Here is a 55,767-nt window from a genome sequence, read left to right on the forward strand (position 1 = left end):
GCGACACGCCGGGCGTGTCGCAGCGCAACCCTGCGCGCGGGCTCGGCGGGCGGACGTCCGCGACGGCCCCGCTTCCATTTAGTTGAAGCATCAACTATTCTGGAGTCAGAGGTCGGCACCCGGCCCTGGACGGAGGACACCATGACTGACCACACCACGAGCGTTCCCGGCACGGACGCCACCGGCTTCGCGACCAAGGACCTGCTCTCGGCCGAGACCTCGATGGACGCCGTGACGCTGCACGTCGCCGACCTCGACCTGATGACCCGCTACTACCGTGACGCACTCTCCCTCGCGGTGCTGGCGCCGACGGACGCGCTGCTCGCGGCGATCCCGGGCGCCGGGACCGGCTCGCGCGACGAGACCGTGGTCCTGGGGCGCGGCGCGACGCCGCTCGTGGTGCTGCGCCGCGGCAAGGACCTTCCCCTCGCCCGCCGCGGCGAGGCGGGCCTGTTCCACACGGCCCTGCTGTTCGACGACGCCCCCGCCCTCGCCGCGGCCGTCGCCTCGGTCGCCCGCACCGCGCCCAGCACGTTCGTCGGCAGCGGCGACCACCTGGTCTCCGAGGCGTTCTACTTCACGGACCCCGAGGGCAACGGCGTCGAGCTCTACCACGACCGCCCGCGCGAGACCTGGACCTGGGAGAACGGCCAGGTCGCGATGGACACCCTCTACATCGACCCGAACGCCTTCATGCAGCAGCACCTCACGGACGAGGCGCTCGAGCGGGCGCTGTCGACCGACGTCGTCGGACCCGACGACACCGTGGTGGGGCACGTGCACCTGCAGGTCGGTGACGTCGCCACGGCCCGCGCGTTCTACGTCGACACCCTGGGGTTCGAGGCCACCGCCTCGCTGCCCGGTGCCCTGTTCGTCTCGGCGGGCGGGTACCACCACCACATGGCCATGAACACGTGGAACAGCCGGGGTGCGGGGCCGCGCGCCTCGACGCTCGGGCTGGGGCAGGTCGCGATCGCGGTGCCCACCGAGGACGACGTCACGGCGCTCGCCGACCGGCTCGCCCGCCGGGGCGTCCAGATGCGTCACGACGGCGCGACGCTGCGGTTCGACGACCCGTGGAAGAACCTCATCGAGGTCTCGGTGCGCTAGGCCGCCCGGTCTCCACCGCTGGGTGCGGAGAAGTCGTCGTCGGGGGCGACCCCGGCAGCATCGGCTCCGCACTCAGCGCTTCGAGGGCTCCTCGTCGCGCTCGATGCCCAGGCGCCTGGCGAACAGCCGACGCTGCACGACCCAGCCGGCGAGGGCCAGCGCGACCCACGCGAGGAACGACACGACCTGCTCCCACCCCGGCGCCGGGTCGCGCAGGAACCCCAGGGAGTCGGGGGAGACCCGGCCCAGGCCGCCCAGCACGATGCCCGCACCACCGATGGTCGTGAGCCACAGCAGGGCCCGGCGCCGGTACCGGTCCGCGAGGAACCCGCACGCCGCCGCGACCGCGACGACGATGATCGCCGCGAGCACCCAGTTGCCCGAGTCTCCCGAGACCGTGCCGTAGAGCTTGGCGCCGATCACCGCGCCGGTCACGATCCCGATGAAGAACGCGGCGAGCTTGAACACGAACGCCACCGCGATCCAGGCGACGAGCCCGCCCAGGACGCCGATCAGCAGCGCGGTCGACTGGCTCGCACCGAACAGGTCGCCGAGCATCCAGCCGAGGCCGAACCCGGACGTGATGACCGCGAGATGGACCGAGCCGACGCCGAGGAAGCACAGGAGCAGCCCGACGGCGACGATGACGAGACCTGCGACGACCGGGTCCACGGCGACCTCCTGGCGTGAGGTGGGCTAGTGCTTGGCCTTGATGACCATGACGGGAGCGTGGGCGTCGAGCAGGACGCGTTGCGTGGTGCTGCCGAGGAGGAACTTGCCGACGGGGGAGCGCTTGCGCGAGCCGATCACGACGAGGCTCGCGGCGAGGCGCTCGGCCTCGTCGAGGATCGCGACGGGCGGGTCGACGCGCGCCTCCCGGTAGGTCACGGTCGCGGCGGGCGTGCCGACGGGCAGCGCGTCGAGGAGGTGGGCGAGGTCCGGCGGGAGCGGCGGGTCCTCCTGCGGCGGGCCCTCGAGCGGGGTGAGCACGAAGACCGCCAGGGGGAGCGCTCGCCGGACCGCCTCGGCGGCGGCGGCCCGCAGAGCGGCCTCGCCCTGTGGCGAGTCGTTGTAGGCCACAAGTACGGTCATCGCCGCGGTGCTCCTCGTCCGTCGTGCCCGGGTCGACGGGCAGATCGCGTGTGATCTGAACTCTCTCATACCGCGCGAGACCGCGCAGCGATCGGCGGCGCGTCGCGGCTCCCCGCCCGACGGCGCCGCTCGCCGACGGGGCCGTCGGCAGTCCGTCGGTGGCCCGTCAGCGCCCCGGTGGGGCGAGGTCGGCCGGCAGGCTCAGCGACGGCGGGAGCAGGGGGCGGGCGACCTCGTCGACCATCCGGGCGAGCTCGACGTGCCGGGCGTCGTCCATGCGGTCGGCCGGGGCGGTCACGGACAGCGCCGCGACGGCCTGGCCCGCGCGCAGCAGGGGCACGGCGAGGCAGCTGATGCCCGGCTCGTTCTCCTCGGTCTCGGTGGCCCAGCCGCGGGCCCGGGTCGTGCGGAGGATCTCCCACAGCGAGTCCTCGGTGACGGGGCTCTCGTCCCCCGCAGCCGCCGCGTACCAGGACATCGCGGACCGGTCGGTGGGGCGGAACGCGAGCAGGGCCCGGCCGAGGGCCGTGGTGGCGGCGGGTCGTCGTCGCCCGATCGCGGACCACACGCGCACGGCCCGGGCGGGCTCGACCTTGTCGAGGTAGACGATCTCCGGCCCGGACAGCACGCCCAGGTGGATGAGCTCGCCCGACGCCTCGCAGACCGCCGTGAGCGCGGGGGTGAGCAGCGCGGGCAGGTGCTCCTCGCCGAGGAAGACGGTGCCGAGGGCGGTCGCGGCGGGGCCGAGGCGGTAGGCGCCCGTCGTCGGGTCCTGCTCGGCGTACCCGCGGAAGCGCAGCGCGGCGAGCGTGCGGTGCAGCGAGGTCTTGTTGAGACCGAGGCCGGTCGCGAGGGTCCCGAGCGCCAGTCCGGTCGGACCGGCCGCGGCGAGGTGCTCGAGGGCCAGCAGGGCCTTGTCGACCGAGCCGAGCGGGCTCGCGGACGGTGCGTCGGCGGGACCGGGGGCGCCCGTCGCGCCGCCGGCGGGACGGGCTACCACGTGATCGCACCAGCCGGGTAGGGTGGTTTCGTATTCCAGAACATCCGTTCACTATAACGAAACGCGAGGCCTCATGTCACCCGCTGCGCCCCCGACCGACCTCCAGGAGCTCTTCGCCAGGGTCCGTGTCGTCCCCGTGGTCGTCGTGGACGACGAGGCCCAGGCGCTCGCGCTCGGCACCGCCCTCCTCGACGGCGGCCTGCCCATCGCCGAGATCACGTTCCGCACCGCGGGTGCCCGTGCCGCGATCGCCGCGGTCACCCGTGAGCTCCCCGAGCTCGTCACCGGGGCCGGGACCGTCATCAACGCCGAGCAGGTCGACCAGGCCGTCGACGCCGGCGCCCGCTTCCTCGTCTCGCCCGGCCTGAGCGCCGACGTCGTGCGCCGCGCCCAGCACCACGGCCTGCCGATCTTCCCGGGCGTCGCGACGCCGTCGGACATCATGGCGGCCCTCGCCCTGGGGCTCGACGTCGTCAAGTTCTTCCCCGCCGGGATCAACGGCGGCGTGCCTGCGATCAAGGCCCTGTCCGCCCCGTTCCCCGGCCTGCGGTTCGTCCCGACCGGCGGCGTGAGCGCCGCGAACGCGACCGAGTACCTGTCGGTGCCCTCGGTCCTGGCCGTGGGGGGCTCGTGGATGGTCGAGAAGGCGCTCGTCGAGGCCCGCGACTTCGCCGAGGTCACGCGCCGCTCCGCCCAGGCCGTCGCGCTCGCGGCCTCCCTGACCACCGCGGCGCCCGCCGCCACCGCCCACGCCGTCGCCGGAAAGTGAGAGCCGACATGACCCGCACGACCCCCCGCCCCGCGGGCGCACCGCTGAACCTGCGCCCCGCCGCGGACTGCACCTACGACGTCGTCTCCCTGGGCGAGGTCATGCTCCGCCTCGACCCGGGCGAGCGCCGCATCAAGACCACGCGCTCGTTCGACGCGTGGGAGGGCGGCGGGGAGTACAACGTCGCGCGCGGCCTGCGCCGCTGCTTCGGCCTGCGCGGAGCGATCGTCACGGCGCTCGCGGACAACGAGGTCGGCCGCCTGGTCGAGGACCTCATGCTCACGGGAGGCCTGGACACGAGCTGGGTGCAGTGGGTCCCGTACGACGGGATCGGCCGCACGGTCCGCAACGGCCTCAACTTCACCGAGCGCGGCTACGGCGTGCGCGGGGCCGTGGGCGTGAGCGACCGCGGCAACACCGCGATCGCCCAGATGAAGCCCGACGACGTCGACTGGGACGAACTGTTCGGCCGCGGCGTGCGATGGCTGCACACGGGCGGGATCTTCGCGGCCCTGTCCGCGTCGTCCGCGGACGTCGCCGAGGCCGCGATGAAGGCCGCGCGCCGGCACGGCACGATCGTCTCCTACGACCTCAACTACCGCCCGTCGCTGTGGCAGGGCATCGGCGGCAAGGCCCGTGCCCAGGAGGTCAACCGCCACCTCGCGCAGTACGTCGACGTCATGATCGGCAACGAGGAGGACTTCACGGCGAGCCTCGGCTTCGAGATCGAGGGCGTCGACGAGAACCTGACGGACCTGGACACCGCGGCGTTCCGCGCCATGATCGAGACCGCGGCCGCCGAGTACCCGAACTTCCAGGTCATCGGCACCACCATGCGTGCCGTGCGCTCCGCGACCCGCAACGACTGGGGGGCCGTCGCGTGGTCGCGCGTCCAGGGCTTCGCCGAGGCCACGCACCGCGCGGACCTCGAGATCCTCGACCGCGTGGGCGGCGGAGACTCGTTCGCCTCGGGGCTCGCGTACGGGCTCATGGAGCTCGGCTCGATCCAGGAGGCCGTGGAGTACGGCGCCGCGCACGGCGCGATCGCGATGACCACGCCGGGCGACACGTCGACGGCGTCGCTCGCCGAGGTCCGCAAGCTCGCCTCGGGCGGGAGCGCGCGCGTCCAGCGCTGACCCGCACCTCCCGGCGGCGCCCAGGACCGGCCGGGCGTCGACCAGAGCGCGCACGGGGGTCCCCGACGGTCGAGGACCCCCGTGCCGCCGCGACCCGTCGAGAGGTCCGCCCGCTCGCGGGCCCGCCCCGCCCGGTGGTTCCCGGCGGCACGCCGAACGACATGCCGCGCGGTCCGCGGGGGTCGCGGCTAGGGTGGACGAGCACGGACAGATCGGACACAGCCCGCCAGCAGCCCACGTGGCTCGGCGAGTGCGAGGAGGCACACGTGGTGCAGCGCGGTGAGGTGCCACTTGGCCGCCTCCCGCGGCGCACGGTCGACGCGCCCTCCGACATCGCCCGCGCCGTCGAGCACGCACGCATCCTGCGCGGGGCCGGGGACCCGACGGGCGCGGCCCGCATCCTCGACCGGGCCTTCGACGCCGAGGGCGTCCGGACCCGGACCGTCTCCGAGCGGCTGCGCTTCCGCGCCCTCGTCCTGCGGGCCGACCTCGCGCTCCAGCTGCACGACGACGCCGCGGCAGCCAGGTTCCTCGCCGGCGCCGAGGCGCTGCCCCTGCTCGCCGACGCGCTCGCCGCGCTCGACGACGACCTGCACCTGGCCGAGGAGCTGCGCGAACGCCTCGACGCCGACTGACCGTCGCTCGTCCCTGCCGTCAGGGTTGCGTCAACACCCGCCCGGCCCCCGTCAAGAACCCGTCAACGCCCGCTCCGGACGTCCCGGCAGGGCCTAGACCTGGGGTGTGCGCAGGAGCTGCGCACCGGCACGCGCCCCCACGCCGACCGCGAGCACCCGCTCACGATCCCGTGGTGCCGCCCGCCGCACGACGTCCGAAGGCAGAACTCCGATGGCCGACCTGGCCTACATCCTGCTGACCGTGGTGTTCTTCGCCACCGTCGGCCTCGTGGCGCGACGCCACGGCTCCTCCGGGGGGTCCTCGTCATGACGGTCCTCGACTGGGTCGGGCTCGGCGCCGTCGTGGTGCTGCTCGGCTACCTGTTCGTCGCCCTGCTCCGCAGCGACAAGGTCCGGTGAGCGCGACCGTGCTGACCCAGACCAGCGTGCTGATCCAGACGACGGCGACCCAGGCGGTCGGCGAGGTCGCGTCGCAGCAGCCCGGCGTGTGGCTCGCCGTCGGGCAGATCGCCCTGCTGCTCCTCGCGCTCGCCGCGGTGCACGCCCCGCTCGGCGCCTACATGGCCCGCGTCTTCACCTCCCCGCGCCACCTGCGCGTCGAGAAGGCCGGGTACCGGCTCATGCGCGTCGACCCCGACGCCGAGCAGAGGTGGAGCACCTACCTGCTCTCGCTGCTCGGCTTCTCGACGGCCTCGCTCCTGCTCCTCTACGGGCTCGCCCGGCTCCAGCAGCACCTGCCCATGAACCTCGGGTTCTCCGCGTTCGACCCGGCCGGCGCCTGGAACACCGCCGTCTCGTTCGTGGCCAACACCAACTGGCAGTGGTACTCGGGCGAGGCCGCCGCGGGGCACCTGCTCCAGATGGCCGGGCTCGCGGTGCAGAACTTCGTGTCAGCGGCCGTCGGCATCTCGGTGGCCGTCGCGCTCGTCCGCGGCTTCATGCGCTCGGGCACCGACGGGCGCGTCGGCAACTTCTGGTCCGACCTGACCCGTACCTGCGTGCGCATCCTGCTCCCCATGGCGTTCGTCGGCGCGCTCGTCCTGCTCGCCACGGGCGTCATCCAGAACTTCGACGCGCACACCGCGATCGACACCGTCGCCGGAGGCACGCAGCACGTGCTCGGCGGCCCTGTCGCCTCGCAGGAGGTCATCAAGGAGCTCGGCACCAACGGCGGAGGGTTCTTCAACGCCAACTCGGCGCACCCCCTCGAGAACCCCAGCCCGTTCTCCAACCTGTTCGAGATCTTCCTCATCCTCGTGATCCCCTTCACCCTGCCCCGCACGTTCGGCCTCATGGTCGGCGACAAGCGCCAGGGCTGGGCGATCCTCGGGGCCATGGGCGCGCTGTGGTTCGTCTCGGTCGCGCTCATCACCTGGGCAGAGATGGCCGGGCCCGGCGCCGCGCCCCTCGCCGCGGGCGGCGCCATGGAGGGCAAGGAGACCCGCTTCGGCCTCGCCGCGAGCGCCCTGTTCGCCGCGTCCACCACGGGCACCTCCACGGGGGCGGTCAACGCGATGCACGACTCCCTGACCGCGCCGGGTGGCGGCGTCACGATGTTCACCATGATGCTCGGCGAGATCGCGCCGGGCGGCGTGGGGTCGGGCCTGTACGGGATGCTCATGCTCGCGATCGTCGCGGTGTTCGTCTCGGGGCTCATGGTCGGGCGCACGCCCGAGTACCTGGGCAAGAAGATCGGCCGACAGGAGATCACGCTCGTGGCGCTGTACATCCTCACGGTCCCGTTCCTCGTGCTCGTCGGCACGGCGCTCGCCATCGCGCTGCCCGCCGGGCAGGTAGGCATCCAGGAGGCCGGGCCGCACGGCCTGTCCGAGGTCCTGTACGCGTTCACGTCCGCGGCCAACAACAACGGGTCGGCGTTCGGCGGGCTCACGTCCGGGACGCCCTTCTACAACACGGCCCTGGGCGTCGCGATGCTCGCCGGCCGCTTCATCCCCATCGCCCTCGTCCTGGCCCTCGCCGGACGCTTCGCCTCCCAGAGGACGGTCCCCGCCACCGCGGGCACCCTCCCGACGCACCAGCCGCTGTTCGTGGGCGTGCTCGGGACCGTCGCCCTGGTCGTCGTCGGGCTCACCTTCGTCCCCGTGCTGTCGCTCGGTCCCATCGTGGAGTCGCTCTCATGAATCCCTCTTCTTCCGTCACTCCCTCTGGGCGCGTCCCCGCGGGGGGCGGGGCGGGTCTTCCCGAGGACCTCGTTCCTCGGTCCTCCGCCAGACCCGCCACGACCCGCCCCGCCCCCCGCGGTGACACGCTGCTCGATACGTCGGACGCGGTGCTGCTTCCTGTCGCTGGGGGCGCACCAGGTGCTGTCGAGGGAGGAACCGCCGATGCCGTGGGCGGTTCCGGCTCGGCTGGTCCGACCGGCGGCCGCAAGGCCGGGCCCGGGCGCAGCGCGTCGCTCTCGTGGGCTCAGGTCAAGGCTGCGCTGCCCGGCGCGTTCCGCAAGCTCGACCCGCGCGAGCTGGTGGCCTCGCCCGTGCTGTTCGTCGTCGAGCTCGGGGCGGCGGCCACCACGCTGCTCGCGGCGTTCGACCCGAGCGTGTTCGCCTGGTCCATCGTCGTGTGGCTGTGGGCGACCGTGCTGTTCGCGACGCTCGCCGAGTCGGTCGCGGAGAGCCGGGGCAAGGCGCAGGCGTCGAGCCTGCGCGCGACCCAGCAGCAGACGACCGCGCGGCGCGTCATGGCTCCGTCCGACACGCTCGCGTCGGGGACGGGCCTCGCGGGGCTCCCGACGGCGGAGGTCCCCTCCTCGACGCTGGCCGTCGGGGACGTGGTGGTCGTCCGGGCGGGCGAGACGATCCCCGGTGACGGTGACGTCGTCGAGGGGGTCGCGTCGGTCGACGAGTCCGCGATCACGGGCGAGTCGGCCCCGGTGATCCGCGAGTCGGGCGGCGACCGGTCCGCGGTCACGGGCGGGACCGTCGTCCTGTCGGACACGATCGTCGTGCGGATCACGGCCCCCGCGGGCCACACGTTCGTCGACCGGATGATCGCGCTCGTCGAGGGGTCGGAGCGGCAGCGCACGCCCAACGAGATCGCGCTCAACATCCTGCTGACCTCGCTCACGATCATCTTCCTGCTGGCCGTCGTGACGCTCCAGCCGTTCGCGGTGTACTCCGGCTCCAAGCAGTCGATGATCGTCCTGATCTCGCTGCTCGTGTGCCTCATCCCGACGACCATCGGGGCGCTGCTGTCCGCGATCGGCATCGCGGGCATGGACCGCCTGGTCCAGCGCAACGTCCTCGCGATGTCGGGTCGCGCGGTCGAGGCCGCGGGAGACGTCGACGTCCTGCTGCTCGACAAGACCGGCACCATCACGTACGGCAACCGTCAGGCGTCCGACCTGCTCACGGTCGGTGACGTCACGACCGTGCAGCTCGCCGAGACAGCCCGGCTGTCCTCGCTCGCGGACGAGACGCCCGAGGGCAAGAGCATCGTGGCCCTCGTGCGCGAGCGGTACGGCCTGGGGGAGGGGCCGGCGGACCGGGCGGACGACGTCGCCGGCGCCGAGATGGTGCCCTTCACGGCGCAGACCCGCATGAGCGGGATCGACGTGCCGCTGCCGGGTGGGCGCGTGCGACGCATCCGCAAGGGGGCCGGCAGCGCGGTCCAGCGCTGGGTCCGCTCGACCGGCGCGACCACCGAGGGGACGACGGCCGAGCAGCTCGCAGCCCACGTCGACGCCGTGAGCTCCTCGGGCGGCACCCCGCTCGTCGTCGCCGAGCAGGTCGGCGAGGGCCCGGCACGCGTGCTGGGTGTCGTCCACCTCAAGGACGTCGTCAAGGCGGGCATGCGCGAGCGGTTCGACGAGCTGCGCGCCATGGGCATCCGCACCGTCATGGTCACGGGCGACAACGCCGTGACCGCGCGGGCCATCGCCGCGGAGGCGGGCGTCGACGACGTCCTGGCCGAGGCGACGCCCGAGGACAAGCTCGCGCTCATCCGGCGCGAGCAGGCCGGCGGGCGGCTCGTCGCCATGGCGGGCGACGGCACCAACGACGCACCCGCCCTGGCCCAGGCCGACGTGGGCGTCGCGATGAACACCGGGACCACCGCCGCCAAGGAGGCGGGGAACATGGTGGACCTCGACTCCGACCCGACCAAGCTCATCGAGATCGTCGAGATCGGCAAGCAGCTCCTCATCACGCGCGGGGCCCTGACGACGTTCTCTATCGCGAACGACATCGCGAAGTACTTCGCGATCCTGCCCGCGATGTTCATGGTCGTGTTCCCGCAGCTCGCGGTGCTCAACGTCATGCGCCTGTCGAGCCCCGAGTCGGCCATCCTGTCGGCCGTCGTGTTCAACGCGCTCGTCATCCTGGTGCTCATCCCGCTCTCGCTGCGGGGCGTGCGGTACCGGCCCTCGTCGGCCTCCGCGATGCTGCGCCGCAACCTCCTGGTCTACGGCGTGGGCGGCCTCGTGGCCCCGTTCGTCGGGATCAAGCTCATCGACCTCGTGATCTCCCTCATCCCCGGGATTGGCTGACATGCCTGGAACCTCCTCCACCCTCGCGCGTCCCTCGGCCTCGGCCGGTGCCGCCTCGCTGTTCCGCCAGACCCTCGCCGGCCTGCGCGTCCTGCTCGTCCTGACGCTGCTCCTGGGCGTGGCGTACCCGCTCGCGGTGTGGGGCGTCGGGCAGCTCGCCCTGCCGTGGCAGGCGAACGGGTCGCTCGTGCGCAGCGACGGCACGCACGCCACGTCGATCACCGACACCGGCGCGGACGGGGCGCCCGTCGTGGGCTCGGCCCTGATCGGTCAGGACTTCGCCGCGGCCGACGACGCCGAGCGCTGGTTCCACGGCCGCCCCTCGGCCGCGGGCGACGGGTACGACACGCTCGCGTCGGCGGGCACCAACCTCGGGCCGCTCAACCCCGAGCTCGTCGCCGCGATCGACGAGCGCCGGGCGGCGCTCGCGGCCCTGAACGGCGTGGACCCCGCAGACCTGCCGGCCGACGCCCTCACGGCCTCGGCGTCGGGCCTCGACCCACACGTCAGCCCCGCGTACGCGGCCCTGCAGGTCGCGCGGGTGGCCGAGGCGAGGGGCCTCGACCAGGCCGTCGTCGCGGACCTCGTGGCGCAGCACACCGCGGGCAGGGACCTCGGTGTGCTGGGCGAACCGCGTGTCGACGTGCTCGAGCTCAACCTCGCGCTCGAGAACTCGGAGAAGATGAACCCATGACGACGAGCGCGAGGCCCTCCGCCGTGGACCGGACGGCGCGGGTGCCCCGTGCCTGAGGGACGCGACGGCCAGGAGGCCGCAGGGTCCGGGAGCCCCCAGGAGGGGCGCCCGGACCCGGGCGCGTCCTCGGGTGGTGAGGGTGCGGCGGTCCGCAGGGCGGGGATGCCCGACGACGCCGCCCGCCGCCCGGGTCTGCTCACCGTGTACCTCGGGGCCGCGCCCGGCGTGGGCAAGACGTTCGCGATGCTCGGCGAGGCCCACAGGCGCCGGGCGCGCGGGACCGACGTCGTCGTGGGGCTCGTCGAGACGCACGGGCGAGCCGCCACGATCACGCAGGTCGGGGACCTCGAGGTCGTGCCGCGCCGCGTCGTGAGCCACCGCGACGTCGAGCTGACCGAGCTCGACGTCGACGCGGTGATCGCCCGCGCCCCCCAGGTGGCCCTGGTCGACGAGCTCGCCCACACCAACGCGCCCGGTTCCCGGCACCGCAAGCGCTGGCAGGACGTGCAGGACCTCCTGTCCGCCGGCATCGACGTGGTGACCACGGTCAACGTGCAGCACCTCGAGTCCCTCACGGCCGACGTCGAGGCCATCACGGGCGTGCGCCAGCGCGAGACCGTGCCCGACCAGGTCGTGCGCGACGCCGACCAGATCCAGCTCGTCGACCTCTCGCCCCAGGCGCTGCGCCGCCGCCTCGCGCACGGCAACGTGTACCGGGCCGAGCAGATCGACGCCTCGCTGTCCTCGTACTTCCGCACGGGCAACCTCACGGCGCTGCGCGAGCTCGCGCTCCTGTGGCTCGCCGACCGCGTCGACGACGCCCTGACCCGCTACTGGGCCGACCACGCGATCGTCGGCACGTGGCCCGCGCGCGAACGCATCGTCGTGGCCGTCACGGGCGGCCCCGAGGGCGAGACGCTCCTGCGCCGCGGCGCCCGCATCGCCCAGCGCGCCGCGGGCTCCGAGCTCGTCGCGGTCCACGTCCTGGCGACCGACGGGCTGCCCAGCGCCCCGCCCGCGGCCATCGCCGCCTCGCGCGAGCTCGTCGAGTCGCTCGGCGGGACGTTCCACACCGTCGTGGGCGAGGACGTCGCCTCGGCCGTCGTCGACTTCGCGCAAGGGGTCAACGCGACCATGATCGTCGTGGGCGTCTCCCGGCACTCGCGCTGGCGCGAGGCGCTGCTCGGGTCGTCGAGCACCGAGATCGCGCGGCTCGCCGGGACGATCGACGTCCACCTCGTCACGCACGAGAAGGCCCGTGCGGGACGGCTGCTGCGCGGCCGGTGGTCGGCGCTGTCCCGGCGCCGCCGTGTCGCGGGGTGGGCCCTGGCCTTCGTCGTCCCGGCCGCGCTGACCGGGGTCTTCTGGCTCCTGCGCGAGGACGTGTCGCTCTCGACCGAGCTCATGCTGTTCCTCGCCGGCTCGGTGGGCGTGGCGCTCGTGGGCGGGCTGTGGCCCGCCGTGGCCGCCGCGGTCGTGTCGTTCCTGTGCCTCAACTGGTTCTTCACGCCCCCGACCGGTTTCCTCACGGTCCAGGACCCCGAGAACCTCCTCGCGCTCCTCGTGTTCGTCCTGGTCGCCGCCGCCGTCGCCTCCGTCGTGGACCTCGCCGCGCGGCGGACCGTGCAGGCGTACCGGGCGAGGGCCGAGGCCTCGACGCTCGCGGCCCTCTCGCGGTCGGTGCTCTCGGGGGAGGACACCGCGCAGGCCATCGTCACGCGCCTCGCCGAGACGTTCGGGCTCTCGCGGGTCGAGCTCGAGACACGGTCGGGGGAGCGGGCCCCGTGGCGCACGGTCGCGAGCACGGGCCGCGCCGAGAGCGCCGGGTCCCCTGCCGACGCCGACCGGACCGCCGCCGAGGACGGCGCGCCCACCGGGGCGCGCTCCGCCGTCGGGCACCTGGACCGCGCCGAGCGCACCGAGCTGCGCGTCGACGACCACCACCGCCTGTCCCTGTGGGGCAGGGCCCTGCCCGCGAGCGACCGCCAGGTCCTCGAGGCGTTCGCGGCGCAGGCGGGGCTCGTCCTCGAGTACCGGCGACTGCGTGAGCAGGCGGCCCAGGCCGCCGTCCTCGAGGAGGCCGACGCGACCCGCACCGCCCTGCTCGCGGCCGTCTCGCACGACCTGCGCACCCCGCTCGCGTCGATCCGGACGGCCGTCGACGGCCTCGCGTCTCCCGACGTCGACCTCGACGCCGAGGACACCGAGGCACTGACCCGGACCATCCAGGACTCGACCGGACGCCTCGAGAAGCTCATCGACAACCTGCTCGACCTGTCCCGGCTGCAGACCGGGAGCGTGCGGCCGGTCCTGCGCGCCGCGTCGGTCGACGAGATCGTGCCGCTCGCGGTCGAACCGTACGGGCCGGGCGTCGTGCGCCTCGACGTGCCCGACGACCTTCCGCTCGTGCGCACCGACCCCGGCCTGCTCGAGCGTGCCGTCGCGAACCTCACGTCCAACGCCGTGCGGCACAGCCCGCCCGGCGAGCCCGTGCGGATCACGGCCTCGGCGGGGCCGCGCGAGATCGAGCTGCGGATCGTCGACACGGGCCGCGGCCTGTCCGACGAGTCCAAGATCCGCATGTTCGAACCCTTCCAGCGCCTGGGCGACACGACCGGTGAAGGGCTGGGCCTGGGGCTCGCGGTCGCCGACGGCCTGGCCCGGGCCGTCGGCGCGAGCATCACGCCCGAGGACACGCCCGGCGGAGGACTGACCATGGTGCTCACGGTCCCGCGCGAGGCACGGGAGGATGACGACGTGAACACCCACGTCGAACGAGACCGCACGGCCGCACCGGACCTGGACGGCGCGGGCGAGAACGACGAGGTGCGCGGATGAGCGCCGACGGCAACCGCGTGCTCGTCGTCGACGACGACCCCGGGCTCGTGCGAGCGCTCGCGATCAACCTGCGCGCCCACGGCTGGGACGTGACTGTGGCCGCGACGGGTGCCGAGGCCCTCGACGCCGCGGCGAGCGCCCGACCCGACGTGATCCTCCTCGACCTCGGGCTGCCCGACCTGTCGGGCTTCGAGGTCATCGAGGGCATCCGTGGCTGGAGCGCCGTGCCGATCGTGGTGCTCTCGGCGCGCCAGCTCGGCGACGACAAGGTCGACGCGCTCGACGCGGGCGCCGACGACTACGTGACCAAGCCGTTCGCGATGAACGAGCTGCTCGCGCGACTGCGGGCAGCGGTGCGTCGTGCGCAGCCCGCCGAGGTCTCCGAGCCCGTCGTCGAGGCGGGGGACCTGCGGATCGACCTGGCCCGCCGCCGGGTGCTGCGGGCCGGGCAGGAGGTCCGGCTCAGCCCCACCGAGTGGTCGCTGCTCGAGGTGCTGGTGCGCCACCGCGGGCGCATGGTCGGGCGGCTGCAGCTCCTGCACGACGTGTGGGGACCCGCGTACTCGGCCGAGACGAACTACCTGCGCGTGTACACCGCGCAGCTGCGTCGCAAGCTCGAGGACGACCCCGCGAACCCGCGGCACATCATCACGCAGCCGGGCATGGGATACCTCTTCGAGGTGTGACGTGCCCGTCGTAGGCTGTGCCCTGCCCCGCCCGCGGGCGTCCGGCGAGACGGGAACCACCGCCGCGCGCCGACCGTTGTGCGTTCGACCCGACGAAGGAGACCCGTCATGCTGTGCCCTCTCGACCAGACCGTGCTCGTGATGTCCGACCGCAAGGGCGTGGAGATCGACTACTGCCCCACGTGCCGCGGTGTGTGGCTCGACCGGGGTGAGCTCGACAAGATCATCGACCGCAGCCTCGAGGCCGAGATCGCCGCCGAGGCCGGTGGCCCCGCAGCAGCGGCCGCGCCGCACGCCTCGACGCCCGTGCAGTACCCGCCGACGCAGCAGCTCCCCGTCCCGCCGCCGCCCGCGCCGTACGGGTACGCGGACGACCGCCGTCGTGACGAGTACCGCGGGGACGACCGCCGTCGTGACGAGTACCGCGGGGACGACCGCCGTCGTGACGAGTACCGCGGCAGCGACCAGTACCGCGGCTCGGACCAGTACCGCAGCGACGACCCGCGCTACCGCAAGCGCAAGAAGAAGGAGTCCTGGCTCGAGGACCTGTTCGACTTCTGAGCCGCCGCGGCGCCGACCCCTCGCGGGGGCGGCGCCGTCGTCGTACCCCTCGACGTGGGTGCCCGCCCGCTGCTCGTGCCCGGGCGCCCTCCCTCCTGCCGATCGGAATGCCATGCCCGTCCTCGACACGTTCTCCCTCGCCGGCCGCACGGCCCTGGTCACCGGCGGGAGCCGGGGCATCGGTCGAGGCCTCGCCCAGGCCCTGGGGGAAGCGGGAGCGCGCGTCGCGCTGACCGCGACGACGCTCGAGGCCGCGCGGGCCGCGGCCGACGAGCTGCGCGGGCTGGGCCTCGACGCGCACGGCTACGAGCTCGACGTGACGGACCGCGAGCAGGTGGACGACGTCGTCGCGCAGGTCGGGCGCGAGGGCGGCGGGGTCGACGTGCTCGTCAACAACGCGGGCATCTCGATCGGGGGCGCGGCCCTGGAGATCGAGGACGACGTGTGGCACCGCACGCTCGCGACCAACCTCGACGGCGTCTGGTACTGCTCGCGCGCCGTGGCCCGGCAGATGGTCGCCGACGGCCGGGGCGGGACGATCGTCAACGTCGGCTCGATGTCGGCGCAGATCGTGAACCGCCCCCGGTGGCAGCCCGCGTACCTGGCGTCGAAGGCGGCGGTGCACCAGCTCACCAAGGGGTTGGCCGCGGAGTGGGCGCCGCACGGGATCCGGGTCAACGCGATCGCGCCGGGGTACATCGTGACCGAGATGTCCCCCGTGGACCGGCCGGAGTTCTACGACGACTGCGTCGCGCCCGCCGCGATGAAGCGCTGGGGGACGCCCGCCGAGCTGGGGCCCGTCGTGGTCATGCTCGCGAGCGAGGCGTCGAGCTTCATGACGGGGGCGGTCGTCACGGTCGACGGCGGGTACACGCTGTTCTGACAGATGGGCCGACCAGGCTGTCGCCCCGGGCGACACCTAGACTCTGGCCTCGTGCGCCAGGTGCTGAAGCAGTGGGTCGACCCGTTCGTCGTGGCTCTTGTCGCCACCATGGTCCTGGGGCTCGTGGTCCCGGTCCCGGCGGAGGTCCAGCGCGTCGTGGACGCGGTCGCGGACGTCGCGGTCGCCGTCCTGTTCCTCGTCTACGGCATGCGGCTGTCCACGTCCGAGGTCTGGGCGGGGCTCAAGAACGTCCGACTGCAGGGCGGCATCCTCGCCGCGACGTACGTGGTCTTCCCGCTCGTGGGCCTCGTGGTGGCCTGGGCCGTGACGCCATGGGTCGGGGAGCCGCTCGCGGCGGGCATCCTCTTCTCGTCGTTGCTGCCGTCGACCGTGCAGTCGTCGGTCGCGTTCACGTCGGTCGCGCGCGGCAACATCGCGGGCGCGATCTGCGGCGCGACGGTCTCGAACGTGGTCGGCATGGTCGTGACCCCGCTGCTCGTGCTGTGGTTCATGTCGTCGAGCGGTGCGACGAGCGGGCTGAGCGGCCTGCGGGAGGTGCTGCTGCACCTGCTCGTGCCGTTCGTCGTGGGGCAGCTCCTGCAGCCGTTCGTGGGGAGCTGGATCCGGGCCCGGCGGTGGCTCACGCTGTCCGTGGACCGCGGCACGATCCTCGTGGTGGTCTTCGGTGCGGTCGCCGCGGCGACGAGCGCGGGCGTGTGGGCGGGCATCTCGGGATGGACGATCCTGGGCCTCGTCGGCGTCAGCGGTGTGATCCTGGCGATCATGCTGGCCGTGACGTGGTGGGGCGGTGCGGGCCTGCGCCTCGGTGTCGAGGACCGCATCGCGCTGCTCATGTGCGGGTCCAAGAAGAGCCTCGCCACGGGGCTGCCCATGGCCGCGGTGCTCTTCCCGGTCGCTGTCGCGGGAACCGTCGCGGTGCCCGTGATCGTGTTCCACCAGCTCCAGCTCATCGTGTGCGCGGTGCTCGCACGGAGGCTGGCGCTGCGCGACGCCGCCTGAGGACGAGGCGCCAGGCGACGACGAGCGCGGCGTCCGGGCTGTGCCAGGCTGTCCCGTGACAGCCCGGACGTCACACCCGACGCGCGTCCCAGCGGTCCGACGGCGTCACGCACCCCAGCCCGCGAAGCGGCCCACGGCGACGAACACCGCGAGCATCAGCAGGACGGTGTTGACCGGGACGGACTGCTTCTCGCCCAGGCGCACGTGCACCGGGATCGCGCCGATCTGCGTGATCGCCAGGCCGACCGCGGCGATCGGGGTCAGGATCGGTGCGATCCCGGTGACCAGCGGCAGGATCAGGCCGAGCGCACCGAGGACCTCGAGCGCTCCGAGCACCCGCACGGACGTGAGGCGCCCGGGCGTGACCCACCGCATCTTCTCCATGAGCTTGCCGGCCGGGGTCGTGAGCTTCATGAGGCCCGCGCCGGCAAAGGCGACGGCGAGCAGTCCTGCGGCGATCCAGAGGGCGATGTTCATCAGGTTCCTTCGAGGTCGTGGCGCGTGGGCGCCAGGGGAGCGTGCTAGTGACCGTCCGTAGGGTCAGTCACTTTTTGTGCCGGAGGACATCATGGGTAACCTGAAGATGGTCTACAAAAGGCACACCGGTGTTCCGGTGGGCACGGAGAGGGAGAGCGCATGACCACGACCACCGAGGGGGCCGGGAGCTCGCCGGGTCGCGACGCGCTCCACGTGCCCGTCGCCGGGGCAGAGCCCGTGCCGGTGCCCATGCCTGCGCCCGGCGGCGGTGGCTGCGGCGCCGATCACGCGACGAGCGAGATCCGACGCGTCCTGGACCGCGTGGGTGACAAGTGGAGCGTCCTCATCCTCGGCACGCTCTCCGGCGGGCCGCTGCGGTTCACCGAGCTCCTGCACGGCATCAGCGGGATCTCCCAACGGATGCTCACGCTCAACCTGCGCCAGCTCGAGCGTGACGGGCTGGTGAGCCGCACGGTCCATGCCGTGGTCCCTCCGCGCGTGGACTACGAGCTCACCGACCTGGGCCGCACGCTCCTGCCGCCCGTCCTGGCCCTGGTGCAGTGGGCCATGGGGAACACCGAGAAGATCCAGGGTCACCGCGAACGCTTCGACGCGAGGAACGAGGAGGCGCGCGGCTGACCTGAGGGCCCCACGCGCGACCGACGCTCAGGCGGTCGGGCGCACCGGGCGAGCCATCTCCACCTCGGGACCGACCGGCCCGGTGAACGTGCGACCCGTCGGGACGAACCCGCAGCGGCGGTAGGCGCCCTGGGCCCGCGGGTTGTCGCGGTGCACGTCGAGCGTCAGCCGGACGAGACCACGCCCGCGAGCCCAGTCGGCGGCGGCGTCGAGGAGCTCGTCGATCACGCCGGCGGACCGGGACCCGGGGCGGACGTAGACCGCGACGACGGCCCGTGCGCCTCGGAGACCGGACGACCGAGGACGTCCGTGGCACTGGGGCCCTGCACCACGACCGTGACCGTCCCGACCCACTCGTCGCCCGCCGTCGCGACGAGCTGGGCCGCCTGGTCGCCCCGGGCCGCCAGTGCCGTGCGCTCCTGCCAGACGGAGTCGGGCTGGGCGGACGCCTGGGCGTACGACGTGAGGAACGCACGGACCGCCTCAGGGTCCTGCAGCGCCTCGAGCCGCAGGTCGCGCGCGCGAGCCCACTCGTCGGCGGCGACGCGTCGCACCACGACCCCCGTCGACCTGCCACCGCCGCCGAGGGGACGGCCGGGAACGTCCTGCCGGGGCACGGGCCCGGTGCCGGCGGGCCGGGTCACCCGGCCGCGACCTGCTCGCGGATCTGGCGCTTGGCACGCAGCAGGATCCCCGTCATGCCGTTGAGGCGCAGGGGGCTCACGGCGTTGGTCAGCCCGATCGTGAACGGGTAGTCGTCGGGGACGGCCAACGCCTGCTCGGGCGTCAGGCCGTCGAGGCCCTGGGCGAGGATCGACGCGAAGCCGCGCGTGGTCGGGGCCTCCGGGGGAGCGGTGGCGTACAGGTGGACGGCACCGCTCTCGACCTCGGCGAACGCCCGGACGGGGGACTGGCACTCCTCGACGCGCTCGAGCAGACCGGGGGAGTTCTGGTAGCGCGCGGGCAGGTCCGGGAGCTCGCGCGAGAACTCCAGGAGGAGCTGGAGGCGGTCGCGCTCCCCGAGGGCGAGGAAGTCGTCGCGGATCTCGGCGAGGACCGGGGGCAGCTCGGTCGCGGCGTCGTCAGTCATCCGTCGATCCTCCCACCCGGGCCGTGCGCCGGCAGCGCCGGACCGCCCAGCGGACGGCTCCGCCGTCGGGCTCCTCGCACTGCGGACGAGGACCCGACCCGGAACCCGCGACACCCGCCCGGCAGCCACGCCCGCCCGGCAGCCACGCCCGCCCGGCAGCCACGCCCGCCCTCGACGAGCGCCGCCCGCGCGCCCTGGATACGTTGGCCCACGAGTGCGCCGACGCACGGCGCCGAGGGACGGAGCGTCATGGGAACCCTGTCGAACGACCTGCGCACGCTGAGCCAGGAGGCGTACGTCTACCTCTACCCGCTCGTGACGATGGACCTGTCCAGGCGTCAGGCGACGAACGTGGAGGCGGGGAAGCGGCCCGGGTTCGGTCCGCCCAACGCGTTCCACCACCTGCGGGAGTTCCCGCCCGCGGACTTCCGTGCCGTCGTGCGGCCCAACTTCGACACGCTGTACTCGAACCTGTGGCTCGACCTGACGCACGGGCCGGTGCTCCTCCACGTGCCCGACACCGACGACCGCTACTACATGCTGCCCCTGCTGGACATGTGGACCGAGGTCTTCGCGACGATCGGGAAGCGGACCACCGGGACGGGAGCGGGGGACTACCTGGTGGTCGGCCCGGACTACGAGGGCGACCTCATGGAGTTCTACGACGACCTGCCGGAGGACGTCGCGCTGATCGTCGCCCCGACCCCGCACGTGTGGGCCATCGGGCGCATCCAGACGAACGGCGTCGCGGACTACCCGGCGGTCCACGCGGTGCAGGACGGGTTCTCGGTGCGGGCCCTGGGGGACCGCCCACCGTTCGAGATCGACCCGGCTGCCGACACGCGCACCGAGCCGTTGCGCCTGGCCGACGCGCTCAGCGCGGTCGACCTCTTCTCCTACGCCACGCGGTTGCTCGACGTGAACCCGCCGCACCTGACGGACTTCTCGGTGCTCGCGCGCATCGGCTCGCTCGGCATCGTGCCGGGCGAGGACTTCGACCCGGGCCAGTTCGACGAGGCCGAGCTCGCGGAGATCGAGGCGGGCGCGACGAGGGGGCGCGAGCTGCTGAGCACCGCGCAGGCCACGCTCGGGACCGTGGCCGACGGGTGGATGCTCTACCGCGACACCATGGGCGTCTACGGGAACTTCTACCTCAAGCGGGCCGTCGTCACGCTCGTGGGGCTCGGCGCCAACCCCGTCGAGGACGCGATCTACCCGCTGCTCCTGACGGACGCCGACGGGCAGGCCGTGACCGGCGACCACGACTACGTCCTGCACTTCGACGCCGACGACCTGCCGCCCGCGGCCGCGTTCTGGTCCGTCACGATGTACGACGCCGAGGGCTTCCAGGCCGCGAACGCGCTGGACCGCTTCGCGCTCGGCGACCGGGACGACCTGCGGTACGGCGCGGACGGCTCGCTCGACCTCTATCTCCAGCACGAGAGCCCCGGTCCCGAGCGGGAGCCGAACTGGCTCCCCGCGCCGAGGGGGCCGCTGGGCGTGACGATGCGGCTCTACGCGCCGCTGCCCGAGGCGCTCGACGGCCGCTGGGTCCCGCCGGCCCTGCGTCGCGTCTGAGCCGCGCCCTCCGGGGCGCGCCCGGCGCGCGCGACGAGTGCCCGACGGCGTGGGCCGGGTGCGCGACCCGGCTCACCGCCGTCGGGCACGGGTGCCCCTGCGGGAGCTGCCTGCTCAGACGCGCGCGGGCACCTGTCCCGGCTCGGCGCCCTTGACGATCGGGACGCGGACCGCGTTGCCCCACTCGGTCCACGAGCCGTCGTAGTTGCGGACCTTGTCGAAGCCGAGCAGGTACGTCAGCGCGAACCACGTGTGGCTCGACCGCTCGCCGATGCGGCAGTACGTGATGACGTCGTCGTCGGTCGACAGGCCCAGGCCGCCCTCCTGGTAGATCGCCTCGAGCTCCTCGCGTGACTTGTAGGTGCCGTCGCCTGCGACCGCGGTCGCCCACGGGACGTTGCGCGCCGTGGGGATGTGACCGCCGCGCAGCACGCCCTCCTCGGGGTAGTCCGGGATGTGCAGGCGCTCGCCCGTGAACTCCTGCGGGGAACGGATGTCGACCAGCGGGCCGTTGCCCAGGTGCGCGAGGACGTCCTCCTTGAAGGCGCGGATCGTCTCGTCGTCGCGCTCGACCACGGGGTACTCGACGGGCTCGGGTGCGGGCACGTCGGTCGTGGTCTCGCGGCCCTCGGCGATCCACTTGCCGCGCCCGCCGTCGAGGAGGCGGACGTCCTCGTGGCCGAACAGCGTGAAGACCCACGCCGAGTAGGCGGCCCACCAGTTGTTCTTGTCGCCGTACAGGACGACCGTGGTGTCGCGCGAGATGCCCTTGGAGCCCAGGAGCTGGGCGAAGCCCTTGCCGTCGAGGTAGTCGCGCAGGTCCGGGTCGTTGAGGTCCGTGTGCCAGTCGACCTTGACCGCGCCCGGGATGTGCCCGGTCTCGTAGAGCAGCACGTCCTCGTCGGACTCGACCACGACGACGTCCTCGTCGTGCAGGTGCTCGGCGAGCCAGCCGGTGGAGACGAGGCGGTCCGGGTGGGCGTACGCGGCGATCTTCTCGGTCGTGTCGAGGGGTGCGGGCATGGGGTCCTCCTGAGGGCTCACGGGCTGGCAGGGCGCGCGGTGGTGCGGGCCGGACGGCGCGGGGAAGCGGTGAGTGCCGCGCGGTCGGTACCGCTCGGGCACATTCGCCACTCTAGGAACGCCGTCCACGGACCGGAACCCCCGTCGCACATGGTGAGACGGTGTTACCGGCCGCGAGGCGGTAGCGGCCCTCGGTCCGACGGGACGGACGTCAGTCCCGTGCGATCGGTGCGGTCACCGCGCCCGTGAGGGAGACCAGGTCCGCCGGCGCCAGGCCCACGTCGAGCCCGCGACGCCCGCCCGAGACGTACATCGCGTCGAACGCGAGCGCCGACTCGTCGATCACGGTGCGCAGCCGCTGGCGCTGGCCCAGCGGCGAGATGCCGCCCACGACGTACCCGGTCGCGCGCTCGGCCGCGGCCTGCTCGGCCATGGCCGCCTTCTTGCCACCCACCGCCTGGGCGAGGGCCTTGAGGTCGAGCTTGCGGTCCACGGGCACGACGCCCACGACGAGCGCCCCGTCGACCGAGGCCACCAGGGTCTTGAACACCTGCTCGGCGGGGATGCCGATGGCCGCGGCGGCCTCCAGCCCGTAGCTCAGGCCGGAGGTCGGGTCGTGCTCGTAGGGGTGCACCGTGTGCGGGACGCCGGCCTTCTCGAGCGCGACGAGCGCGGGGGTGCCGGCGTGGGGCGACTTCTGCTTCTTGGCCACAGGACGATTCTGCCCTCTCGTCAGACGTTCACGTCGACGAGAGAACCGATCCCGTACGTGACGGCCATGGCGATCGCGCCGCCCAGGACGGTGCGGATCGTGGCGCGCCGGGTCGGCGCCTGACCGAGCCGCGCGCTGCCCCACCCGGTCAGGACGAGCGCGAGGACCACCGCGACGAACGTGACGGGGATCCGGGCCGCCGTCGGGGCGAGCAGGATCGCCGCCATGGGCAGCAGCCCGCCCACCGTGAACGACACGATCGAGGCGACCGCGGCCTCCCACGGGGACGTCAGGTCGTCGGGGTCGATCCGGAGCTCGGCGTCGGCGTGGGCCGCGAGCGGGTCGTGCGCCGTGAGCTGGGCGGCGACCTCGTGCGCGAGCTCGGGGGTCAGGCCCTTGGCCTCGTAGATCCCGGCGAGCTCGACCAGCTCCTCGTCGGGGAGCGTCGCGAGCTCGTGGCGCTCCTTGGCGAGCATGGCCTCCTCGGTGTCGCGCTGCGTGCTCACCGAGACGTACTCGCCCGCGGCCATCGACAGCGCGCCTGCGAGCAGCGCCGCGGCCCCTGCGGTCGCGATCACGGGGATCGAGGTGCTGGTGGCGGCGACGCCCACGACGACCCCCGCGGTCGACACGATCCCGTCGTTCGCGCCCAGCACCCCGGCACGCAACCGGTTGAGCCGGGCCCCGGTGCCCTCGCTGCGGTGCTGCTCGCCCTCGTGCGGAGTCGTCTGCGGTCCCGGTGTGCTCATGAGGCCACCGTAGGACGGGTGAGCGTGCCTGTCGTGGCGGGTCGAGATGTGCCACGGCGGATCTCGCTCTCCGAGCACCCAGGCCTGTGACCTGCACCTCAGCCTCGCCGGGACCTTTGGCACTGGCAGGCACCCGGCCACCTTGAGACGCTCGGGGTGGTAGAGGTGACCACCGCAGGGGATGCGTCAGGGGCGCATCAGGAGCAGGGAGAACGCACATGAGCATCGACGACCCCCGGATCGAACGGATCCTCACGGCTGCGTCCAGGGCCCCCAGCGTGCACAACACCCAGCCCTGGTCGGTGCGCGTGCACGGCACCACGCTCGACGTGCGCGCCGACGACTCCCGCAGGCTGACCCACGCCGACCCCGCGGGGCGCGAGATGCTCATCAGCTGCGGGGCGTTCCTCGCGAACCTCCGCGTCGCGGCGCGCAGGGAGTCGTTCCGTCCGGTGCTGACGCTGCTGCCGGACGCCGGCGACCCCGCGCTGGTCGCGCGCGTCGACCTGGTGCCCGGCGTCCTGCCCGACGCCGACGAGCTGGATCTCGCGGTCGCGATCGAGCGGCGCTCGACGTCCCGCGTGCCGTTCGAGGACCAGCCGCTCGACGTCGACGTCGTCGAGGCGCTCGACGCGGCCGCAGCCTCGGAGGGGGCGCGCCTGGTGAGCCTCGCACCGCAGGCCCCGGTGCGCGGTGAGCTGCTGGACCTCGTCCAGCGGGCCGAGGCCGAGGCAGGGAAGGACCACACGGGCCGGGTCGAGCAGGCGCGCTGGGTCACCAACGACCCGGACCGTCCCGACGGGATCCCCGTCGCCGCGCTGGGACCCGCGAGCGACGACGCGCTGGCCCCCGTGCGTCACTTCGGTGGGGACACGACGAGCAACCGGGCCGCGTTCGAGCACCGGTCGACGCTCGCGGTCCTCACGACCCCGGGCGACACCGTGCGTGACTGGCTCGTGGCCGGGCAGGCCCTCGAACGGGTCCTGCTGACCGCGACGACGTACTTCGTGCACGCGTCGTTCGCGACGACGGTCCTGGAGAACCCGGCGACGCGGGCGGAGCTCGCCGCAGCGCTCGACGCGGGCGCCCCGCAGATGGTGATGCGCCTGGGCTACAGCACGACGTCCCCTCGCACGCCGCGTCGTCCGGCGAGCGACGTTGCCCGGTAGACCGCACGCGGCGCCGTCCGGCAGACCCGAGACGGGTGCTCGCGCGCGAGACGGGCTGCCGGGTCGCCGGCCCAGGGGCCCGTCTCGCGCCGGAGCACCCGTCTCGCGCTAGATCGTCCCGACCGCCACGACGCGCAGCACCACGGCCCCGGCCTCGTCGCTCGCCGCGAGGTCGACGACGGCGCTGATCGCCCAGTCGTGGTCGCCGGCCGGGTCGTCGAGCACCTGGCGGACGAACCACGTGCCGGGCTCGACGCGCTCGCCGTCGGGACGCACGCCGTTCTCGACGATCTGCACCAGCGCTGACGAGCGGGCCGCGGCGTCCACGCCGATCGCGTCGTTGCCGTGCAGCTCGAACATCGGGTCGAGGGCGTCGGCCCACGCGTCGCCGTCCCAGCCGCTCGCCTTGTCGAGGGCTTCGAGCGCGTCGTAGTTCTCGCGCGACGCGAGCTCGACCCGGCGGAACAGGGCGTTGCGGACCAGGACGCGGAACGAGCGCGGGTTGCCCGTCACGGGCCGGGCCGGGGCCTCGGCCCCCGTGCCGGACAGCGGGCCGTCCCCGACCTCGTCGTCCGCGTCGTCGTCGACCGGGTTGGCCAGGCGCTCCCACTCGTCGAGCAGCGACGAGTCGGTGCCGCGCACCAGCTCGCCGAGCCACTCGGTGATGTCCTGGACCTCCTCGGTACGGTGCTCCTCGGAGACGGTCTGGCGCATCGAGCGGTACGCGTCCGCGAGGTAGCGCAGCACGACGCCCTCGGTGCGGTCCAGGCCGTACACCGACACGAACTCGGCGAACGTCATGGCCCGCTCGATCATGTCCCGCACGACCGACTTGGGCGAGAGCTCGGCGTCCGAGACCCACGGGTTCGAGTGCTTGTACGTCACGAACGCGGGCTCGAGGAGGTCCGCGAGGGGCTTGGGCCACGTGATGGTCTCGAGCAGCGCCATGCGCTCCTCGTACTCGTACCCCTCGGCCTTCATGGCTGCGACGGCCTCGCCCCGTGCGCGGTGCTGCTGCGCGACGAGCACCTGGCGCGGGTCGGACAGCGTGGCCTCCAGGACCGAGACGACGTCGAGCGCGTGCGTGGGGGACTCGACGTCGAGCAGGTCGAGGGCCGCGAGGGCGAACGGCGACAACGGCTGGTTGAGCGCGAACTCGCGCGGCAGGTCCACCGTGAGGCGCACCGTGGGGCGCTGCCCGCTCGGGTACGTCGGGTCGGGGACGCGTACGCGCTCGACGATGCCCGCGACGCGCAGCGAGCGGTAGATGCGGAAGACCTGGCGGACGTGACGCTCGCGCTGGGCCTCGGTGTCGTGGTTGGCCGTGAGCAGGTGCTTCATCGCCTGGACTGGATCGACCCCGCGGTCGCCGCGCGCGAGCACGTTGAGCACCATGGCGTGGTTGACCGTGAAGTGGCTGGTCAGAGGCTCGGGGTCGGCGTCGCGCAGGCGCTCGAACGTCGCGTCGGTCCAGTTGACCGCCCCCGCCGGGGCCTTCTTGCGGACGATCTTCTTGAGCTTCTTGGGGTCGTCGCCCGCCTTGGCGAGCAGCTTGCGGTTCTCGATCACGTGCTCGGGGGCCATGACGAGGACCTCGCCGAGCGTGTCGTAGCCCGCGCGACCCGCACGGCCCGCGATCTGGTGGAACTCACGCGCCGTGAGGTGACGCATGCGCTCGCCGTCGAACTTCACGAGGCTCGTCATGAGGACCGTGCGGATGGGCACGTTGATGCCCACGCCCAGGGTGTCGGTGCCGCACACGACCTTGAGCAGCCCGGCCTGGGTCAGGCGTTCGACCACGCGCCGGTACTTGGGCAGCATGCCCGCGTGGTGCACGCCCACGCCGTGGCGCAGGAACTTGCTGAGCGTCCTGCCGAACCCCGACGTGAAGCGGAAGTCGCCCAGCTCGGCCGCGATCGCGTCCTTCTCGGAACGGCTCGCGACGTTGATGCTCAGCAGCGCCTGGGCGCGGTCGACCGCGTCCTTCTGCGTGAAGTGCACGACGTACACCGGCGCCCGGTGCGTCGTCACGAGCTCCTCGATGACCTCGCCCAGCGGCTCGACGACGTAGCTGAACGTCAGGGGCACGGGGCGCTCGGCGCTCGTGACCTCCGCGACGGGGCGGCTCGTGCGGGTCTCGAGGTCCTCGGTGAACGTCGAGGTGTCGCCCAGCGTCGCGGACATGAGGACGAACTGCGCCTGGGGCAGCTCGAGGAGCGGGACCTGCCAGGCCCAGCCGCGCTGCGGGTCCGCGTAGTAGTGGAACTCGTCCATGACGACCTGCGCGACGTCCGCGTCGGCGCCGTCGCGCAGCGCGATGTTCGCGAGGATCTCGGCGGTGCAGCAGATGATCGGCGCGGTCGGGTTGACCGACGAGTCGCCGGTCATCATGCCCACGTTCGCGGACCCGAACACCGCGACGAGCGCGAAGAACTTCTCGCTCACGAGCGCCTTGAGCGGGGCCGTGTAGTAGCTGCGGCCGGGCACTCCCGCCCGGTGCGCGGCGAGGGCCGCGTAGTGCGCGCCGACCGCCACGAGCGACTTGCCCGAGCCCGTGGGCGTCGCCAGGATGACGTGCGCGCCCGAGAAGATCTCGATGACCGCCTCGTCCTGGTGGGCGTAGAGGTCGATCCCCGTCTCGGTGGCCCACTCGGTGAACCCTTCGTAGAGGGCGTCGGGGTCCGGGGTGCCCGAGCCGTCCGGTGCCGGCAGGTGACGAACCAGGCCGGGCTCGGGACGGGTCGTGGGGGTCGTGGTGCTCATCGTGGCCATTGTCGCAGAGGCGTCGTCCGCCGAGGTCGCCCGCCGGCCCCGCCGCCGCGCGCCCGCGCCGCGCACCTGGGAACCTGGGCGCATGGCGACCGACCGGCGCGAGGACGCTCCCCGCTTCCATCCCGAGACCGTGGCCGGGTGGCGTGCGTGGCTCGCCGAGCACCACGACGACGAGGTACCCGGGGTCTGGGTCGTGCAGTGGCGCCGGGCCAGCGGCCGGGCGCCCATCGACTACGACGCCCTCATCGAGGAGGCGTTGAGCTTCGGCTGGATCGACGGGACGGTCCGGACGATCGACGACGACCGCTCGATGATGTGGCTGACCCGGCGTCGGCCCGGCAGCCGGTGGACGCGGCTGAGCAAGGAGCGGGTCGCCCGCGCGGAGGCCGACGGCAGGATGACCGACGCGGGGCGGGCGGTCGTCGAGGCCGCGAAGGTCGACGGGTCCTGGACGAGGTACGACGACGCCGAGGCGCTCGTCGTCCCCGACGACCTGGCCGCGGCGCTCGCGGCGGCACCACCCGCCCGGGAGCACTGGGACGGTTTTCCGCCAGGGGTTCGTCGGCTGATCCTGGGATGGGTCGCGGACGCCAGGCGCCCGCAGACCCGGGCTGCGCGGATCGCCGAGACGGCCGACAAGGCCCGGCGAGGCGAACGAGCCCACGAGCAGCCGCGCTGAGCGCCCGTCGCGACACGACCACCGCCAGCGGCTAGCGTCCGTCGGGACGGCAGCACCGCCGTCGGGCTGAAGGAGTGAACGCATGGAGGTCCTGCAGGAGGCCCTGATCGACCCGTTGAGCAACGCCCTGTACTCGTACGTCCTGGTCTACGTGCTGATCGGCGCGGGCATCTACTTCACGGTCCGCACGCGCGCGGTCCAGGTGCGGCTGTTCGGGCTCATGTTCCGGCTCGTGGGCGGGTCGACGGGCGCGGCCGAGGGCGGCATCTCGTCGTTCCAGGCGTTCTGCGTGGGCCTCGCGTCGCGCGTGGGCACGGGGAACATCGCGGGCGTCGCGATCGCGCTGACGCTCGGCGGGCCGGGCGCGATCTTCTGGATGTGGTGCGTCGCGCTCATCGGCATGGCCACGGCGTTCGTCGAGGCGACCCTGGGGCAGGTCTTCAAGGTCCGGGCCGACGACGGCTCCTACCGCGGCGGCCCCGCGTACTACATCCAGCGCGGCCTGGGCTCTCGTCGGTGGGGGATCGTGTTCGCGATCCTGCTGATCTTCGCGTTCGGCTTCGCGTTCAACATGGTCCAGGCGAACACGATCAGCGAGGCCCTCGACAAGGGGCACGCGGTCTCGCCCGGCTGGACGGCGGTCTTCCTCATGGTCCTGGCCGCGCCCGTGCTGTTCGGCGGGGTCAAGCGCGTCGCGAAGGTCGCGGGGATCGTGCTGCCGGTCATGGCGGGGGTCTACGTGCTGCTCGCGGCGACGATCATCCTCCTGAACCTGGGCGCGCTCCCGGGCGTGATCGGGCAGATCGTCGAGGGGGCGTTCGGGCTCGACCAGGCCGTCGCGGGCACGGCGGGCGGGATCCTCGCCGCGCTGCTCAACGGGGTCAAGCGCGGCCTGTTCTCGAACGAGGCGGGCATGGGCAGCGCCCCGAACGCGGCCGCGACGGCGACTGTCTCGCACCCCGCCAAGCAGGGCCTGATCCAGTCGCTCGGGGTGTTCGTCGACACGATCGTGGTGTGCTCGGCGACGGCCTTCATCATCCTCATGGCGGGCCCGGAGGTCTTCGACCCGGGGACGACGACCGACGCGGCCGGGGCCTCGCTCACGCAGGAGGCCGTCGCGGCCCAGCTCGGGTCGTGGACCGTGTGGCCCATGACGATCCTGGTGTTCGTCTTCGCGTTCTCCTCGGTGCTGGGCAACTACTCGTACGCCGAGGTCAACCTGACGTTCCTGGGGATCCGCGCCAAGGCGCTCACCGCGCTGCGGACCCTCGTGCTGGCCGCGATCGGCATCGGGTCCCTCATCGAGCTCGAGGCCGTGTGGGCCGTCGCGGACGTCGCGATGGCGCTCATGGCGCTCGTCAACCTGGTGGCGATCACGCTGCTCGGCCGGTGGGCGTTCGGTGCGCTCAAGGACTTCGAGCGCCTGCGCAAGGACGGGAGCGACGCCCGGTTCGTCGGGATCGGGAACCCGGACCTGCCCGGGGACGTGCCGGGCGACGTGTGGGCGCCGGTTCAGCAGGGCTCGAAGACGTAGCCCTGGTCGCGCGGCGTGGTGAGGTCTCGGTCGCGGCCCACGACCGACGCCCCGCGGGCGCACGCCGCGGCGAGGCGGTCCGCGAGGGCGGGCTCGTCGTCGTACTCGATCTCCAGGACGCGCGTGCCGTACGCCGCGGCGTAGTCGCCGCACTCGACGTGGACCGCGCAGTCCTCGGTGACGACGAAGTCGAACCCGAGCGCCGGCCCGCGCTCGCCGAGCTCGACCGTGTTCTTCTGACCGATCGCGAGGCCCCGCGCGTGGGCCTGCTCGATCAGGAGCGTGGCGAGCGCGAGGTTGTCGCCCTGCGTGAGCGCTCCGTCGGAGCGGGTGAACGAGTCCAGGTTGTCGGCCTCGACCGCGTCGAAGCCCGCATCCGCGCACGCGTCCACCTGGGCTCCGACGATCTGCGCGATCGCGTGGCGAGAGGCGTCGGTCGAGGTGTCGAGGAGCAGCTCGTCGGGCCAGCCGGGGTCGGCGACGGGAGCGCCGGCGTCGTCCCGCAGGACGAGGTCCGGGTGGTCGCGCAGCCAGGTCTCGCGCTCGCCGGGCTGGGTCTGGAAGCCGTTGACGTAGCAGACGTCGTAGCCTGCGCCCGCGGGGGAGTCGGTGACGTCGCGCACGACGACCGTGACGCCGTCGGGCGGCGGGTACGCCCCGCCGAGCTGGTAGTCGAGCCCGGCCCCGGCGGGCGGGGGAGCGGGCGTCGTGCCGCCCTGCCCGACGGCGTCGCTCACCGACGTCGTCGGCTCACGGTCGCTCGGGGCAGCAGGGGCCGGGCCGGCGGCGCACCCGGCGGCGAGGACGAGGACCAGGGCCGGCCCGACGAGCGACGCGGGAACGGACGAGCGGAGGGGGAGCGGGGGCACGGTTCCATGCTCGCACCCGTGCCGGGCCGCGAGGGTCGACCGGCCGGAGGGGTCAGCCCAGGTCCCACAGCAGCCGGTAGTACGCGATCCGCTCGGGGTCCGGCTCGACCCCGTAGGCCTCGTAGACGATCCCGTCGTAGCCGGGCCCGTAGTTCCACCCGGTGCTCCAGGCGGCGACGGCGAGGTCGGCCCAGCGGTCGGCGACCCCGAGCGACCCGAGGTCGACGTGCGCGGCGAACGAGCCGTCGGCGTGCAGGAGCGTGTTGGGTGCGCACGCGTCGCCGTGGCACACGACGAGCCGGTCCACGGGCGGCGCGACGTCGAGCCGCGCGCGGGCCTCGGTGACCGTGAGCGCGGCGTGCTCGGGGAACCACTCGGTGGGCCCCTCGCCGTCGGCGATGCGCTCGTCGGCGCGGGCGGTGCGCTCCTCGATGCCCCACGTGAACGGGCAGTCCTCGACGGGCAGGGCATCGTGCAGGACGCGCAGCCCGTGGCCGATCGAGGCGGCGGCCGTGGCGGGTTCCGCGACCCAGCGCGGGTCGACGGCCGAGGCGGCGTCGATCGCCTCGGTCACGAGCCAGGCACCGGCCTCGTCCCGCCCGGCGTCGAGCACGCGGGGCACGGCCGTGAACCGCGATGCCCACGCCAGGCGCTCGGCCTCGGCGAGCAGGTCGATCTCCGGGGTCCCGGCCGCGACCCACTTGACGTACCGGTCCGTGCCCCAGCGGAACGTGAGGCCGCCGAGGTCGTTCCGCCAGACCGGGACCAGGTCGCCGCCTCCCGAGGCGTCGACGAGCGACCGGACGGCGGGCGGCACGGGCACGGGGCGGGTGGGGATCATGGCGAGGGGCGGTCGCGACATGCCCCGATCCTGCCAGGTGCGAGCGACGGACCGAGGGCGCGAGACAGGTGGGTGCGTCCGAGACGGGTGGTCCGGGCGGCGTCCTGAGCACCCGTCTCGCGCCGGGCCACCCGTCTCGCGCCGGGCCACCCGGTCTCGGTCAGCCCAGCAGGCGCTCGCAGACCTCGAGCATCCGGGCTCGCAGCGAGGCCGAGCGCTCGGCGAACCCGCGCTGCAGCCGCACGTACTCGGCCTTGCCCTCGGGCGTCTCGATCGCGACGGGGGCGACGCCGTACGCCGACACGTCGTAGGGGCTGGCCCGCATGTCGACCCAGCGGATGTCGCGTGCGAGCTCGAACGCGTCGAGCACCATGTCGCCCGGCGCCGCGGGCGACAGCTTGGTCGCCCACTTGTAGAGGTCCATGTTGGCGTGCAGGCAACCCGGCTGCTCGAGCGCGGGCTGGGTCTCCCGGGTGGGCTGCAACCGGTTGAGGCTCACGGCCTCGGGGGTGAAGAAGCGGAACGCGTCGAAGTGCGAGCACCGCACGGGGTGCGACGCCACGACCTCGTCGGTGCCCTGGGCGCCGAGCCGCAGGGGCAGGGGGTGGCGGTGGTCGCGTCCCTGGGCGTGGTCGCGGTAGACCATGGCCCACTCGTGCAGCCCGAAGCACCCGAGCGTCGCCGGTCGGGACGCGGTGGCCGCGAGGAGGTCGCGGGCGTAGCGCACGGTCTCACCCCGGTCGGCGAGGAACGCGTCGACGTCGAGGCTCACGCCTCCGGTCGTGCTCGTCCTGTGCCACCGCCAGATGGCGCGCTCGGCGAGGAGGGGCGCGACGTCGTCGGGCGGGAGGCCACCGGACGTGAGCGTCACGCTCGCGCCGGGGTGCCAGCGGCGGAGCTGGGCGGGGCGCGTGGGGTAGTAGGTGAAGAGGAAGTCCTCGACCGCGTGCTTCTCGCCGCGCTCCTTGCGCTCGCGCCGGCCTGCGGTCAGGGCGTCGGCCCGGGAGGCGTGGGCCTGGGCGAGCGGGAGCCACGTGGCGGCGTCGAGCACCTCCTGCCCGACGGCGTCGCGCGCCTCGGGCGCACTCGTCGGGTGGGGAGCGGGGAGGGTGGGCATGGTTCCAGGGTAGGTGCCGCCGGGGGAGGGCTGGCCCGGCCCGGTCCGGGGGCCGGTGCGCATTCACCCGTTCCACCCCCTCTACGTCATCTACACATATGGAACACTTGTGCCGGACTGTGCGCAGGGCATGCCCGCGCCACGTCCTCCCCCGCACACCACGGCGTCGCCGTGCCGTGCACGACCATGAGGCAGAGCTGACGAATGACCTTCCCCCCTCCCGGACCCGCCGAGCAGACCCCCCAGGCGTACAGCCACCCCGGGGTGCCGCAGCAGGCGCCCCACCCGCAGCCCGGGCAGCCCGGCGCATGGGGACCGGAGCAGGGCGGCTACCTGCCGCCGAACGGGCCCGTCCCGCCCAAGAAGACCAACGTGCTCGCGATCACGGGCTTCGTCCTCGCGATCGTCGGCCTCCTGCTGTGCCTGATCCCCTTCATCAACCTCTTCGCAGCCGTGCTGGCGCTGGCGGGGCTCGTGCTCGGCATCGTCGGCCTGGTCAAGGCCCGGACGCTCGGGAACGGCAAGGGCCTGTCGATCGCCGCGATCATCGTCGCGGTCGTCGCGGGCCTCGGCGTGATCATCTCCCAGGTCGTGTTCGTCGCGGCCCTCGACGGGCTCTCGAAGGAGCTCGACTCGATCGCGGTCGAGAGCGGGGTCTCCGAGGACCTGGTCCCGGAGGACCCGGCCGACGGCACCTCGGCCGTGGAGGACCCGGCCGCGGACGCCTCGTCCCCGGCCCTGGTCTTCGGTGACATCGCGGAGTTCGAGGACGGCCTCGAGGTCGGCGCGGGCGCCCCGGCAGCCTTCACGCCGAGCGACACCGCCGCGGGCGTCGAGGGGTTCACGCAGTTCGTGCGCATCGACGTCACCCTCACGAACGGTACCGAGGAGGCGTTCGACCCGGCCCTGACCTACGTCACGCTCTCGTCCGCCGGCACGGAGGGCTCCCGGGTCTTCGACTCCGGCAACGGGATCGACGGCGGACCCAGCACGTCGCTCCTCCCCGGCCAGGCCGTGACCTTCCCCGTGGTCTTCGGCGTCACGGACCCCGCGGACCTGACGCTCGAGGTCAGCCCCGGGGCGTGGGAGTACTCGTCGGTCATCTTCTCGACCGTCGGCTGACGCCGCTCCCGGCGAGCCGGGGGCCGGCGACCCCGCGATCCGCGACGGCGGGGCCTACGTGCGCGTGGGCTCCGCCTCGGGTCCCGGGGACGACTCGGTGGGCACCTGCTGCCACGGCCAGCGGCCCGTGATCTCCAGCTCGAGCGAGAAGCTCAGGAACGTCCGGATCAGGACGATCGCGGCGAGCACCCCGACGCTCTCGAGCGTCGGGGTGACGGCCACGGTACGGATGATGTCCGCCGCGACCAGGAGCTCGAGCCCGAGCAGGATCGACCGGCCGAGCCGACGCCGGAACAGGCGGTACACGTTGCCCTCGCGGCGCCGGCTCATCGACAGGAACGTCGCGTACAGGGCCCCGACGACGATCGCGGCGACCCCCGCGGCGTCGACCACCTTGCCGACGACCTCGACCACCTCGGCGAACGTCATGAGCCGAGCGTAGGACGGAACGCCCGTCCCGGCCGGTCGGGGCGGGCGGCCCTACTCCGTCGCGTCCAGGAACTCCTTCGCGAGACGTTGGGGGGCACGCGCGAGCCACGCGTCCTCCAGCAGCTCCTCGAGCTCGGGGACCGCGACGCGGTCCAGCCGGGCGAGGACGATCGGGTAGCCCGCGAAGTGGGCCGTCGTGAAGAACGTGCCGGGCTCGTCGCCCACGAGCGCGAGCTTCTCGCCCTCGTCCGCGACGTAGAGTCCCAGGGGAGCGCTGTCGGGTGCTGCCGCGCCCAGCTCGTCCAGGTCCCGACGGCGCAGCGGCCGCTCCCACGCGAAGTTCCGTCCGTGCACCGACCACTCGCGCGGGCGGCGCTCCTCGGTGTCCGGGAGGACCGACGCGATCCGTCCGACGTCGTCCCAGGTTGCCATGTCCTGACGCTACGCCCGACCGTGCGACCTGTCAGGGCGAGGCCCGCCCGGTCGGGTCAGAGCGGCGCCCTCTGCGCGGCGTCGTCCTTGCCCGTCGCACCCGGCGCGAAGATCTCGATGAGCACCACGAGCGTCTGGTCGATCCGCTCGACCTGACGCAGGACCACGTCCTCGGCGCGCGCGGGCGGTCCGGTCGGGTCGTACTCGCTGTCGAAGTCGAGGTCCTCCTCGACCGTGCGAGGGAGCCGACCGGCCAGCGCGTCGTGCAGCGCCGAGATGTTCTCGCTCGTCGTGCGACGCAGGCGTGCCCAGTCCTCCGACGACAGGTCCGTGCCTGCCTCGAGCATGCGCGTGGCAGCACGGGCCAGGTGGCGCGTGTAGTAGGTCAACGACCAGACCGCGGTGAGCTGGCCCTCGATGCCCCCCACCTCCAGGGCGCCCGGCGTGCGGCGCAGGGGGGCGGCGGTCGCGTTGACCTGCCGCACGTCCTTGTTGATCACCAGCAGGCGCTTCTCGAGGGCCTTCTTCGAGATCTTGGTCCCGCCCTCGAGCTCGCGCAGACTGGCGACGACCACGATCTCGATGTCCTGCAGGAGCTTCATGATGTCCTTGTCGAGCTTGGTCCGCGTGTGCGTGGGGAGCACGAGCCAGGCGACGAGCAGGGCGACGGCGGCTCCGAACAAGGTCTCGAGCACCCTGATCTCGAGAGCGAGCGTGGTCAGGCGACCGAGGAACTCGTAGAGCAGCGCGAAGAGCATGGTCGTCCAGAAGTTCGACACCGCGGGCGACACCGGCCGGTAGTACGTGGAGGCGAACACGGCGACGGCGAGCAGCGGCACGATCACGGCCGGGTCTGCGCCCGTCCAGATCGCGACCGCGAACCCGACCGCCGCGCCCACCACCGTTCCCGCGACGCGCTGGGCGCCCTTGACGAAGGTCTCCCCGTCGCTGCCGCCCAGGACCTGGTACGCGGCGAGCGTGGCCCAGTACTGGTGGGTCGTGGACACGGCCTCCCCGAGACCGAGCGCGGCCCCGGTCGCGACGCCGGCCTGGATCGCCCGCCTGGTCACGGGTGACATCGGCTTCCTGCCGCCCGACGCCTTCTCGGGCGCGGGGAGCAGCTCGTCCAGCCCGGCGTCGTCCGTCTCGGCGTCGTCGGGGTCGACCAGGGCGAGCGGGGGCGCGTCCGGGTCGAGGCTCGCGACCTCGGCCGTGCGCAGGACGTCCGCCGCGCGGTACAGCTCGTTGGCCGACTGGTAGAGCAGCCGGGCGGCCTGCGGCCAGTCGGCGGGGGCGCGGTCGTCCTGCCACGGGGCGAGGTGCGGGGGCGGTGCGCTCGGGGTCGAGCCGTCGAGGGGGCGGGTGTTCCTGGTCGTCGCGACCTTCGTCCCGGCGCTCAAGCGACCCTGAGCGTCGTCCCTGGCAGGACCCGGACGGGCCGACGGCGGCGCTCCCCGAGGAGGGGAGCGCCGCCGTCGGGCGCGGTCCGTGAGGGCCCGACGGCGGAGCCCGACCTCGGGAGGCCGGGCTCCCCGCGGGGCGGGCTCAGAGCGAGGCGCCCCAGCGGTAGCCCACGTAGGCCAGCGCGACGCACACCACGAGGATCCCGATCGAGTAGGCGAACGCCGTCCCGTAGCGCTTCTGCTTGATGAGCTGGACGGTCTCGTAGCTCGCCGTGCTGAACGTCGTGTAGCCGCCCAGGAACCCCGTGCCGATGATCGCGCTGACGTCGCTCGAGGCGATCTTGCTCACGACCAGGCCGGTGAGGAAGCCCAGCACGAGCGAGCCCGACATGTTGATGATCGCGGTGGGCCAGGGGAAGGCCGTCCTGACCTTGGAGCGGATGAGACCGTCGACCACGAACCGCACGCCGGCACCCAGGCCGCCCGCGACGGCCAGCAGGACGAAGACCCCCGGCGTCATCGGACGGTCCTGCGGTCCACGCGCCGCGAGCGCGCGTCGTACCGGGCCGCCACGACGATGCCCGCGAGGGTCGCGCCCGCGCCGACGAGCACCGTCGTGAGCGCGTACGCGACGCCCAGCCCCGCGCGGGACGAGTCGAGCAGCAGGGCGACGTCGGTCGCGAGCGTGCTGTACGTCGTGAAGCCGCCGCAGAAGCCCGTCCCGAGCAGGAGGCGCAGCCGCGGACCGCGCGGGTCGTCGGGCAGGCGGCGCAGGACCACCTCCGTCAGGCACCCCAGCACGAAGGCCCCCACGACGTTGACCACCAGGATCGCGACGGGCACCTCATGAAGGTCGGGGATCGCGAGGACGACCCCCTCGCGCGCTGCCGCACCGAACGCCCCTCCGAGCACGACGAGCCCGATCGACGACCAGCGCAGATAGCCGGGCCGGGCGCCCCGGCCGGTCACCCGACCCCCTGCCCGTGCCTGTCCGTCGCCCGCACGGGCACGACGACCACGGGCCGCACCTGGCGGTGGGCCAGGTGCACGGCGACCGAACGGTTGAACAGCTCCTGCACGCCCCGGGCGAGCCCGTGGCGGTGCGCGCCGACCACGACCATCGCCGCGTCGAGCGTGTCCGCGAGACGTCCCAGCGCGTCGGCCGTGTCGCCGACCAGGAGCCGGGTGCTCCACCGGACGCCGGTCGGGCCGAGGACCGCGGCGAGGTGCTCCACGAGCGCAGGCTCCAGGTCCTGCTCGCGCTCGTCGTCGTAGTCCGGGTCGATCGAGGCCGAGACCACGCTCCCGTCCGGGCGCTCCGAGACGGCGAAACGGCCGGCGACCACGTGGGCGCAGACCAGCTCGCCGCCGAACCGACCGGCGAAGCGTGCGGCCTCGACCAGGACGACGTCCGGCTGGCCGGGACTCACCCCGACGACGACAGGGGGCCCGGCAGGCGGCACGGCCGTCAGCGGGACCGGCCGGTCGGCCGGTCGGGTCTCCGGCCGGTCCTCGTCCCGCGTGTCCGCTGCCATCCTCCGAGCCTAGGGCAGGGGGCGCTCAGAACGGCGCGACCTTGCGAGCAGGCGGGAAGATCGCGTCCAGGGCGGAGAGGTCGTCGGCGCTCGGCACCCAGGCCCCGGCCGCGGCGTTCTGCCGGACCTGCTCGGGGCGCGTGGCGCCCGCGATGACGCTCGACACCTGCGGCTGGGCCAGCAGCCACCCGAACGCGACCTCGACCTCGGTCACGCCGCGCTCGCGCGCGAAAGTGTGGAGCGCCGTGAGCGCCTGCCAGGGCGCGGAGTCGAGCAGGTGCGGCTTGGAGTGGACCAGGCGGCCGTCGCCCGGCCCCGTGCCGTCGGCGTACTTGCCCGTGAGCAGGCCGTTCGCGAGCGGGAAGAACGGCAGCACGCCCAGCCCGTAGGCCTTCGCCGCGGGCAGGACCTCGAGCTCGGCCTCGCGGTCGATGAGGTTGTACTGGTTCTGCGCCGACACGAAGCGGACCGTGCCGGTCAGGCGGGCCTGGTACTCGGCGTCGGCGATCTGCCAGCCCGCCCGGTTCGAGTGGCCGACGTAGCGGACCTTGCCCGCACGGACCAGGTCGTCGAGCGCGGAGAGCGTCTCCTCGACGGGCGTGCGCCTGTCCGGGGTGTGGAACTGGTACAGGTCGATCCAGTCGGTGCCGAGACGCCGCAGCGACGCCTCGACCGCCTTGACGACGTACCGACGCGAACCCCGCGCCCGGAAGTCCTTGCCGTTGGCCCCGTGCATGGGCATGCCGAACTTCGTGGCGACCACGACGTCGTCGCGCCGGCCGCCCAGCGCCTTGCCGAGCAGCTCCTCGCTCAGGCCCGGCCGGGCGCCGTACACGTCCGCGACGTCGAAGAACGTGATGCCCGCGTCCAGCGCGGCGTCGATCAGCGCGCGCGACCCGTCGAGGGACTCGGTCGCGGTGCGCGGGCGTCCCAGGTTGTTGCAGCCCAGACCGATCGCGGACACCGCGAGGCCGGACGAGCCCAGGCGTCGGACCTCGGGGCGGGCAGGGACGTCGGGTGAAGAAGTCGTCATGCGCCCGACTGTACGTCGCCCCCCGGGGTGGGTGGCGCCGTCGGGCCGACGTCTCGCCTGGTGGGACCCGGTGCGGGGGCCGAGGGGATCGACGCCGCGCGCCCCGCGACCCCGCCCACGAACCGCTCGAGCGGGCCCCGACCGAGCGACCACCGCCACGCCGTCGCGAGCACCAGGCTCGCGACCACGAGGAGCAGCAGCTCGCCGTTCCCCGCGTCCGCCATGAGCTGGTCCTGCCACGCCCAGATCGCGACGACCTGCAGGCAGTAGACCGTGAGCGCCATCGAACCCACGGCTGCGAGCGGGGCCAGGACCCGCAGGAGCGGACGACGGTCGCCCACCAGCAGGCACAGCCCCAGGACCGCGAGCGCGAAGGCTCCCGACCCCACGACCTCGAGCGTCGTGTCGGTGTGCGGGCCCGCGAGCCACAGGTACTCCGACGTCGGCAGGGGCGTCGTCCACGGCAGCGGCTCGGGCTGGAACACGCCCGACGCGTCGAGCGCCCGCTGCTCGATCTCGGCCGCGCGCCCCGACCCCGCGAGGACCTGGGTCAGCGTCGTTCCCGTGAAGAGAGCCGAGAGCAGGTACGCCCCGAGCGCCGTGGCCGCCCCACCCCCGAGCAGCCGCTCCTGCAGGCGCCGGGAGCCCAGGTCGAGCCGCCCCACGCCCAGCCCCACGAGGACGTAGGCCATCCAGACGAGCGCGGGGTAGTGGCCCGTGAGGAGGAAGTCCGTGAGGGCCCCCGAGCCGTCCACGGGCAGCGTGAGGTCCGCCCGCAGCAGGATCTCCGGCAGCCGGTACACCAGGACGGGTCCCACGACCGCGATCACGAGCGCGAGCCCGAACAGCCGCCGCGGCTCCCACCGCAGGAACGGCAGCGCGAGCACGAAGTACGCCGCGTAGAAGCCCAGGATGAGCGCGACCGGCGTCCCGAGCAGGTCCAGCAGGCCCGCGATCGCGAGGAGCAGCACGGCCCGCACCAGGATGCGCGTGCGCGCCTGGAGCGCCGGGACCCCCGACAGCGGGCTGCGTCGTCCCGAGACCAGCGCGAGGGAGACCCCCGCGACCACCGCGAACAGGACGGACGAGCGCCCGTGCACCAGCGAGAGCCACCCGTCGCCGGTCGAGAAGTCGTCCGACGTCACGCCCACGTGCGCCGCGAACATCCCCAGGACCGCGAGGCCGCGCGCCAGGTCGACGCCCGGCACCCGGTCCCCGGCGGGCAGCAGCAGGGCCGCGTGACGTCGCCAGAACCCGCCCGACGACGTCACGCGGGCAGGGCGGGCAGGGTCGGCCTGGGCGGTGGTCACGCAGCGATTGTCCCGGGTGGCACGGCCCCCGCACGGCGCGGCGCGCGAGCGACCGCGAACCGCACCCCGACCGTTCGCCGCCCATGATGTGAGAACGGGGCTGTGGTCAGGGTGGAAGCGTTCTACCGTGCAAGCATGACCCACACCCCCACGCCGGACCAGGACGTCACCGCCGACGCCTCGCCCGACGCCCATGCACCCGACGCCCCCACCGGGGCACTGGGAAGCACCCCGAGCATGGAGTCCGAGTCGTACACCCACGGGCACCACGAGTCGGTGCTGCGTTCGCACCGGTGGCGCACCGCGGAGAACTCCGCCGGCTTCCTCCTGCCCCACCTGCGCGCCGACCACCAGGTCCTCGACGTCGGCTGCGGACCCGCGACCCTCACCGTCGACCTCGCCCGCCACGTGCCCGACGGCACCGTGATCGGGGTCGACGCCTCGGCCGCCGTGCTCGACAGCGCGCGCGAGCTCGCAGCAGGCTCCGGGCTCGGCAACGTCTCGTTCCAGCAGGCCAACGCCTACGAGCTGCCCTTCCCCGACGACACGTTCGACGTCGTCTTCGCCCACCAGCTCCTCCAGCACCTGTCCGACCCGCTGGCCGCCCTGCGCGAGATGAAGCGCGTCGCCAAGCCCGGCGGCATCGTCGCGGTGCGCGACGCCGACTACGCCGCCATGACCTGGTACCCCGAGTACCCCGGGCTCACCGAGTGGAACGAGCTCTACCACGAGGTCACGCACGCCTACGGCTACCAGGCCGACGCGGGACGCCGCCTGCTCGCCTGGGTCCAGGAGGCCGGGTTCGACCCCGCCCAGATCGTGCCGTCCGCCGGGGTCTGGTGCTACTCGACCCCCGCCGACCGCGCCTGGTGGGGCGGCCTGTGGGCCGAGCGCTGCATCGCGTCCAACTTCGCCGTCCAGGCCAAGGAGTCGGCGCTCGCGGACGACGTCGCCCTCGAACAGCTCGCGCAGGAGTGGCTGCGCTGGGCCGAGGAGCCCGCGGGCTGGTTCGCCGTCCTCAACGGCGAGGTGCTCGCGCGGGCCTAGCGCCGTCGTCGGGCCGCCGCGCGCGGCGCCCGGCCGCCCGACCCACGGCACCACGACGAGCAGGCCGCGGCCCCCACCCGGGGTCGCGGCCTGCTCGTCGGTAGGCTGGGCTCGTGCGCATCGCCAGATTCACCACCGGAGAAGACCCCCGCTACGCCCTCGTGCAGGAGGAGGCGGGCAAGACCTATCTCGCCGTCCTCAACGGCGACCCCCTCTACATGCCCGTCCTGCCGACCGGCGAGCGGATCGAGCTCGGGGACGGCGTCCGCCTCCTCGCGCCCGTGATCCCGCGCTCCAAGGTGGTCGCGGTCGGCCGCAACTACGCGGCCCACGCGGCCGAGATGGGCAACGACGTCCCGACGTCGCCGCTCATCTTCTTCAAGCCCAACACCTCGGTCGTGGGCCCGGACGACCCCATCGTGCTGCCCGACTTCTCGGACGAGGTCAGCTACGAGGCCGAGCTCGCGGTCGTGATCGGCCGCATCGCCAAGGACGTGCGCCCCGAGGACGCCGCCTCCTACATCCTGGGGTACACCGTCGCCAACGACGTGACCGCGCGCGACGCCCAGCGGACCGACGGCCAGTGGGCCCGGGCCAAGGGCTTCGACTCGGCGTGCCCCATCGGGCCGTGGATCGACACCGACCTCGACGTCGAGGACCTCGCGGTGACGTCGCGCGTCAACGGCGAGACCCGCCAGGACGGTCGCACGCGCGACATGATCTTCGACGTCCCCTACCTCGTGTCGTACATCTCCGAGGCCTTCACGCTGCTGCCCGGCGACGTCATCCTCACGGGCACGCCCGCGGGCGTGGGACGCATCGACGCGGGCGACCGCGTCGAGTGCGAGGTCGAGGGCCTGGGCGTGCTCGCGAACCCGGTCGTCCGCCGCGGCTGAGGTCCTCGCAAGGCCCGCTGGGCCCGCTGGACCAGGTGGCCGCCGTCCCTTGGGGGACTGCGGCCGCCCCCCGCGACGTGGTCCTGCGTGGGGGCCCGGTCACGCAGCCCGGTCACGCGGCCCGGGCCGCGTCGAGGAGCCGGTCCTCGCACCAGCGCTGCGCGGCCTCGAACGACGTGAACTCCTGGTCCACGCCCGCGAGCAGCCGTCGCTCGAACGGGTCGACCACCACGACGTGCACGCCCTGCCCCTGGAGCCGGACCACGAGCCCGCGCAGGAGCTGGGCCCCCAGCGTGACCACGCGCGCCGTGCGCCGCAGGTCGAGGATCAGCCACCGCTCGCCGCTCGGCAGCGGGGAGGGCAGCTCGTCGACCGAGCGCAGGATCGTCTCCGCGGCCGCGAACTCGACCGTGCCCTGGACGGCTCGCACCGAGATCGCGGAGCCCAGGTCCCGCAGCCGGCGCAGCTGGGCGGGCGTGCGGTGCGCGAGCTGGCGCAGCCGGTCGGCGCGCGTGCTCTGGTAGAGCGTGGGGACGTCACGGTCGGGGCGGTGCATGAGGTGCAGGTGGAACTGCCGCGAGATCTCGTGGGCCGCCGCGACCGAGCGCACGCTGTTGCCGCGCGCGTCGAGGGGCGGGCTGAACAGCCCCAGGCCGAACTGACCCACGCCGACCGACACCAGACCGCCCGAGACGCCGCTCTTCGCGGGCATGCCCGCCCGCAGCAGCCACTCGCCCGCGTAGTCGTACATGCCGCTCGTCGCCATCACGGCGAGCACCCACTCGGTCACGACCTCGTCGACGACCTGCTCGCCCGTGACGGGGTTCACGCCCCCGTTGGCGAGCGTCGCGGACATGACCGCGAGGTCGCGGGTCGTGACGAGGACCGAGCACTGGCGGAAGTAGGTGTCGAGCGTGGCCTCGACGTCCGTGGTCAGCGCGCCCGTGCTGTGCATGAGGTAGGCGATGGCCCGGTTGCGGTCTCCCGTCTCGGACTCGCTGACGTACACGCGGCCGTCGACGTCGAGCGGGCGGCCGGCGAACGCCTCCAGCACGGCGAGGATGCGCGCGAACCGTTCCTCCTCGGAGGCCCCGCGGACCAGCGACGTCGTGACGATGGCCCCCGCGTTGACCATGGGGTTCGGCGGGCGGCCCGTGACCGGGTCCAGGCGGATCGAGCTGAACCCCTCGCCGCTGGGCTCGGCCCCCACGTGCTCGAGCACCTCGGCCAGCCCCCGGTCCATGAGCGCCAGGGCGAACACGAACGGCTTCGACAGCGACTGGATGGTGAACGGGACGTCGGCGTCCCCCGCGGTGTAGACGCTGCCCGTGACCCCGGCCAGGGCCACACCGAACAGCGACCGGTCGGCGGTCGCGAGCTCGGGGATGTACGTCGCCACGTCGCCCTCGTCGAGGTCGCGGAACCTCTCGTGGACCGCGGCGAGGGCGTCGGCGATGAGCTCGCTCGCGCCGGTGCGGCCCGTGCCGACCACCGGACCGGTGGTGCCGACCGCGCCGTCGCGCGCCTCGGCGCCGTCGGCCCTGCCGGGCTCGTCGGGCAGGGCGGGTGAGGAGTGCGTGGGACCGGGCATGTACGCGATTGTGCCTCCGGTGCACGCTCGGTGCCCGGCAGGTCGGTCCCGCCGGGCACCGAGCACCCGCAGGTCAGTCAAGCGGCCACGGGTGAGCAGCCACCCCGACGACGTTCCACGCGTTGATCGCGGCGACGACCCACAAGAGCTCGGCGAGCTCGGTCGGGGCGAGATGAGCGGCGGCCTCCTCGACGACCGCCTCGGGCACCGGCCCGTCCGAGCGACGGGTGACGGCCTCGGCCAGCGCGAGCGCCGCGCGCTCGCGGGCCGTGAAGAACGGGGTCTCGCGCCACACGGACAGGCTCAGGACCCGTCGGGTCTCCACGCCGGCGGCGAGCGCGTCCGCGCTGTGGGTGTCGACGCAGTACGCGCAGCCGTTGATCTGCGACGTGCGGGCGCTGACCAGGTCGAGCAGGGAGGCCTCGATCGAGGACGTGCGGGTCGCCGCGGCGAACGAGGCCATCGCGCGGCTCATCGCCGGGGCGAGGTCGTCGACCGCGAGCCGGACGGGGACAGGAACGGTCTGGGAGCTGGTTGCTGTGGTCATGTGATCGACGCTACGTACCGAACGGCCCAGCGGTAAGGTCCAGTTCCATGACCGAAGAGTGGTCCACCTCGGGGTGGGACCTGCACCTCGAGCCGGGCTCCGGGGCCGGTGCCGGCCGCCGAGCCGGTCTCGAGGCCGCGCTCCGGGCCGCGATCCGCGGGGGACGACTCGCCGCAGGTTCCCGAGTGCCGTCGACCCGCGCCCTGGCGCGCGACCTGGGGCTCGCGCGAGGCACGGTCAGCGCGGCCTACGACCAGCTCGTCGCCGAGGGATTCCTCCAGGCCAGGGCAGGGGCAGGGACCCGGGTCGCCCCGCTGCCCGCCGTGACCACCGCTGCGGCGCAGGCGTCGCGCCCTCGTCCGGTGCCGGCTCTCCGCCTCGTCCCCGGCAGCCCCGACGTCACGACCTTTCCCGTCGCGGCATGGTCCCGGGCCACCCGCCTGGCGCTCGCGGCGGCGCCGACCTCGACGTTCGGCTACGGCGACCCGCGAGGGCTCCAGGAGCTGCGTACGGTGCTCGCGGACTACCTGGCCCGCACCCGGGGTGTGGTGGCGGACCCGGAGCGCATCGTGGTGACGAGCGGGTACGCCCAGGGGCTCGCTCTCCTCGCGCAGGTCCTGCACGGTGCAGGTGCGCACCAGGTCGCGATGGAGGACCCCGGCCTCGGCTTTCATCGCACGATCGTCGGCCGGGCCGGGCTCGAGGTGCTTCCGCTGCCGGTCGACCGCGCCGGGGCGTGCACCGACCTGCTGGGGGGTGCGCGGCTCGCAGACGTGCGCGCCGCCGTCGTGACCCCGGCGCACCAGTACCCCACCGGGGCGACTCTCGCTCCGGACCGACGGCGAGCGCTCCTCGACTGGGCCCGGACGACGGGTGGGCTCGTGATCGAGGACGACTACGACGGCGAGTTCCGCTACGACCGCCACCCGGTCGGTGCCGTGCAGGGCATGGGGCCGGACGAGGTCGCGTACGTGGGCAGCGTGTCCAAGACGATCGGCCCGGGCGTGCGCCTGGGCTGGATGGTCGTGCCCGAGCGCTGGCTGGAGCCCGTGGTGTCGGCCAAGACGTATGCGGACCACCGGACGGGGACCGTCGACCAGCTCACCCTGGCGCACCTGATCGCGTCCCACGGCTACGACCGTCACGTCCGGGTGGTGCGGGCCAGGTACCGCCGCCGTCGGGACCTGCTGGTCGCGCGGCTCGCAGGTCTTGTGGAGAGCGGCGCGGTCGAGGTCTCCGGCATCTCCGCAGGGCTCCACGCGGTGGTGAGCCTGCGCGCTCCAGGGGCGCGCGAGGCAGACGTGACCCGCCGCGCGGCGGAGCTCGGCCTGGAGATCACGGGACTCGGGGAGCACCGGCACGTGCCGGGGGAGGGGGAGCCCGGGATCGTCGTCGGGTTCGGCACTCCCAGCGAGCCCGGATACCCGCGCGCGCTCGACGTGCTGGTCCGCGCGTTGGGCGATCAGGGCGGGCGCTGACCTCCCGACGTGCCGGTCGTGCCGGTCGTGCCGGACGTCCCGGGGGCCGCGGACGCCCCGAGCGGCGGCGCGACCCGTCGCTCGGTCGGCCCGACCGAGCGACGATAGGCTGGGGGGCGTGATCCCTGCACCTGGTTCCTCGCCCGTCCGCGTCCGTTTCTGCCCCTCACCCACGGGGACGCCGCACGTCGGCCTCATCCGCACGGCACTGTTCAACTGGGCGTACGCCCGGCACGTGGGCGGGACGTTCGTCTTCCGCATCGAGGACACGGACGCCGCGCGCGACTCCGAGGAGAGCTACCAGCAGCTCCTCGAGGCGCTGCGCTGGCTCGGCATGGACTGGGACGAGGGCGTCGAGGTCGGCGGCCCGCACGAGCCCTACCGCCAGTCGCAGCGCGGTGACATCTACCAGGACGTCATCCGCCGTCTCGTCGAGGGCGGGTACGCCTACGAGTCCTTCTCGACGCCCGAGGAGATCGAGGCGCGCAACGTCGCGGCCGGTCGGCCCAAGGCCATGGGCTACGACGGGTTCGACCGCACGCTGACCGACGAGCAGAAGGCCGCGTTCCGCGCCGAGGGCCGTGAGCCCGTCCTGCGCATGCGCATGCCGGACACCGACGTGGCCTTCACGGACCTGGTGCGCGGCGAGATCTCGTTCGGTGCGGGCTCGGTCCCGGACTACGTGATCGTCCGCGGCAACGGCCAGCCCCTGTACACGCTGGTCAACCCGGTCGACGACGCCCTGATGGGGATCACGCACGTGCTGCGCGGCGAGGACCTGCTGTCCTCGACGCCGCGTCAGGTCGTGCTGTACCGCGCGCTCCTCGAGCTGGGCGTCGCGAAGGTCATGCCCGAGTTCGGGCACCTGCCGTACGTCATGGGCGAGGGCAACAAGAAGCTGTCCAAGCGCGACCCCGAGTCCAACCTGTTCCTGCACAAGGAGCGCGGCTTCACGCCCGAGGGCCTGCTGAACTACCTCGCGCTGCTGGGCTGGAGCATCTCGGCGGACAACGACATCTTCTCGGTCGAGGAGATGGTCGCGGCGTTCGACATCACCGACGTCAACCCGAACCCGGCCCGCTTCGACCTCAAGAAGGCCGAGGCGATCAACGCGACGCACCTGCGCATGCTGGCCCCCGAGGACTTCCGCGACCGTCTGGTGCCGTACCTGCACCAGGGCGGGTTCGTCCCCGCCGACTCGTTCGCGGACCTCTCGGCCGAGCACCAGGCGCTCGTCACGGCGGGCGCACCGCTCGTGCAGGAGCGCATGGTCCTCCTGGGCGAGGCCAAGGGCATGCTCGGCTTCCTGTTCGTGGCCGACGACGCCGTGCCCGTCGAGGACGAGGCGCGCGCCGCGCTGCGCGAGGAGGCCCCGGCCGTGCTCGACGCCGCGATCCGTGTGCTCGACGCGCTCGACGACTTCTCGACCGACGCCCTCCAGGAGACGCTCAAGGCGGTCCTGGTCGAGGAGATGGGCATCAAGCCGCGCTTCGCGTTCACGCCCCTGCGCGTGGCCGTGACGGGTCGGCGCGTGTCGCCGCCGCTGTTCGAGTCGATGGAGATCCTCGGCAAGGAGTCGACCCTGGCGCGCCTGCGTGCGCTGCGCGCGTCGCTGTGAGCACCCCTGACCTCGTGCTGCCCGACGGCGTCGCGCCCCTCGCGGGGGACGTCGCGACCGGCGGTGGCCTCGACGGTGTCGACGGTGTGCTGTTCGACGTCGACGACACGCTCGTCGACACCCGTGGTGCGTTCGCGCTCGCGATCGACGCGGTGTGCGCGGTGCACCTGCCGCACCTGCCCGTCGAGCGGTACGGCGAGGTCCTTGCGCTGTGGCGCAGCGACCCGCACGGCTGGTACCGGGCGTACACGCGCGGCGAGCTGACGTTCGACGGCCAGCGGATGCTGCGTGCGAACGAGCTGCAGGAGACGTTCGGCGGCGCGGTCCTCGACGAGGACGGGTACGCGGCGTGGAAGACGGTCTTCTGGGGCACGTTCGAGGAGAGCTGGCGCGCGCACGACGACGCCGCTCCCGTCCTCGGGCGGCTCGCCGCCGCGGGGGTCAAGGTGGGTGCGCTGTCCAACGCGTCGGTCGCGCTCCAGACGGACAAGCTGACCCGGTCGGGGCTGTCGGAGGTGCCCATGCTCGTGGGCGTCGACACCCTGGGCTTCGGCAAGCCGGACCCGCGGGTCTTCGTCGAGGCGTGCGCGCGCCTGGGCACGGACCCGGCCCGCACGGTCTACGTGGGCGACGAGCTCGACGTCGACGCGCGGGCCGCGGCCGCGGCAGGTCTGACGGGCGTGTGGATCGACCGTCCCGGTACCCGTCGCGGCGGACCGGCCGAGGAGGACCCCGAGGCCGCACGCGCGGCCGGGGTTCACGTCGTGGCGAGCCTCGACGAGGTCGGCGACCTGGTGCTCGCGGGTCGCTGACGGGCCCGGAGCGCGCGTCGACGTGGAGGGTTCCGGTCGAGGGAGCAGGCTGCGGCACGCCACCTCGACCGGAGCCCTCTATCTCGCGGGTGCGGCCTGCGGGCGCCTGCGCTCCCGCGACGGCGGTGCCGGCGGCGGGGGCGCTCCCGTGGCGACGGCCGCGATCTGTCGTGCGGGGGCCGACAGCTCGGTGCCGTCCTTCCAGACCATCCGCAACCGCCGCGAGAGGTCCAGGCCGGGCACCTGGATCTCGACGAGCGTGCCGCGGGCCAGGTCGTCCGCGACCGTCAGCCGCGACAGCACCGCCACCGCCCCGCCGTACTGCACCGCGGTCTTGAGCGACGCGGTCGATCCCAGGTAGGGCAGGTGGTCGGGGAGGCGGGCGCCGGCCGCGACGAGGGACTTCTCGAGCGTCTCGCGCGTGCCCGAGCCGCGCTCGCGGACCACGAGCCCACCGCTCACCAGCTCGTCGACGGTCGCGGTTCGCCGCCGCCGGGCCGCCCAGGGGTGCGTCGGGGCGACGACCACGAGCAGCTCGTCCCGGGCCAGGGTGCGGCTGCGCAGCCCCCTGCGCATGGTCGAGCTCTCGATGAAGCCGAGGTCGGCCTCGTCCGCGAGCACGAGCTCCATGACGGTGCGCGAGTTGCGCACGAGCAGCTCGACGTCGGGGGACGCCGCCGGCGCCCCGGGGGCGCCGGGTGTGCCGGCCGTCGCGGCAGTGGTGGCTGTCGCCGCCAGCGTCGCGAGCCAGCGGGGCGCGAGGTACTCGGCGATCGTCAGGCTCGCCGCGAGCCTGATACGGGCCGACGGGGCCTCGCGCAGGGCCGCGGCCGAGGTCTCGAACCGGTCGGAGGCCTCCACGACCTCGCGGGCCCAGGTGGCGGTCGCCCGTCCGGTCTCGGTGAGCCGGGCCCCGCGCGTCGAGCGGGTCACGAGCTCCAGACCCAGGTGCCTCTCGAGGCGCCGCATCCCCGCCGAGGCGCTCGGCTGCGAGACCCCCAGCGCCCGTGCCGCCGCGCTGATCGAGCCGTGGCGGTCCGTCGCGACGAGCAGCTCGAGCAGGGCGAGCGACGCGCGCTCGCGGCGCGGGGGAGAGGTGCTCGCGGGAGCCTGGGGGACGTGCTCGGTCATAGCCTCATCCTATGACTAGGTCGCCAGATGGGCCTTCTGACAGGCATCCCGGCGCGGCATGGTGGAAGCATGACCCCCACGAACGACCTCGCGACCCCCACCCCGGGCGCGACCGCCACCCCCGACCAGCCCGCCCCGAGCGGCGGACCGGCCCCCGCCAGGAGCTCCGCACCGTGGATCCGGCGCGCCGCACCGGGGCTCGCGCTCTGCGCCGTCGCGACCGCCGTCGCCTACCTGCTCGCCCAGGTGATCCCGCTCTCGCCCCTCGTGCTCTCGCTGCTCGTCGGCGCGGTCGTCGGCTCGCTGCTCGGGAGCCTGCGCAGGGCCGGCGGGGCGAGCGGCGCCGTCGGGCAGGGGACGGCGCGGGCGCGGTGGGCCGGCTCCCTCACCTCCCGGACCCAGGAAGGGACGAGCTGGACCGCGAAGCGCGTCCTGCGCGCCGGGGTCGTGCTGCTCGGGCTCCAGCTCTCGCTGCCCGAGGTCCTCGCGCTCGGTTGGCGCGGGCTCGCGGTCGTCGGGATCACGGTCGCCGTGACCTTCAGCGCGACGCTCGCGCTGGGTCGGGCGCTGCGGGTCCCGCGCGTGACGTCGCTGCTCGTCGCGACGGGCTTCTCGATCTGCGGCGCGGCCGCGATCTCGGCCATGCAGGGCGTGGTCGGAGGAGGCGACGACGAGCGGACGCGCCGCGAGAACGACGACGCGGTCGCGACGGCCCTCGCGCTCGTGACGATCTTCGGGTCGCTCGCGATCTTCGTCCTGCCGTGGCTCGCGGGCCTGCTGGGTCTCGACGACGACCGCGCCGGGCTGTGGATCGGGGCGAGCGTCCAGGAGGTCGCGCAGGTCGTGACCGCGGGCGGCGCGATCTCGGCCGCGGCCCTCGCGACCGCGACCGTGAGCAAGCTGGCCCGCGTCGTCCTGCTGGCACCGATCGTGGCCGGCGCGGGGGTGGTCAAGGCGCGCCGGGAACGCGTCGCACGCCCCGCCGACGTCGGGGTGGCCGCCGGCGCCCCGGCAGCCCGCCGGACGCCGCCCGTGCCCCTGTTCGTCGTCGGCTTCCTCGTGGCCGTGCTCGTGCGCAGCACGGGCCTGCTGCCCGCCTCGGTCGTCGAGGTGACGACCACGGTGACCACGCTGCTGTTCACCGCGGCGATGTTCGCGATGGGCCTCGGGGTCGACGCCGCCCACCTGGTCCGCACCGGACGCCGGGCGCTCGTGCTCGGGACCGCGTCGGCCGCGGTCGTGACCGGGGTCTCGCTGGTCGCGGTGCTGCTCCTGGCCTGACCGTGCTCGCGGGCCCGCTTCCGGGCGGGCCCGCGGCGCACGCGGCTACCGGACGCTCGCGTCCCAGCGCCACCTCGTCCGACGGGGCAGACCGGGCAGGTCGCTGCGCCCGGTCGCCCACACGAGGGCGTCGCCCGGGGGCAGCCCCTGCGCGGCCGCCGGCAGGTCCGGGAAGAGCCGGCCGAGCACCTTGGCGCTCAGCCCCTCGGGGAGCCCGGGGGCGACGCCCGTGAGCCCGTCGGCGATGTCCCGACCGTGCACGAGGATCTCGGCGATCCCCATGGCGGCGAAGCCCTCCGGGTCCGAGAGACCGTACGGGTGGTAGGCGCGCCCGTCGGGGGACTGGACCGCGACCTGCGCGGCGAGCAGCTCGCCGCTCGCGAGGATGACCTCGGCGAGCCCCGCCGGACCGGCCTCGCGCTTGACGTGCGCGATCTCGTCCTCGCCCCGGGGGCCGGCCAGCGGCAGGTAGTCGAGCAGGGGGAGGCCCGCGACCTGGAGCGCGTAGGCCAGCAGGTCGTCGACGACGTGCTCGGCCGTGGCCCAGCACGACCACCGCACAGGACCCGCCTGGGCGTCGAACGCCGCGTCCGGGTGCTGCGCGACGCCGTCGGCGAGCCACCGGGACGCGGCACGGACGTCGTCGGGCGTGACGGGGCCCGGGCTCGCGGAGGTCACGACGTCCTCCGGCTGGGCGCTCACGCGTCGACCGCGCCGTCGACCGCGCCGTCGACCGCGCCGTCGACCGCGCCGTCGACCGCGCCGTCGACCGTGGTGGCTGCGTCGGTGCCGAGGACGCGGTCCGCGCGCCAGCACTCGGCCCGGTAGGGCAGGTCGATCTCCGGGCGCCCGGCGAGGGCTGGGTGGGTGGCCACGAGCCGGTCGACGGCGTCGAGCAGCTCGTCACGCTCGGCCGGCGGCAGCGTCAGGAGGTGACTCCGGGTCGCGGCGAGCGTACGGAGGGACGAGGCGGGCAGGTGGTCCTGCCACGGGAAGGTCGCGTGCTCGAGCGGGGTGAAGGCGCCGCCGGCCGCGTCGATCTCCGGGGTCCGGTGGACCGGCTCGAGCGAGTCTCCGCGATGGATGATCTCCGTGAACCGCTCGACCCAGTCGACCGCGTGGTCGCGGACGTTCCACACGACGCCGAGCCGACCGCCGGGACGCAGCACCCGGGCGATCTCCGGGACGGCGACCGCGACGTCGAACCAGTGCCAGGCCTGGCCGACGAGGACCGCGTCGACGCTCCCGTCCTCGAGCGGGATGCGCTCGGCGGTCCCGGACAGGACGTGGGCACCCGGGACGGCGTCCCGGAGCTGGTCGCGCATGCCGTCGGAGGGCTCGACCGCGGTCACGTGGAGCCCGCGCGCCACGAGCCGCTCCGTGAGCTTGCCGGTCCCGGCGGCCAGGTCGAGCACGTGCCGGGCGCCTGCGGGGAGCAGCCAGTCGACCGCGGCGTCCGGGTAGGACGGGCGGACGGCGCGGTACTCGTCGGCGCCCGCGCCGAACGACGCCGCGCGCTGCGCGTGGGAGGCCCGCGCGGGGCCCGGGCCGGACGGGTCGGAAGAGGGGGCGGTCGTCATCCTCCGACGGTGCCACGTCGAGGGGGTGAGGTCCACAGGTGCTCGCGACGTGTCGCGGGGACGGACGGCAGGGCGTGCGAGGGCCGGGGCCGGTGGGGCGGGAGGGCGATTTGGCCCGGCCGGAAGTGTCCGGTAATGTTTTCTCTCGGTGAGGCGCTCACCCGCGGCCCGGGAACGGGACGAGGGCGCGGCGCTGATACCTCCTTGGGGTATGGTGTAATTGGCAACACAACGGTTTCTGGTACCGTCATTCTAGGTTCGAGTCCTGGTACCCCAGCGCAGAGCAAGCAGCGCATCGAGTCGGTCAGACCGACACGAAACGTGCAGTAAAGTTCTCATCGGCACGGAGCCCCTCGGGGTGACGAGCTTAGGCCCCCATCGTCTAGCGGCCTAGGACGCCGCCCTCTCACGGCGGTAACACGGGTTCAAATCCCGTTGGGGGTACGTACGAGGCCTGGCCATCGTCAGATGACCGGGCCTCGATGACGCTCACTCGCCCTTCGGGGCGAGGGAGCGGTCCTGGCCCCCATCGTCTAGCGGCCTAGGACGCCGCCCTCTCACGGCGGTAACACGGGTTCAAATCCCGTTGGGGGTACCACGCGCAAAGCCCGATCATCGACAGATGGTCGGGCTTTCGTCGTTCCCGGGGTGCGTTCCTCAGCACCCAGGGCGTCGCGGCCCGGCCAGGTGCGCCGCGCTCGTCGCGCACCGCGCACCTGGCCCGGCCGGCCGGGTGGCGTCAGGTCCTGTCAGGTCCTGTCAGGTCCTGTCAGGTCCTGTCAGGTCCTGTCAGGTCCTGTCAGGCCCTGTCAGGGCCCGTCGGTGCCAGGGCTCAGGGGCGCCCGGGGAGGCAGCCACGGGTCGCGCCTCGAGCAGCCAGTCGAGCACGTCCCGCGCCGACCAGACGCCCTCGTGCCGCTGCGCGAGCCGCGTCGCCCCCGCGACGTCCGCGCCGAGGGTGACGAGCGGCAGCTCGACGTACCCGTCGGCGCGCGTCTGCCCCAGGCCCACGTCGGCCGCGAGCGAGTTGCACAGGCACGACCGCCCCGCGCTCTCGCCCGGCTGGCCCCCCTTGCACTCGAACATGTGGGAGGGCTCCGCAGGGCAGCGGTAGGTGACCTTGCCGGCGACCTTCTCGACCGGCGTGCGCAGATAGCCCAGGTCGCACAGTCGAGGCCGGGCAGCCGCGAGCGGGGCCTCCGCCAGGGTGCCGGGGAGCTGCGCGACCTTGAAGGGGAAGCCGGTCGGCGAGGTGAGGGGCTCGGTCCGCACGTCGAGCGTCCCGGAGCGCAGGCGGGCGAGCACGTCGTCCCGGAGATCGGGCTCGAGGCCCGACTCCTCGGACAGCGCGAACAGCGTGCCGACCTGGATGCCCGTGGCCCCCGCGTCGACCGCGGCGACCAGTGCCTCGGGCGTCCCCTGCGCCCCCGCCAACCAGAACGGCAGGCCGAGCGCGGCGACCTTCGAGACGTCGGCCTGGTCCCGGGGACCGAAGACGGGCTGACCGGCCTCGTCGAGCGTGAGCCGACCGCGCGGTGGCGCGTTGTGCCCACCGGCGGGCGGGCCCTCGACCACGAACCCGTCCGGACGGGTGCGGTCCTCACGGACCAGGTGCTCGGCCAGGGCGTGCGCCGAGACGACGGCGAGGAACGTCGGGCGTGCCACGGGAGGCAGGCGGTCGCCGAGCAGGGCCCCGGGATCGAGGTCGACCGTGTGGCCGCTCCCGCCGGCGACCGTCACGGGGAACCGCACGGCCTCGTGCCCCACGAGCTGGTCGAGCAGGTGGGGGATGTCCCGGGGGATGCCCGCTCCCGTGACGACGTAGTCGGCCCCGGCGAGCATGGACCCGTAGGCGGCCGCAGGGGCAGCCATCTGGATCTTCTCGAGGAAGTTGATGCCCACGCGGCCCCCGTGGCCTTCCTTGGCCAGCCACACCTCGACGAAGCTGCCGAGCACCATGAGCTCCTGCGCCAGGCGCGTCTGCCGTAGCGCGAGCCGCGGCACGGGGGCATAGGGCTGGCCCGCGTCGCGCCCCTCGGGGCGGAAGTAGCGCGCGAGCACCCGCTGGGCGAACCGGGGGACGGGGAATGCCGCGAGCGCCCGTCGCACGGCGCCGTCCCGGTCGCCGTTCTGCAGACGGCGCGCCAGGACGAGGTCGAGCGCGGTGCCGGACACCAGGCCCAGCTGGCCGGCACGCGCGACGGCGGACGCAAGGCGCCAGGAGGAGACCGCCATGCCCATCCCACCCTGGATGACGCGAGGCAGCGTCGGCAGCGGGGGCAGCGGCGGGAACGGCGAGTGGACGGGCAGGGGCAGTGCGGTCACGGATGGACCCTTCTCAGACCTTGGCGGGTGGTTACTGCACCGTAGGTTGAGGGGCGCGCGAGGAACAGGGTCGAACGGCCCGAACATGACGGCCGGCCCGTGGGACAGGCCGGGGCCGGCGCCCGTGAGGTGGTCGCGCGGACGTCGCGCCGACGTGAGGGGCGGTCTCAGCCGGGCGGTGGCGGTACCGGCGGAGCGGTCGTCGGTGCCGGGCCCGTGGCCCCCTCGGGCCGCTCCCAGGGGTCCGAGGCCGTCCACCCGGCCTGCGCGTCCCACGGGGTGACGGGGACGAACGTGCCACGGTGGTCGTCGGAGACCTCCCACGCCGGACCGTCGGCCTCGCCGCCGGAGTCGTCGGCCTCCCACGCCGGACCGTCGACCTCGTCCGCAGGCCCCGCCCCCGCGCCGGCGTCGGGCCCCACCGCCGCGACGGCGGGAGGTGGCGGGGGCACCACGGCATGCCGGTCCGCGCCCACCCGCCACGGCCCGCTGCCGCGAGGGGCCACGAAGAGATGTCCCTGACGGTCCTGCTGGACCGAGCGGACGGCGAGGGGCTGCGTCGCGGCCGCGGACCGGTCGCTCTCGGGGCCGTCACCCGTCGCCGTCCACGACGTGCCGCCCAGCGCAGGCTGTCCGGGCTGCCCGGCCGCCGAGGGCTGCGGGGGCCGGCCGTGGGGCCCAGGCGGGGGCACCGCGCCGCCCTGGGGTGCGCCGGGCTGCGGCTGCCCCCACGGCCCGCCGCGGCCTCCGGGGATGAAGATCGTGTCGCACAGCGTGCGGTACGTCGCGTCGGGCCGGGCGACCCAGTTGATGCGGCTCATGGCCTGGTCCTGACCGGCCGACTCGAGGATGAACTGGCCGTAGCCCAGCACGCGGCCCACGACCGATCGGCTGTAGCTCATGTCCGTGACCTTGCCGAGCGGCATCATCGCGACCTTGTGGGTCACGAGCCCGAACATCAGGAGCATGCGCTTGTCGGTCGCGACGAACCACTCGTTGCGCCAGTCCAGGACCTTCCACAGCAGGCGCAGCGCGACGAGCACCCACGCCCACCAGAGCAGCAGCGCGCCCTCGCCCACGGTCGGGCCGATCGTGCTGACCAGCCAGGCCACGAGCAGGAAGGCGGCGAAGGTCGTGGCGACCGGCTCGGCGAGCTTGCCCCAGTGGGCGCGCGTGGCCAGGACGACGCGCTCGCCCGGGAGGATGTAGCGCCGCAGGTGACGCGCGCTCAGGCGTGGCGTCCGCGTGGGGGACTCCACGAAGGGCAGGTCCTGCGCCATGGTGCGCCTACTTCATGAGCGACTGGACGAACTGCCCGAAGCTCTGGAAGGCGCCCAGGATGACGTCCCAGATGGCCTGGACGATGTCCGCCGCGCGGTCGGGGCTCTGGACGACGGCGTACAGCAGGAAGACGACGACGACCCACATCAGGATGGTCTTGGCCTTGCCGGGCATCGTGTGGTCCTCACGTCGTCGATCGGGGCGGGTGCGACTCTGCTCGCCATGGTGACCAGAGCGGACGGAACGCCGTCGGAGGCGCGCCGACGACGAGTCTAGCGTTTCGCCCGAATCCGTCGTAGGGGGTGTGTCACGACAAGGGTGGACAGCAGGAGGGCGGGCGCCGCACGGCGCCCGCCCTCCTGCCCACAGGTCGACGGACGGTCACTCGCCGGAGCGGCGCAGGACCTCGGTCAGGCGGTTGGCGGCGGCGACGACCGACCCCGAGTGCAGCCGGCCGGGCTGGCGCGTGAGGCGCTCGACCGGGCCGGAGATCGAGACCGCGGCGACGATCCGCCCCGACGGGCCGCGGACGGGCGCCGACACCGACGCGACCCCGAGCTCGCGCTCCGAGACGGACTGTGCCCAGCCGCGCCGTCGGACCCCCGAGAGGATCGTGGCCGTGAAGACGGCCTCGCGCAGGCCGCGGTGCAGGCGGTCCGGCTCCTCCCAGGCGAGGAGCACCTGGGCCGCGGAGCCCGCGCCCATGGTGAGCGTCGCGCCCACGGGGATCGAGTCGCGC

General features: G+C 73.8%; 56 protein-coding genes and 3 tRNA genes (1 of these 59 only partly in view). 28 read left to right on the forward strand and 31 right to left on the reverse strand.

Annotation, left to right across the window (positions count from 1 at the left end):
* Nucleotides 1-141: 141 nt before the first annotated feature.
* A complete protein-coding gene (locus H9623_RS11035; RefSeq protein WP_227748525.1) occupies nt 142-1,110 on the forward strand; it encodes a VOC family protein in 969 nt (322 codons plus the stop codon).
* A 72-nt stretch (nt 1,111-1,182) separates the two neighbouring features.
* Here H9623_RS11035 and H9623_RS11040 read toward each other — a convergent pair whose 3' ends face one another.
* From H9623_RS11040 to H9623_RS11050, 3 genes are all read right to left on the reverse strand, one after another.
* Complete coding sequence (locus H9623_RS11040; protein WP_193720088.1) at nt 1,183-1,782, reverse strand: DUF4203 domain-containing protein; 600 nt, start codon at nt 1,780-1,782, stop codon at nt 1,183-1,185.
* Between the two features lie 24 nt (nt 1,783-1,806).
* A complete protein-coding gene (locus H9623_RS11045; RefSeq protein ID WP_193720089.1) occupies nt 1,807-2,202 on the reverse strand; it encodes a universal stress protein in 396 nt (131 codons plus the stop codon).
* Nucleotides 2,203-2,368: 166 nt separating this feature from the next.
* On the reverse strand, nt 2,369-3,202 hold the full coding sequence (locus H9623_RS11050) for an IclR family transcriptional regulator (protein ID WP_193720090.1): 834 nt from the start codon (nt 3,200-3,202) through the stop codon (nt 2,369-2,371).
* A gap of 73 nt (nt 3,203-3,275) precedes the next feature.
* On the opposite strand from H9623_RS11050, the gene eda reads away from it, so the two are divergent.
* The 12 genes from eda (at nt 3,276) to H9623_RS11110 (ending at nt 16,928) form a co-directional block, all read left to right on the forward strand.
* Nucleotides 3,276-3,971, forward strand: coding sequence for a bifunctional 4-hydroxy-2-oxoglutarate aldolase/2-dehydro-3-deoxy-phosphogluconate aldolase (gene eda, locus H9623_RS11055; RefSeq protein ID WP_193720091.1), 696 nt, complete (start codon nt 3,276-3,278; stop codon nt 3,969-3,971).
* Between the two features lie 8 nt (nt 3,972-3,979).
* Nucleotides 3,980-5,107, forward strand: coding sequence for a sugar kinase (locus tag H9623_RS11060; RefSeq protein WP_193720092.1), 1,128 nt, complete (start codon nt 3,980-3,982; stop codon nt 5,105-5,107).
* A gap of 266 nt (nt 5,108-5,373) precedes the next feature.
* A complete protein-coding gene (locus tag H9623_RS11065) occupies nt 5,374-5,742 on the forward strand; it encodes a hypothetical protein (protein WP_193720093.1) in 369 nt (122 codons plus the stop codon).
* A gap of 306 nt (nt 5,743-6,048) precedes the next feature.
* Nucleotides 6,049-6,141 carry a potassium-transporting ATPase subunit F gene (locus H9623_RS11070; RefSeq protein ID WP_139107727.1) on the forward strand — a complete coding sequence of 31 codons (93 nt, stop codon included), beginning with the start codon at nt 6,049-6,051 and terminating at the stop codon, nt 6,139-6,141.
* 86 nt (nt 6,142-6,227) lie between these two features.
* A complete protein-coding gene (kdpA, locus tag H9623_RS11075) occupies nt 6,228-7,883 on the forward strand; it encodes a potassium-transporting ATPase subunit KdpA (protein WP_193720152.1) in 1,656 nt (551 codons plus the stop codon).
* 209 nt (nt 7,884-8,092) lie between these two features.
* Nucleotides 8,093-10,246, forward strand: coding sequence for a potassium-transporting ATPase subunit KdpB (gene kdpB / locus H9623_RS11080; protein WP_193720094.1), 2,154 nt, complete (start codon nt 8,093-8,095; stop codon nt 10,244-10,246).
* A 1-nt stretch (nt 10,247) separates the two neighbouring features.
* On the forward strand, nt 10,248-10,940 hold the full coding sequence (gene kdpC / locus H9623_RS11085) for a potassium-transporting ATPase subunit KdpC (protein ID WP_193720095.1): 693 nt from the start codon (nt 10,248-10,250) through the stop codon (nt 10,938-10,940).
* Nucleotides 10,941-11,102: 162 nt separating this feature from the next.
* Nucleotides 11,103-13,778, forward strand: a complete 2,676-nt coding sequence (locus H9623_RS11090) for a DUF4118 domain-containing protein (RefSeq protein WP_193720153.1) — start codon at nt 11,103-11,105, stop codon at nt 13,776-13,778.
* Nucleotides 13,775-14,464 (forward strand): response regulator, encoded by a 690-nt coding sequence (locus tag H9623_RS11095; RefSeq protein ID WP_193720096.1) that lies wholly within the window; start codon nt 13,775-13,777, stop codon nt 14,462-14,464. The genes H9623_RS11090 and H9623_RS11095 overlap by 4 nt, the downstream gene beginning before the upstream one ends.
* Before the next feature lie 108 nt (nt 14,465-14,572).
* Nucleotides 14,573-15,025, forward strand: coding sequence for a TFIIB-type zinc ribbon-containing protein (locus tag H9623_RS11100; protein ID WP_193720097.1), 453 nt, complete (start codon nt 14,573-14,575; stop codon nt 15,023-15,025).
* Nucleotides 15,026-15,137: 112 nt separating this feature from the next.
* Nucleotides 15,138-15,908, forward strand: coding sequence for an SDR family NAD(P)-dependent oxidoreductase (locus H9623_RS11105; protein WP_193720098.1), 771 nt, complete (start codon nt 15,138-15,140; stop codon nt 15,906-15,908).
* Nucleotides 15,909-15,959: 51 nt separating this feature from the next.
* Complete coding sequence (locus H9623_RS11110) at nt 15,960-16,928, forward strand: bile acid:sodium symporter family protein (protein ID WP_321575402.1); 969 nt, start codon at nt 15,960-15,962, stop codon at nt 16,926-16,928.
* A gap of 105 nt (nt 16,929-17,033) precedes the next feature.
* On the opposite strand, the gene H9623_RS11115 is transcribed toward H9623_RS11110, so the two are convergent.
* Complete coding sequence (locus tag H9623_RS11115; RefSeq protein ID WP_193720100.1) at nt 17,034-17,405, reverse strand: DoxX family protein; 372 nt, start codon at nt 17,403-17,405, stop codon at nt 17,034-17,036.
* 159 nt (nt 17,406-17,564) lie between these two features.
* On the opposite strand from H9623_RS11115, the gene H9623_RS11120 reads away from it, so the two are divergent.
* Nucleotides 17,565-18,044 carry a winged helix-turn-helix transcriptional regulator gene (locus tag H9623_RS11120; RefSeq protein ID WP_227748526.1) on the forward strand — a complete coding sequence of 160 codons (480 nt, stop codon included), beginning with the start codon at nt 17,565-17,567 and terminating at the stop codon, nt 18,042-18,044.
* Between the two features lie 27 nt (nt 18,045-18,071).
* Here H9623_RS11120 and H9623_RS20015 read toward each other — a convergent pair whose 3' ends face one another.
* From H9623_RS20015 to H9623_RS11130, 3 genes are all read right to left on the reverse strand, one after another.
* Nucleotides 18,072-18,272, reverse strand: a complete 201-nt coding sequence (locus H9623_RS20015; RefSeq protein WP_321575403.1) for a GNAT family N-acetyltransferase — start codon at nt 18,270-18,272, stop codon at nt 18,072-18,074.
* Nucleotides 18,269-18,598: a hypothetical protein gene (locus tag H9623_RS20020; RefSeq protein ID WP_321575404.1), complete on the reverse strand. Its 330-nt coding sequence runs from the start codon at nt 18,596-18,598 to the stop codon at nt 18,269-18,271. The genes H9623_RS20015 and H9623_RS20020 overlap by 4 nt, the downstream gene beginning before the upstream one ends.
* 86 nt (nt 18,599-18,684) lie before the next feature.
* The gene (locus H9623_RS11130; protein WP_193720101.1) at nt 18,685-19,134 is read right to left on the reverse strand and encodes a SufE family protein; all 450 of its coding nucleotides are present in this window, start codon (nt 19,132-19,134) and stop codon (nt 18,685-18,687) included.
* 249 nt (nt 19,135-19,383) lie between these two features.
* On the opposite strand from H9623_RS11130, the gene H9623_RS11135 reads away from it, so the two are divergent.
* Nucleotides 19,384-20,712, forward strand: coding sequence for a DUF1254 domain-containing protein (locus H9623_RS11135; RefSeq protein WP_193720102.1), 1,329 nt, complete (start codon nt 19,384-19,386; stop codon nt 20,710-20,712).
* 114 nt (nt 20,713-20,826) lie between these two features.
* Here H9623_RS11135 and H9623_RS11140 read toward each other — a convergent pair whose 3' ends face one another.
* The 3 genes from H9623_RS11140 to H9623_RS11150 form a co-directional block, all read right to left on the reverse strand.
* Nucleotides 20,827-21,735, reverse strand: coding sequence for a sulfurtransferase (locus H9623_RS11140; protein WP_193720103.1), 909 nt, complete (start codon nt 21,733-21,735; stop codon nt 20,827-20,829).
* A 211-nt stretch (nt 21,736-21,946) separates the two neighbouring features.
* Nucleotides 21,947-22,447, reverse strand: a complete 501-nt coding sequence (gene ybaK / locus H9623_RS11145) for a Cys-tRNA(Pro) deacylase (protein ID WP_193720104.1) — start codon at nt 22,445-22,447, stop codon at nt 21,947-21,949.
* A 20-nt stretch (nt 22,448-22,467) separates the two neighbouring features.
* Nucleotides 22,468-23,196 carry a VIT1/CCC1 transporter family protein gene (locus H9623_RS11150; RefSeq protein WP_193720105.1) on the reverse strand — a complete coding sequence of 243 codons (729 nt, stop codon included), beginning with the start codon at nt 23,194-23,196 and terminating at the stop codon, nt 22,468-22,470.
* Nucleotides 23,197-23,414: 218 nt separating this feature from the next.
* Between H9623_RS11150 and H9623_RS11155 the strand changes: the two genes are divergently transcribed.
* Complete coding sequence (locus tag H9623_RS11155; protein WP_193720106.1) at nt 23,415-24,365, forward strand: Acg family FMN-binding oxidoreductase; 951 nt, start codon at nt 23,415-23,417, stop codon at nt 24,363-24,365.
* Between the two features lie 108 nt (nt 24,366-24,473).
* Here the strand turns inward: H9623_RS11155 and H9623_RS11160 are convergent, their stop codons facing one another.
* Complete coding sequence (locus tag H9623_RS11160; RefSeq protein WP_193720107.1) at nt 24,474-27,128, reverse strand: DEAD/DEAH box helicase; 2,655 nt, start codon at nt 27,126-27,128, stop codon at nt 24,474-24,476.
* A gap of 1 nt (nt 27,129) precedes the next feature.
* Here H9623_RS11160 and H9623_RS11165 point away from each other — a divergent pair, with 1 nt between their 5' ends.
* A complete protein-coding gene (locus tag H9623_RS11165) occupies nt 27,130-27,816 on the forward strand; it encodes a YdeI/OmpD-associated family protein (RefSeq protein ID WP_321575405.1) in 687 nt (228 codons plus the stop codon).
* Nucleotides 27,817-27,898: 82 nt separating this feature from the next.
* Nucleotides 27,899-29,350, forward strand: a complete 1,452-nt coding sequence (locus tag H9623_RS11170; protein WP_193720109.1) for an alanine/glycine:cation symporter family protein — start codon at nt 27,899-27,901, stop codon at nt 29,348-29,350.
* On the opposite strand, the gene H9623_RS11175 is transcribed toward H9623_RS11170, so the two are convergent.
* The 3 genes from H9623_RS11175 to H9623_RS11185 form a co-directional block, all read right to left on the reverse strand.
* On the reverse strand, nt 29,329-30,219 hold the full coding sequence (locus H9623_RS11175) for an endo alpha-1,4 polygalactosaminidase (protein WP_321575406.1): 891 nt from the start codon (nt 30,217-30,219) through the stop codon (nt 29,329-29,331). The genes H9623_RS11170 and H9623_RS11175 overlap by 22 nt on opposite strands.
* A gap of 52 nt (nt 30,220-30,271) precedes the next feature.
* Nucleotides 30,272-31,081 (reverse strand): aminoglycoside 3'-phosphotransferase, encoded by an 810-nt coding sequence (locus tag H9623_RS11180; RefSeq protein ID WP_193720110.1) that lies wholly within the window; start codon nt 31,079-31,081, stop codon nt 30,272-30,274.
* A 139-nt stretch (nt 31,082-31,220) separates the two neighbouring features.
* Nucleotides 31,221-32,177, reverse strand: coding sequence for a 3-methyladenine DNA glycosylase (locus tag H9623_RS11185; protein WP_227748527.1), 957 nt, complete (start codon nt 32,175-32,177; stop codon nt 31,221-31,223).
* Nucleotides 32,178-32,381: 204 nt separating this feature from the next.
* On the opposite strand from H9623_RS11185, the gene H9623_RS11190 reads away from it, so the two are divergent.
* On the forward strand, nt 32,382-33,299 hold the full coding sequence (locus H9623_RS11190; protein WP_193720111.1) for a hypothetical protein: 918 nt from the start codon (nt 32,382-32,384) through the stop codon (nt 33,297-33,299).
* A 54-nt stretch (nt 33,300-33,353) separates the two neighbouring features.
* Here H9623_RS11190 and H9623_RS11195 read toward each other — a convergent pair whose 3' ends face one another.
* The 8 genes from H9623_RS11195 to H9623_RS11230 form a co-directional block, all read right to left on the reverse strand.
* The gene (locus H9623_RS11195; RefSeq protein ID WP_193720112.1) at nt 33,354-33,728 is read right to left on the reverse strand and encodes a DUF1622 domain-containing protein; all 375 of its coding nucleotides are present in this window, start codon (nt 33,726-33,728) and stop codon (nt 33,354-33,356) included.
* A 51-nt stretch (nt 33,729-33,779) separates the two neighbouring features.
* Nucleotides 33,780-34,160: an MmcQ/YjbR family DNA-binding protein gene (locus tag H9623_RS11200; RefSeq protein ID WP_193720113.1), complete on the reverse strand. Its 381-nt coding sequence runs from the start codon at nt 34,158-34,160 to the stop codon at nt 33,780-33,782.
* A 56-nt stretch (nt 34,161-34,216) separates the two neighbouring features.
* Complete coding sequence (locus tag H9623_RS11205) at nt 34,217-35,560, reverse strand: FUSC family protein (protein ID WP_193720114.1); 1,344 nt, start codon at nt 35,558-35,560, stop codon at nt 34,217-34,219.
* 145 nt (nt 35,561-35,705) lie between these two features.
* Nucleotides 35,706-36,083, reverse strand: a complete 378-nt coding sequence (gene crcB, locus H9623_RS11210) for a fluoride efflux transporter CrcB (RefSeq protein ID WP_193720115.1) — start codon at nt 36,081-36,083, stop codon at nt 35,706-35,708.
* Nucleotides 36,080-36,532, reverse strand: a complete 453-nt coding sequence (locus tag H9623_RS11215) for a fluoride efflux transporter FluC (RefSeq protein WP_191803215.1) — start codon at nt 36,530-36,532, stop codon at nt 36,080-36,082. The genes crcB and H9623_RS11215 overlap by 4 nt, the downstream gene beginning before the upstream one ends.
* Nucleotides 36,529-37,098: a universal stress protein gene (locus tag H9623_RS11220; protein WP_191803213.1), complete on the reverse strand. Its 570-nt coding sequence runs from the start codon at nt 37,096-37,098 to the stop codon at nt 36,529-36,531. The genes H9623_RS11215 and H9623_RS11220 overlap by 4 nt, the downstream gene beginning before the upstream one ends.
* Before the next feature lie 25 nt (nt 37,099-37,123).
* Complete coding sequence (locus tag H9623_RS11225) at nt 37,124-38,131, reverse strand: aldo/keto reductase (RefSeq protein WP_193720116.1); 1,008 nt, start codon at nt 38,129-38,131, stop codon at nt 37,124-37,126.
* The gene (locus tag H9623_RS11230) at nt 38,128-39,441 is read right to left on the reverse strand and encodes a heparan-alpha-glucosaminide N-acetyltransferase domain-containing protein (protein ID WP_321575407.1); all 1,314 of its coding nucleotides are present in this window, start codon (nt 39,439-39,441) and stop codon (nt 38,128-38,130) included. The genes H9623_RS11225 and H9623_RS11230 overlap by 4 nt, the downstream gene beginning before the upstream one ends.
* 237 nt (nt 39,442-39,678) lie before the next feature.
* Here H9623_RS11230 and H9623_RS11235 point away from each other — a divergent pair, with 237 nt between their 5' ends.
* Nucleotides 39,679-40,488, forward strand: a complete 810-nt coding sequence (locus H9623_RS11235) for a methyltransferase domain-containing protein (RefSeq protein ID WP_407671900.1) — start codon at nt 39,679-39,681, stop codon at nt 40,486-40,488.
* Nucleotides 40,489-40,601: 113 nt separating this feature from the next.
* Nucleotides 40,602-41,384 carry a fumarylacetoacetate hydrolase family protein gene (locus H9623_RS11240; RefSeq protein ID WP_193720119.1) on the forward strand — a complete coding sequence of 261 codons (783 nt, stop codon included), beginning with the start codon at nt 40,602-40,604 and terminating at the stop codon, nt 41,382-41,384.
* Between the two features lie 112 nt (nt 41,385-41,496).
* On the opposite strand, the gene glsA is transcribed toward H9623_RS11240, so the two are convergent.
* Nucleotides 41,497-42,975 (reverse strand): glutaminase A, encoded by a 1,479-nt coding sequence (glsA, locus tag H9623_RS11245; RefSeq protein ID WP_193720120.1) that lies wholly within the window; start codon nt 42,973-42,975, stop codon nt 41,497-41,499.
* A 73-nt stretch (nt 42,976-43,048) separates the two neighbouring features.
* Nucleotides 43,049-43,522 carry a carboxymuconolactone decarboxylase family protein gene (locus tag H9623_RS11250; protein ID WP_193720121.1) on the reverse strand — a complete coding sequence of 158 codons (474 nt, stop codon included), beginning with the start codon at nt 43,520-43,522 and terminating at the stop codon, nt 43,049-43,051.
* Nucleotides 43,523-43,569: 47 nt separating this feature from the next.
* Here H9623_RS11250 and pdxR point away from each other — a divergent pair, with 47 nt between their 5' ends.
* The 3 genes from pdxR (at nt 43,570) to H9623_RS11265 (ending at nt 47,430) form a co-directional block, all read left to right on the forward strand.
* Nucleotides 43,570-45,000 (forward strand): MocR-like pyridoxine biosynthesis transcription factor PdxR, encoded by a 1,431-nt coding sequence (pdxR, locus tag H9623_RS11255; protein WP_193720122.1) that lies wholly within the window; start codon nt 43,570-43,572, stop codon nt 44,998-45,000.
* 118 nt (nt 45,001-45,118) lie between these two features.
* Nucleotides 45,119-46,618 (forward strand): glutamate--tRNA ligase, encoded by a 1,500-nt coding sequence (gene gltX / locus H9623_RS11260; protein WP_193720123.1) that lies wholly within the window; start codon nt 45,119-45,121, stop codon nt 46,616-46,618.
* The gene (locus tag H9623_RS11265) at nt 46,615-47,430 is read left to right on the forward strand and encodes an HAD family hydrolase (RefSeq protein ID WP_321575408.1); all 816 of its coding nucleotides are present in this window, start codon (nt 46,615-46,617) and stop codon (nt 47,428-47,430) included. The genes gltX and H9623_RS11265 overlap by 4 nt, the downstream gene beginning before the upstream one ends.
* 78 nt (nt 47,431-47,508) lie before the next feature.
* On the opposite strand, the gene H9623_RS11270 is transcribed toward H9623_RS11265, so the two are convergent.
* Nucleotides 47,509-48,561 carry a LysR family transcriptional regulator gene (locus H9623_RS11270; protein WP_193720124.1) on the reverse strand — a complete coding sequence of 351 codons (1,053 nt, stop codon included), beginning with the start codon at nt 48,559-48,561 and terminating at the stop codon, nt 47,509-47,511.
* A gap of 69 nt (nt 48,562-48,630) precedes the next feature.
* Here H9623_RS11270 and H9623_RS11275 point away from each other — a divergent pair, with 69 nt between their 5' ends.
* Complete coding sequence (locus H9623_RS11275; RefSeq protein WP_193720125.1) at nt 48,631-49,842, forward strand: YeiH family protein; 1,212 nt, start codon at nt 48,631-48,633, stop codon at nt 49,840-49,842.
* 45 nt (nt 49,843-49,887) lie between these two features.
* Here H9623_RS11275 and H9623_RS11280 read toward each other — a convergent pair whose 3' ends face one another.
* On the reverse strand, nt 49,888-50,544 hold the full coding sequence (locus tag H9623_RS11280; RefSeq protein WP_193720126.1) for a hypothetical protein: 657 nt from the start codon (nt 50,542-50,544) through the stop codon (nt 49,888-49,890).
* Nucleotides 50,541-51,422 carry a class I SAM-dependent methyltransferase gene (locus H9623_RS11285; RefSeq protein ID WP_193720127.1) on the reverse strand — a complete coding sequence of 294 codons (882 nt, stop codon included), beginning with the start codon at nt 51,420-51,422 and terminating at the stop codon, nt 50,541-50,543. The genes H9623_RS11280 and H9623_RS11285 overlap by 4 nt, the downstream gene beginning before the upstream one ends.
* Before the next feature lie 205 nt (nt 51,423-51,627).
* Between H9623_RS11285 and H9623_RS11290 the strand changes: the two genes are divergently transcribed.
* The 3 genes from H9623_RS11290 (at nt 51,628) to H9623_RS11300 (ending at nt 52,020) form a co-directional block, all read left to right on the forward strand.
* Nucleotides 51,628-51,699, forward strand: a tRNA-Gln gene (locus H9623_RS11290).
* A 94-nt stretch (nt 51,700-51,793) separates the two neighbouring features.
* Nucleotides 51,794-51,866 (forward strand) — tRNA-Glu (locus tag H9623_RS11295).
* A 78-nt stretch (nt 51,867-51,944) separates the two neighbouring features.
* Nucleotides 51,945-52,020 (forward strand) — tRNA-Glu (locus tag H9623_RS11300).
* A 191-nt stretch (nt 52,021-52,211) separates the two neighbouring features.
* On the opposite strand, the gene H9623_RS11305 is transcribed toward H9623_RS11300, so the two are convergent.
* The 4 genes from H9623_RS11305 to H9623_RS11320 form a co-directional block, all read right to left on the reverse strand.
* Nucleotides 52,212-53,747, reverse strand: coding sequence for a beta/alpha barrel domain-containing protein (locus H9623_RS11305; protein ID WP_321575409.1), 1,536 nt, complete (start codon nt 53,745-53,747; stop codon nt 52,212-52,214).
* 167 nt (nt 53,748-53,914) lie between these two features.
* A complete protein-coding gene (locus H9623_RS11310; RefSeq protein WP_193720128.1) occupies nt 53,915-55,027 on the reverse strand; it encodes a PH domain-containing protein in 1,113 nt (370 codons plus the stop codon).
* Nucleotides 55,028-55,034: 7 nt separating this feature from the next.
* Nucleotides 55,035-55,202, reverse strand: a complete 168-nt coding sequence (locus H9623_RS11315; protein WP_193720129.1) for a hypothetical protein — start codon at nt 55,200-55,202, stop codon at nt 55,035-55,037.
* A 207-nt stretch (nt 55,203-55,409) separates the two neighbouring features.
* Nucleotides 55,410-55,767 carry the 3' end of an IclR family transcriptional regulator gene (locus H9623_RS11320; RefSeq protein WP_193720130.1) on the reverse strand. It continues 362 nt past the right edge of the window, so only the last 358 of its 720 coding nucleotides appear in the window; its start codon lies off the right edge, out of view; the stop codon is at nt 55,410-55,412.

Origin of the sequence: Oerskovia douganii (assembly GCF_015142735.1) — a bacterium.
Classification (GTDB): domain Bacteria; phylum Actinomycetota; class Actinomycetes; order Actinomycetales; family Cellulomonadaceae; genus Oerskovia; species Oerskovia douganii.

Coding starts and splice junctions, on each gene's coding strand:
- kdpC (WP_193720095.1), top strand. CDS start 10,248: ATGCCTGGAACCTCCTCCACCCTCGCGCGTCCCTCGGCCTCGGCCGGT.
- H9623_RS11115 (WP_193720100.1), bottom strand. CDS start 17,405: ATGAACATCGCCCTCTGGATCGCCGCAGGACTGCTCGCCGTCGCCTTT.
- eda (WP_193720091.1), top strand. CDS start 3,276: ATGTCACCCGCTGCGCCCCCGACCGACCTCCAGGAGCTCTTCGCCAGG.
- H9623_RS11285 (WP_193720127.1), bottom strand. CDS start 51,422: ATGACGACCGCCCCCTCTTCCGACCCGTCCGGCCCGGGCCCCGCGCGG.
- H9623_RS11150 (WP_193720105.1), bottom strand. CDS start 23,196: ATGAGCACACCGGGACCGCAGACGACTCCGCACGAGGGCGAGCAGCAC.
- H9623_RS11140 (WP_193720103.1), bottom strand. CDS start 21,735: ATGCCCGCACCCCTCGACACGACCGAGAAGATCGCCGCGTACGCCCAC.
- H9623_RS11060 (WP_193720092.1), top strand. CDS start 3,980: ATGACCCGCACGACCCCCCGCCCCGCGGGCGCACCGCTGAACCTGCGC.
- H9623_RS11105 (WP_193720098.1), top strand. CDS start 15,138: ATGCCCGTCCTCGACACGTTCTCCCTCGCCGGCCGCACGGCCCTGGTC.
- glsA (WP_193720120.1), bottom strand. CDS start 42,975: ATGCCCGGTCCCACGCACTCCTCACCCGCCCTGCCCGACGAGCCCGGC.
- H9623_RS11095 (WP_193720096.1), top strand. CDS start 13,775: ATGAGCGCCGACGGCAACCGCGTGCTCGTCGTCGACGACGACCCCGGG.
- H9623_RS11170 (WP_193720109.1), top strand. CDS start 27,899: ATGGAGGTCCTGCAGGAGGCCCTGATCGACCCGTTGAGCAACGCCCTG.
- H9623_RS11190 (WP_193720111.1), top strand. CDS start 32,382: ATGACCTTCCCCCCTCCCGGACCCGCCGAGCAGACCCCCCAGGCGTAC.
- H9623_RS11275 (WP_193720125.1), top strand. CDS start 48,631: ATGACCCCCACGAACGACCTCGCGACCCCCACCCCGGGCGCGACCGCC.
- H9623_RS11200 (WP_193720113.1), bottom strand. CDS start 34,160: ATGGCAACCTGGGACGACGTCGGACGGATCGCGTCGGTCCTCCCGGAC.
- H9623_RS11155 (WP_193720106.1), top strand. CDS start 23,415: ATGAGCATCGACGACCCCCGGATCGAACGGATCCTCACGGCTGCGTCC.
- H9623_RS11225 (WP_193720116.1), bottom strand. CDS start 38,131: ATGACGACTTCTTCACCCGACGTCCCTGCCCGCCCCGAGGTCCGACGC.
- H9623_RS11180 (WP_193720110.1), bottom strand. CDS start 31,081: ATGTCGCGACCGCCCCTCGCCATGATCCCCACCCGCCCCGTGCCCGTG.
- H9623_RS11100 (WP_193720097.1), top strand. CDS start 14,573: ATGCTGTGCCCTCTCGACCAGACCGTGCTCGTGATGTCCGACCGCAAG.
- H9623_RS11160 (WP_193720107.1), bottom strand. CDS start 27,128: ATGAGCACCACGACCCCCACGACCCGTCCCGAGCCCGGCCTGGTTCGT.
- H9623_RS11310 (WP_193720128.1), bottom strand. CDS start 55,027: ATGGCGCAGGACCTGCCCTTCGTGGAGTCCCCCACGCGGACGCCACGC.
- H9623_RS11045 (WP_193720089.1), bottom strand. CDS start 2,202: ATGACCGTACTTGTGGCCTACAACGACTCGCCACAGGGCGAGGCCGCT.
- H9623_RS11120 (WP_227748526.1), top strand. CDS start 17,565: ATGACCACGACCACCGAGGGGGCCGGGAGCTCGCCGGGTCGCGACGCG.
- H9623_RS11220 (WP_191803213.1), bottom strand. CDS start 37,098: ATGGCAGCGGACACGCGGGACGAGGACCGGCCGGAGACCCGACCGGCC.
- H9623_RS11070 (WP_139107727.1), top strand. CDS start 6,049: ATGACGGTCCTCGACTGGGTCGGGCTCGGCGCCGTCGTGGTGCTGCTC.
- H9623_RS11270 (WP_193720124.1), bottom strand. CDS start 48,561: ATGACCGAGCACGTCCCCCAGGCTCCCGCGAGCACCTCTCCCCCGCGC.
- H9623_RS11135 (WP_193720102.1), top strand. CDS start 19,384: ATGGGAACCCTGTCGAACGACCTGCGCACGCTGAGCCAGGAGGCGTAC.
- H9623_RS11315 (WP_193720129.1), bottom strand. CDS start 55,202: ATGCCCGGCAAGGCCAAGACCATCCTGATGTGGGTCGTCGTCGTCTTC.
- H9623_RS11235 (WP_407671900.1), top strand. CDS start 39,679: ATGGAGTCCGAGTCGTACACCCACGGGCACCACGAGTCGGTGCTGCGT.
- H9623_RS11195 (WP_193720112.1), bottom strand. CDS start 33,728: ATGACGTTCGCCGAGGTGGTCGAGGTCGTCGGCAAGGTGGTCGACGCC.
- H9623_RS11035 (WP_227748525.1), top strand. CDS start 142: ATGACTGACCACACCACGAGCGTTCCCGGCACGGACGCCACCGGCTTC.
- H9623_RS11130 (WP_193720101.1), bottom strand. CDS start 19,134: ATGACTGACGACGCCGCGACCGAGCTGCCCCCGGTCCTCGCCGAGATC.
- H9623_RS11185 (WP_227748527.1), bottom strand. CDS start 32,177: ATGCCCACCCTCCCCGCTCCCCACCCGACGAGTGCGCCCGAGGCGCGC.
- H9623_RS11090 (WP_193720153.1), top strand. CDS start 11,103: ATGCCCGACGACGCCGCCCGCCGCCCGGGTCTGCTCACCGTGTACCTC.
- crcB (WP_193720115.1), bottom strand. CDS start 36,083: ATGACGCCGGGGGTCTTCGTCCTGCTGGCCGTCGCGGGCGGCCTGGGT.
- H9623_RS11250 (WP_193720121.1), bottom strand. CDS start 43,522: ATGACCACAGCAACCAGCTCCCAGACCGTTCCTGTCCCCGTCCGGCTC.
- pdxR (WP_193720122.1), top strand. CDS start 43,570: ATGACCGAAGAGTGGTCCACCTCGGGGTGGGACCTGCACCTCGAGCCG.